We start from the raw sequence: 57,671 nt of genomic DNA on the forward strand, positions 1-57,671 counted from the left end.
TAAGAATAGGCATTCATAGATTTTGCAAATAATCCAGCCTTTTGCAAGGTCTCTTTCATTCTCGCTTCATTTGCAGAAAGAGCTGTATTTTCATTGTTCGTTTGTTCAATTTCACTTGCAAAAGTTGTTACTGGTGAAACTACATTTGCGGTTGTAATAGTTAATAGCGTCGATACAGCGAGTAATTTGTAAGGGATTTTTTTTATCATTTCATTTTCCTCCAATTTAGGTTTTAAATTTCAGTTCTACTCCTGTTTAAAAGCAATATCTTTTGAAATGAATTCTGCATCTTTATGAATATCATTCCAACTTTCTTTAGCGGCTCTTAAATCATCTGGTATTAAAGAGAATTTGTGATCTTGCATAGAATCGATATTATCCAGTAAATCTGTATAATTTGCGCCCATTGTATTCCATTGCTTTTGGATATTTGTTAGAGACAATATCGCTTGATCTACAGTCTGATATAAATATGCCAATGTTTCTTTCGCGTTAGTAAGCGAAAGAACTGCTTGATTAGCACGATCTGCTTTCATACTTAGTTCTCCGATTTTGTTAGAAATTTCATTATAGGAGTCCATATGCTTAGATGCTGTGACACCAGCCGCTGTTCCTAGACCGATACCAGCTGCTCCAAGAGCTGAAAGTCCACCAACAACAGCCGGTGTTGCTGTACCGCCCGTTACAACAATAACTACTGCTCCTCCAATAGCTGCAATAACTAAAATAGCTGCTCCCAATCCACCACCAATTGACCATGCTAATACATCATCAAAATGTTTTTTCTGAGTAGAACGAAGTTGCTCAATTTCAGCTTGAAGTTGTGGAATCGTTGCCTGTTGACCTGCTAATATTGCAGTTAATCCACCTTTCCCATCTGGACCACCAACATTATTTTTAAAATCTGTAGAATTTTGATATAGTTTCCCTTTGAAGTCTTGTAGCATCTTAATCACATCTGTAACTTCTTTTGAATTTGTATTGATTGTAGTAATTAAATCATTTATACCCTCTTTTAGACCTGCCTTATCTTTCTTTTGTACAGTTTCTACTAATGTGTCGTAATAATTTTGAAATTGTTCATCGTAATTTACAATATTACGAGCAGTTTTTTGAATCTGTGGCTTCGCTGTATCTAACCAGTAATTCGCATTGATTCGTGACAGCTCTTGATTAAGGTGAATATTTTTGAGCAACTCTCCCCCCTCTGAGCCTAAATCGATATTAGATAAATTTACATTTGGTTGCTTAATCATTGTTTTTGCGTATAAATCCATTACTAGAATATGAGACCCTGTTTCAGCCAATGCTTTCTTCAGTCCTTCGGGGCCTAATGCATAATTGCCTACTTTTTGTTCTTGAGCGGTCGTTTCTTGTGCAAATGCATGAATACTGTTACCGGTAGTAGCAGTTATAACAGTTGCTAATGTAGCTAAAGTTAATACTTTGAATGGAAATTTTTTCATGACTATTCTCCTTTTTTCGCTAAATGCTTATACTCTTTATAGATTTCCAAAAACGTAATATCAAAATTTATATACTTGCTCTTCAAGGTAACTTATTACATTTTTTAATTGTCTTAATGTATCTTTTTGAGACTGCTCGTTAATTGTATCAACATTAGTAGATAATTTTGTAATGCTATTTTTTATTAGATTTAAATCTTCTTTATAGCGCTTTAGTAGATCAAGTTCTACATCTACTTGATTTGCAAACGTATGCAAATCATTTTGTGTAAGAAGAAGCATTGATTTTTGTAAATCAGCTATTGATAATTTCGTTGTTAAATCATATATTTTTTGATTTTGTTTCTCTAAATCATCTAAATATGCTCGCTGCTCTGCTGTTAATTTATTTACTTCAGCAAAAACGCCAAATGTTTTCTTAATCTTTTCGGTATCAATGACCTTCATCAGGTCATACTCTTGTGTTTTTGCTGCGGCTGCGGCTGCTATTTCACCTTGTTTGCTTTTCTCAATTGCTTCACGAGCTGCTTTTTTTGCTGATTCAATCTCTAGATCCGTTTTACCTTGCTCTGTTGCTTCTTGCACTGCTTTTTTCTCAGCTTCTAGAATAGAGTTGTTAATTTCTTTTCCTTTGTTATATGCTGCCACCCCTGCTTGAGCAGCTGGTTCAATAATTTCTTTTGAAAGACTATAAACTTCTTTGAATATAGCAAATCCCTGTTCATTTAAAGCCCCTGGTATTAATGCAATTTGCTGTAAATCATTTTGAATTGCTTTTTTGGTATTTAATATTTCATTTTTTAACTGATCTATTTTTCCTGTTCCATCTGTACTTAGTATGCCTTGCGCAGTTGCCACATTGGTATCAAAATCTTTTAATTTTTTATCAAGCTGTAATTTAAGATCTGTTAATTCATTGATTTGCCGTTGCGTATTTTCTTGATTCGTCATAGCCATTTCTTGAAGTACTTCAAGTCTATCCGAAAACCCTTCTCTATCTTCTTTATTGTCTACAAACGATTTTAATGTCGGGTAATAGCTATTAAATTTTGTTACAAATCCTTTACTTTTTGAATTTAATAGAATTAACTGTGGATAGAGTTCCGATGACCATTCCTTCATATCTTGTTTGATTAGGAATTGATTTGTATTTAAAGCTGTGACTTCCTCTAACTGTACATTAGGACTCATTAAAGATTGATCAATATACGTTTGAATTAATTTAGATTGCGCACCTAATTTTCGTAATGAAGAGGAAATATCCATGCCTTCCTGTTGAGTTTCCGCTTGAACGGTTGGTGTTGCGAGAGTATTGATAGGAATATTTCCTCCAGTTACAATGGATGTGACTAATAATCCTGTAATTATTTTAGTTTTCATTCTGTACACTCCTTTACCATTGTTTTTATAACTTAATTCATATAACTTGTACGACCTCTCTCTTTGTAAACTAGTTAAGAAGGAGAAATCTTTCAGATAGGGTAATATCGTTAGTTTTTACTTCTAATAGGATGTAAGGATTTTACTTATCTCTCATTTCGATACTCTATTTTTTCAAATATAAATAAAAAAAATTTATTAACTATATTTGAATCAAGCACCCTATGAATAGTAAATTATTAATTCTTCCCTAGAATTGCGGTTTAACCTACAGAACCGCGAGAATCAATAAACCAATGCTTACAGTTAATCTTGTCATAATATTGTTTAATTTAAATTTAATAATATATCTCTTAGTTTTGTCAGCAAACTCCTTACTAGATAACAAAAGGTGAAATTATACTGTACATCGCTTATACTTTTATTGCGGAATAACTTCACTTTTGTTATGCAGAAACTTAGGACACGTTTATTACAAATTTGATTCTTGACCTCTTGTAAATAAATACACTATTCAGAAAAATATATTCTACATAATGTTACTTACAACTTCACTATAATTCCTATTAGCGTAACCTTCTCCTTTCTGTCTGGTCATACCAGTTATGTTGTTCATTAAAACATTAAATTTTTAATGCGTAAATAGAAAAATTTTGTCGATTACGCTCGATAATTTACTGTTAAATAAAAATATGAACCGGAAAAAATTATATAAATATAGTTATTCGTAAATTTCATTTCTGTAATTGTAATGATTACAAATTAATGTGTATACGGTTAAAAATAACTATTTTAGCTCAACCAAGAAATTTTATTTTAGAAAAAATACTTATAGAATAATATAATAGGTCTTTTTATACTTTTTTACCTTTATTTAGTTATGTATAATTGCATAAAATGTAGATATATTTAGTAATATATGTTATATTGTTGATTTTTTACAAAACATCCTAATATATTTATTAATAAATATATAATGTGAAGATATTAGTCTATAAACTTATCTTCGTTATAAACGTAGGTTTTAAATTACAAAAAGGCTGCAAAGCTTACTTGAAACACTTTGCAGCCTTCTGTCTTTTTGTTTTCTTTAGCAAAATAATGGTTAGTGAATTTCCATTTTTCGGGATACTTATACCCATGTTTAAGTCTTTACATTGGAGACAGCAGATAACAAGCTTATATTACTGTATATTTTTCACGGTACTGCCTAGGAGTCATGCTAGTGTTTTTTTTGAAAACTCTTATAAAATAACTTTGGTCATTAAAGTTAAGCCACGCACAGATATCTGATAACGAATAAGTAGTGAGTGTTAATAATTTCTTTGCTTCTTCCACTCGTTCCCTTTGAATATATTCGCTTAAAGTAATTCCCATTTCTTTTTTAAATAGTTTAGACAGATAAGTAGGCGTAATTTCTAAATGATTAGCAAGTTCATTCAGAGATATTCCATCGTAAACATTTTTATTAATATGTTTTATACATGTAGTAACCGCGTAAGAATACTTTTTTGCATTGTATTCTTTCACACGATCTGCAAAAGTACGTAAAGCATCCCCTGACAATCGCTTTACAGATTCTACATTATCTAATTGTTCTAGGGTTTGTATATATAAAATACTATGGGCAAAAGCAATATCTGGTGGCAGGTTTCCTTCTATTGCATATCGAGTGGCTAAGGTAATCGCAATAATTCCAAGGTTTTTTTGATTCCTGAGCGGATCCTCTATTAGCATAAGCTCAACATCTTCTTGCGAAACCGCATACATATACTGTATTAACTTTTTTTTATTCCCTTCTTTAATAGTCGAAAAGAAATCATTTACTAATGCCATATTGTGCGTTTTAGGTTTGTTTTGTCGACGTTTTAAAATATATAAATCAGGTTTCACATTTTTATTAGGAATTTCATCTAGTACTTTATTTTTTTCCAAGACAATATCTACATCTAACTTTTCATTGAAAATCATGTAATGTAATAAAATTCCCATATCAATTAATGTAGTTTTTTTAATCTCAGATAAACACTGATAATAGGCAAGTCTTTCTTGAATGTTATCATTTGATTTAAATTCTTTCTGAAATTTTATGATCATATCATCTGAATCTTTTGGATGTATAGTAGGACCGATTATAATAGTCCCTTTAATATCATCATGATTTTCTATATGAATTAGAACAAAATTTTCAAGATAGTTGTTACTTCGGAAAAGTGGCAAGTTAAAGGGATCGTTTTCTTGATAAATATCAGTAAGATGTTCTTCTTTTGAAGAATAAAAAGGACTACAAACATTATCAGATGTAGAATGATATAAAATTTTTCTGTCTGCAGATAAAATATGTACAGGGGCATTAAATGCTTTATGTGCAAGATCACACAAGTGTTGTATATCGATAGAAGTATTCATTACATTCTCCTTTATATATCCATAAAATATATTCTGTTATATATAATTCACGACAAATAATACTATAAAATATCAAATTAGTACAATTCACAACAAAATATTACTATATCTTTTTTATAAAAATCATATATTATTTAATTGTAGTTAGCATCTAAATATCAGAGTAGATAAGTAAAGGAAATAAGCTAAGTTCTTTTCTTAATTCTACAAAATATAATTATTGAACTTGAAAAAACAGTGAAGTACTACAAAATACAGTGGTAGTCAATGCGAGGACCAAGCTGGAAAAAGATTTAAAATAAAGTGAAAGTAACAGGAGATACTGTACCACCGCAAGAAGTAACAGTCAAAGTTCCAATTCAATCATTTATACAAATTTAATTCAAAAAATACATACTGCTAATTTACATGTGAAACTGAAAAACTATTTGCTCCAAATTTTAGAAAAAGATAATAAAGAAGTTGTGAAATTGGAAACAGATGAAAGCGATACGGCTATTTTTGAAGCACTATGCTTTGAAAAATACAAGGTAGAGGAAATTCAAGGACTCAATTAAACATTTAATTGAGAGAAAGGTCTTTTCATCAACTAAAAATAAAAAACGAATGGAATATTCAAAAAATGACACTATATTACTGGTCGTAACATTAGTTTTACTTTCCACAAAAGAGGAAAAAATATATAGACTTTACAAATACTAAGAATAGCAAACTAGCTAGTTTTATTACCGCATCACATAAAGTGAAACTTTAATCAGTGGGGGTTTTGTTCATCCCCCACTGATTATTAGCCCATACCAATCGGGCTTTTACGGGCAGCCCGCCCCCCACCTAACTTCTTTGCTTCCGCTGAATTTTGAGGTGGGGGTCTTACTGCCCGGCAAATAGCGGGATAAACTTATTATTAATTTCCAAATACAATAGTTGTTACTCAACAAAAAACTTCAATAATTAAGGTACACAGTAAATTGATCTCAAAACAGTAATTACTACAGTATCAGTTTTTACTTATTCTATAAAAAAGAAATATAACTTAATAATTATTACTTTATATCAATTTAGACATAAAACATTTTATTATATCGGCTTAAGTATTATGGAATTAAAATTATAAATAACACCAAAATCCTTTTAAGGGCTCATACATCGTTCGTATCGAATTTATCACCTTTCGATACCTATGTCATTAACACAAATAAAAAAAGATTATTACAAAGGAATCTGAGAGGTTTTTTCAATTTCGAAATTTATTTTTTGTAAATTAAAGGAAAAATAATCCGTATATAGACGGATTATTTTCTTAGTGTAATCTGTATTGACCTGTTAACTGTTTTTCAGCCATTCAAACTAAGCGTTTTGTAATCTCTACACCGATCCGAACCATTTGCAGATGATGTGATGTATCAGGTCCCAGTGTGACCCCTAGTTCAAAAGCACTTTCATACTTCATTTGCTCAATAGTACTTGTAGTAGCAGAAATAAGAATTTCATTTGTATTACTTTCGCATGAGAAACCTAATTTATTCCAGTTTTTTTATAGGAACCCTTTCCCTCCCCTTATTCCACCAATTAAATTTGAAACACAAATGTACATTGCATTTCAATATAACAATAAAAGCTACAAAAGCAACGAATTTACTATTTTAAATTTAAGTGTTTAACCTTTAAGTACTTAAATTCTTTTTTCCAGATAAAGCATACATTATATCTTGATGTTTTATTGTCCTCTTATAATTATGTGGTATCGGGAATTTATTTCGGTGTTCTTTTATTATAATTAAAGTTTGAAGTTCTATGCTCAATACTTTTGCGAGGACATGATAGTTATATCCATTATTTAACAGAGAAATTATGTCATAAAACATAGTTTTTCCACCCACTAATTTTACTAATTTATTCTTTAACTCATCCCCTTTTTCTTTAGCTTTATCAATTTCTAACAACATAGATTTTTTATTTGTCTGCTTAATGTATTGAGTATACAACTCTGGGAATTCTTTTTGTACTTCTTTGTTTAATACTGGTCTATATTTAATCATATAAGTAACTTGTAACAAAGAGCGTTTTAACAAACTATCTTCAATGAGATACGCTACTTTATAAAATAAATGTACATATTCCTCAATATTGGAATAACTATTAAAATGAGCTAATACTCTACTTTTTATACTAAAAGCCTTGCCTACATAAATAATATTGTCATTATAATCTTTAATGAAATAAATACCACTGTCAGATTTTTTTAATTTATTATCCAATTCTTCTATACTCATAAAATGCAATTCACTCATACTTCTCTCTCCTTAGCAGTTTTAAATCGTAAAAAACAAGCAAGGTTTCTAAAAAAGTACTTAGCTGCCCTAGTATCTCTTATTTTATCTCTTGCTAAATGTCAAAAAACTGTTTCTATGTTACTCAATTATCAATATGATTATTAATAAAATTTTCGATCGTTATTATCTCGCAATTTTATCATGTAATTTCGAGATCGTTTCCTCATTTAAATTACTGTGTTTTATCGAATAAAGGAAATATACTACTACCCCAATAGTAATCCAAATACTAAAGTACACCCATGTCCTTAACGGTAAATTTAGCATTAAAAACACACAGCATACAATTGCAACGCATGGTAATACAGGTACAAAAGGTACCATAAATCCACGTTTTAAATTTGGGTGTGATTTACGAAGGATAATAACTGATAGACAAACTAACGCAAATGTCACCAAACTACCGATATTAACTAAATTAACTAATTCTTTCAAATCAATAAACCCAGCTATTATAGAGCTCCCTATTCCTGCTAATCCAGTTATAAAAGTGGGTGCTCCAGTTTTCTTATTAACTTTCGCAAATGATTTCGGTAACAATCCATCACGACTCATTGCAAAGAATACTCGTGTTGCCGCATACATATTGGAAAAAATAACAGCCATAAGGCCAATTACAGCACCTGCAGCAATTGCACCAGCGACTTTTCCTTGTCCTACAACTTCCATTACATACGCCATTGCCTCAGGAACATTTAATTCTTTATAGGAAACCATTCCTGTCATAACAAGGCATACCATAACATAAATAATTGTACATATGATTAATGATGCAATAATACCGATGGGAAGATTACGTTTCGGATCTTTTACTTCTTCTGCTGAAGTTGCTAATATATCAAAACCCGTAAAAGCGAATAAAATAGCTGCTCCACCCGTAAAAACTCCACTTAAACCGTATGGTGCAATTGGTATCCAGTTCATTGGTTTTACATAGAATATACCAACCGTAATAAACAACAAAATCATTCCAATTTTAATCAATACCATTGTATTATTGATTCGTTTACTTTCTCTCGTACCACGAGATAACATCCATGCTAATATCAATGTAATGATTACTGCTGGTAGATTCACAATACCACCATGCGAAGGAATCGTTACTAGAGCTTTAGGTATCTCTAATCCAAATCCCTTTATTAAATTGTGGAAATAGCCTGTCCATCCAGCAGCGACAGCCGCTGTTGCCACGATATATATTAACAGCAATGACCAACCTACTAGATGAGCAACAAACTCACCAATTGTTGCATATGAGTACGTATATACACTACCAGACGCCGGGAGTGTAGAAGCAATTTCCGCGTAACATAATGCTATAAATCCACATATAATTGCTGCAAGTATAAATGAAAAAACAACTGCTGGACCAGCATTTCTTGCTGCTACTAATCCAGTTAACACAAGAACCCCCGTTCCAATTATCGAGCCTACCCCTAACATAATTAAATCAAATGCTCCTAATGTTTTCGTTAAGGCCTTACTTTGATTATGCTCCAACAATTGTGTAACGGATTTCTTTTTTAATAACTTACTCATATTCTCTGTATCCCCTTTAAAATAAGGTTTGCTCTTCTCATTATTGTTGTGTATAAATTTACTTAGTTATTAGATAGTCTTATAATATTTCTTTTACGTTAAATAAATTTGAAACATTCTATTTTTTTCTTTCCTCCACTGTTCAACCAACATCAGCTATAATGTGTTATAGCTAATTCAATTTACCTCCAAAGATATAAATAAAAGATTTTTTCATTTCAAAGAGATAATTAGTTTTGTATGCCCGATAATGGTATGATAAACAAAAATAATTTATTTATTTAATTGAGTTTCACTAGAACTTAAGGTATTTTTCTTCCATAATACACTAACAACATACCCACATACACCGCCTATAATAGCCGGAAATCCCCACCCTAAACCTACACTATATAAAGGAAGAAAGTGCTCAAAAAAATTATGGATTATTTCGCTTTCTATTCCAGCAGCTTTTAATCCATCTAACGAACTAAAAATAAATGTCAATATCAAACTCCCTTGATATACTTCAAATCTACCATTGAATACAGAGTGTAAAAATGTTAGAAATATTAAGGTAATAGCAATTGGATACATAGTTATTAATACAGGGATTGAAATCTTAATTAATTGTGTTAACCCTATATTCGCAACTAGTGTACTGAAAACAGACAAAATAATAGCAAGTTTTTTGTAAGAAATCTTTGGAAATAATTTATGAAAAAAAGAAGAACAAGCAGTGATAAGTCCTACGCTTGTAATTAAACATGCTACTATAATCATTACACCTAAGAAGATTGCACCATACGAACCAAAGTAATAGCCCGAAACTTTTGCTAAAACTTCAGCCCCATTATTTAAATGACCTAGTTTTTCTACACTAGAAGCGCCCATATAGGAAAGGGCAGTATAGATAAGAGCTAAGAGTGTAGCAGCAATAGTCGTTGCTTTTACACAAACAACCATAAGCTGCTTTTTAGTAGTAGCCCCTTTTTCTCTAATTGCATTCACAATAATAATTCCGAAAACAAAAGCTCCAAGAGCATCTAATGTTAAATACCCTTCTTGAAAACCTTTAAAAAATGCATCTGATGCATACACTTCACTAGGTGCCTGAATTCTTCCAATTGGGTGAATAAAAGCAACAACTACGAGCATCCCAATAACAGTCAATTTGATAGGAGTCAAAATTTTTCCAACTATATCAACAAGTTTTGTAGGATTAAGGGATAATAAGCATGTAACTGTGAAAAATAAGATTGTAAATACGGTTAATGCAGCAGGACCTGCATCATTTGATAAAAACGGTTTAATTCCAATTTCAAATGATACAGTTCCAGATCTAGGGATGGCATAAAAGGGACCAATCGCTAGATAGAGAACGATCGCAAATACAATACCAAACACCGGATGTACACGACTAGCTAAAGATTGCAAATCACTTTCACCTGAAAAAACAAATGCTGTTATTGCTAACAATGGTAAACCAACTCCAGTAACTAAAAAGCCTGCATTGGCTATCCATACATTATTTCCAGCCATTTGACCAAGCATAGGTGGAAAAATTAAATTTCCTGCTCCAAAAAACAATGCAAACAGCATCAATCCTATAATAATGATAAAAGAAGTAGGAACTTTATTTGACATAACAACTCCTCCGATTATACATTTGTATACGCTCTTTATTTTTCAAATAATATATATTAATCTAGTTTATTCCAGCCTAGAGCACCATTGCGAAAGGCAATTTTATGCCCCGCTCTCTATAAGAGAATAGCAACAAGCTTTTAATTTAAATAATAGCTTACATTAATGGATATGAAGTTACACCTAAACAAATCTTCTCACTTACTAGTTAAACGAGACATTTCTATAGATTTTTTCGTACAACGTTTCATAGCTGAAATGATAGCTGTTCTTAAACCTTTTTCTTCTAATGTTGCTACAGCTTCTATCGTCGTTCCCCCTGGAGAACAAACCATATCCTTCAATTCACCTGGATGTATTCCCGTTTCCAATACCATTTTTGCAGAACCTAATACAGCCTGAGCCGCAAATTTATAAGCCTGTTTTCTCGGCATACCGTCAAGTACAGCAGCATCTGCCATGGCTTCTATAAACATATACACATATGCTGGAGAAGAACCACTAATAGATGTAACAACATCCATTAATTTTTCATTTACGACCTCCGTCTGGCCGAAACTATTAAATATATTTAGTACCTCTTTTATATCTTTTTCTGTAACCATTTCATTAAAAGATAATGCAGACATTCCTTCCCCAACAAGTACCGGTGTATTCGGCATTACTCTAATAACCTTTAACTTTCTATCAAATTCATTCTCAGTGCTCTTAATACTTTTTCCTGCAGCAATAGTTACAACAATTACATCATTTTTTATTTGGTTTTTTATTTGGTTAATTACCGATGTGTATAAGTCTGGTTTAATTGATAAAATTAAAATGTCGGCACTGTTAGCAACTTCATTATTGTTAGTAGTTATAGTTATGCCATATTTATCACTAGCATTTTTTAAATTACTGACGTTTAAATCTGAACAAATTATTTGATTTGGAGACACTATATTTTTATTAATCATCCCACCTATCATAGCAATACCCATGTTTCCACATCCGATAAATCCTATTTGTTTATTCATAATAATTTGATCTTGCTCCTTCTATTCTAAACTTTATTGATTTTGAAATTATTATTCTAAGTTAGGGCTATTACAATTACTGGGTTTATCAATAGAATTTAAAAATTCTCCTTCCTATAATGAGTTATGTTTTCGTATGTACTTTACAAGCATGCATTTTAAAAAATGAAGCGACTTTCTATTCATAGAACTATTAAAAACAATAGTAAAATGGTGATAATTTTTCGGAATTAATATTCTTTAACTATTCACCATTTTAAATAGAGCTTACATATTCCTCTAATAATTACTTATTTTCAAAATTTATAGTTACGCTCAAGAAAATGTATTTAAATTCCAAATAATTATCCCCATAGATAATATGAAACAAAGTAATGCAGGAATTATCATTAAAATAGATTGTTTTGCTCGAAAAATATGAGCATGAATGGCTCCGACCATGAGAACTGCTAATAACGTATTTGCTCCTAGCGCTAAGTATTGATTCCAAATACCACCGATTATACCTATTGCGCCAATAATTTCAATAAAACCAATTATAGACATAAACCATAATGGATATTGATATTGTTGCCAATGTTCCACCTGAAAAGATATATGAAAAATTTTTATGAATCCCCCTACTACAATAAAAATTGCTAAAACTACCTGAAGAACAATCATCATTTAAACTCGCTCCTTTTAAGACTTTGTTAATTTCCATGCTTCGCAAGGAATAAATATATGCGTTTTACAAATATCAGAAAGGGAGATATACATAATTTAACTTTTTATACGCTAAGAACTAAGTAGATAACCTTTACTACATAATATTTTCTTAAGAAAAATATTTATTTTAATATATTTTCCTCTTTTGTTAACCTGAATAGATTGTTTTTAATTTCAGACATGCTGATATTTTTTCTTGAAACACCGGTTTCCACTGCAGCACGTGCGACAGCATATGCTACATGTGGCACCACCCTAGGATCAAACGGATTTGGAATAACATAGTTAACATGAAGCTCTTCTTCTGAAATTAACTCAGCTATTGCATAAACAGCTGCTAGCTTCATTTCTTCATTAATTTCTTTTGCTTGTACATCTAAAGCTCCACGAAAAACTCCGGGAAAAGCTAGTACATTATTTACTTGATTAGGAAAATCAGAACGTCCTGTACCAACTACTAGTGCTCCTGCTATTTTTGCTTTATTAGGCATAATTTCAGGTGTAGGGTTAGCCAAGGCAAAAATAATAGGATTATGATTCATAGAACGAATCATATCCTCATCAACTACATCTGCAGCTGATACTCCAATAAATACATCAGCATCAATAAGGGCCTCTGCTAATGTTCCCCGCTTCTGTTCTATATTTGTAATACGAGCTATTTCTTCTTTAAGCGCATTCATTCCAATAGGTCGCTGTTCATATATTATCCCTTTTGTGTCACACAAAATAACATTTTTTACATGCATATGAAGTAACAGCTTAACAATCGCTATCCCAGCAGCACCAGCACCATTCACAACGATTTGCACATCTTCAATTTTTTTATTTGTTAACTTAAGTGCATTAATTAGGCCAGCAATCGTTACAATAGCTGTACCGTGTTGATCATCATGGAAAACAGGAATATCACAAGATTTTCTTAGGCGCTCCTCAATTTCAAAACATTGAGGTGCTGCAATATCTTCTAAGTTTATCCCACCAAAATTTGGTTCTAATAATTTAACAACTTCAACAATCTTATCCGGATTATTAGTGTTTAAACAAATAGGAAAAGCATCGATCTCAGCAAATGATTTGAAAAGTAAAGCTTTTCCCTCCATCACTGGCATAGCTGCTTTAGGTCCAATATTCCCAAGACCTAATACTGCAGTTCCATCGGATATAACTCCAACTAGATTCCCTTTCATTGTATAATCATATACTTTGCTTTCATCTTTATAAATCTCTAAGCATGGCTCAGCAACACCTGGTGAGTAAGCGAGACTTAAATCTGTTGAATTTTGTACTTTAACTTTAGAATAAATACCAATCTTCCCCTGTTTTTCTTTATGCATTTTTAATGCTTCATCTCGTAAAAGTGACATATAATTTCGCTCCTATAATTAAGTTAAGAATTAATTAAATCAATATTTTATTAACTCTATATTAAACTTGATATTGTATAATATAAGTAAGACTTCTAATATAATCATTATTTATTTTTATAACCTTTTAACATATCTTTTGCATAACGATTGGGGTATAAAGTATTTAACATATTGTATGGACTTCCCTTCCAATATCTTCTTAATGGTGTCCATAACTTATGTTTAATTAACCATCTTTGTGTGTACATAGATAGTAATTGCTCCTCTGTTAGTTTTTCCTTTTCTTCAATAGTCCACTTCAGCGCCTCTAATGCTTTTTTTTCAGTCCAAAATCCGGTAGGTGTGAATTTATATTCCCATTCTTTATTTTGACCAGGATATAATTCATTGATCATAGAGTACGGACTGTTATTCCAGAATATTTGACAAGGAGAAATTAATTTATGAATAGTAAGCCATTTTACACTGTAAACTTGTAATAATTGAAAAGAAGTTAATTTTTCTTTTTCTTCAATAGTCCACCTTAATGCTACCAATGCTTTTTCTTTAGTCCAAAAATTGTTAGGAGTCATACTAAATTCCCACTCTTTAAATTTATTAGGATATAAAGAATTTATCATTGCATAAGGACTACCATTCCAATACATAACTAATGGTGCACTGAGTTTATTTTTCTCTAACCATTTTTTATTATAGAATTTGAATAGTTCTACTTTACTTAGTTTTTCTTTTTCTTCAACAGTCCATTTTAATGCTTCAAGAGCTTTTTCTTTAGTCCAAAAATTTAATGGTGCCATACCAAACTCCCACTCTTTAAATCTATTGGGATATAAGTCTTCAATCATCTTATAGGGACTATTATCATAACTATGTTTGAGCGCGCCGAGTAATCGATATTTTATAATTAAAGGCGTATTCCATTTTTGTTTAATATCCTCTTCATTCCATTTTAAAATTGTTTCAATTAAATATTTTGTGACCCTTTTAGATAGCTCTCTATTGCTATCTTCTTTCCATGTATTCGGTGGAAACCTACTTCTTTTACCGTCTAATATTTCTTGATAGATTTCTTCTATTTGCACTGCTTTCGCTTGCACTTCAAACTCCCTCCTATTCAAGACATATAGCGATTCCTCTTTCCTAACGTTAAATAACACGCCAATAGTAACTATTGTGATTTACTTTTATAACGCAAAAGAAATGTATAGGGTAAAATCATTTCTTTAATTTATAATAAGAAGGACATAAAAAAACAAAAAGTTACAAAAGTTTTTAAATTAAAATTTTTGTAACTTTTTGTTTTGATGCAAATATAATTTCAATTAAGGTATCTCACCGTTTTAAACTTGACGCTCCATAATCTTGTATAGTTACATTTATATGATATTTAATCGGTACCTTACTAAATGTTCGATCCCAATCTTTTTTGACTTTCTCCCATGTTCTCGGGTGTTTAATTCTTAATTGGTTGCCAAAACCCGCAATATCGACTTGGTATTCTTTTTGTATTTTTTTTGTAACATGATGTACTAAGTGCTTTACTTCTTTTTCAATAGCTTTTTCTTCCCTTTTTAAAAATTCATTTTCAAAATCTTTTCCTGATTGCATCCAATTTTCAGACAAACGCCCTTCTGATTCAATGTTTACATCAAAGGAAATATTATTTCCGTTAACATGTGGTATGATTTTGCTTTTTATTGACTTTATTTCGTATATAATGAGTTTCTTTGATTCTTTATCAAAAGTTTTTACCACACCACCATTCCTTTTTCCGTTTATCCATACTACTCCTTCCAATTCCTGTTCATTTAAAAAGCCCATCAACTTTTTTGTCTTCCCTTTAATTACAGCAGCTCCTGCAAATTTCGTTTCTCCTTTTATCGAGATTACATTTTGCAATAGAAAACTGGACCCTGACCGCATCTTTCCTTCCAATTTAGCGAGTGATACAGGAGGTAAAATCCTTGTTGTTCTCTTTCGATTATCTGCAATTCCAGACAAACGAAATGCTGGGATTTCTCCTTTTTTGTTTGATTCCAGTACCTCCTTCGCTAGACCCTTGCTAATTAAGATCATACAGCTAAGCCGAACTTCATTGTCGCGGAGATACTGTTCAAGTAATTGTTCTAAACTGTATGTACGCACAAGACTATCACTAATAACAATGTTTTTTAAATGTGGGCTGAACATTGCGCTCTCTCTTTTCAATGAAAACTCACGAACAATTTGATGAATGGAATCACCGGTCTCAGAAACATTTATATAACGTTTTTGTTGTCCGTTTCCTTTACTTTGTGCTTGCGAACTGACAATTTGATAAGTTGCTTTTATAAGATTTCTTTTAGGATAACCTCCTTCCTCATCCTCTTTCTCAATTGTTGAATCCTTCCCTTTATCTAGTGCTATACCTGCAGTTAAACTCAACTCTTCTACTTCTTTACTGCTCCAACATCCTGTTAAAAATAGAAGCAAAAGCGTACATAACAAAACCAAATAGAACCGCATATAATTAAATTTATTTTTCACACTACTCCTCCTTTTAATCGCTTAATAATAAGAAGAAGCAGTGGCAGTAAACCAAATAAAAATAAAGCAGCATTACCGAGCATATCCCCCAGTTTAAGCAAATCATTTATATTTTTCGACGTCATAGCAATGATGTAAATGATTGGAATCAAAGCAAAAATAAACGGATGAATACTCTTTTTAAAGAGTTGTGCCAATCCTAATGCAGCTGCATAGTAACTAATTGTATAGGTAGCAAATATTTGCATAATCCATATTACAAGCAGTAAAGATTCAAAACGTTCAAATATTAAACCAGAAATTTCAAAACTGCGCATAAGGTCAATTGTCGGCCATGTTCTTGTTACAACCCCATCAATTGATAATGCACCAATGACCATTACAACAGTTATTACATAAAAGATTAACGGAATAGAAATTCCAACTAAAATAGCTTTTACTGCTTTCTTTCGTTGTTCCATAAACACCAAAAGAATTAACATAATTTCTGGACCTGTATATGCGAGAGACGTTGTTTTTACCCCATCTAACACCGGTTTAATTCCCAAACCTAATACGGGACGGAGATTATCTATCTCGAATATCCCTATACTCATAAAGGAAATGAGTAAAAAAATAAAGAAAGTAATAGGAAATATTATTTCAAACATCCGTGCAATCGAGTTAATACCACTCATAATCAAATAGAGACCTATCCACATAAAAGGCATAACAATAGCCCATGTGGGAGTTCCTTCTAGCAAAAAAAAGCTTATTACTTCTGCCATTGAACGAATTTGAAAGGCTGAAGTTGTAAGAAAATACCCTATAATAAGAAAACTAAGCAACCTGCCTATCCATTTCCCTACAATATCTTGACTGTATTGATAAAATGTTTTATCTGGAAACTGCTGACTTAGTTTGACCATAATTACTCCTGAAACCATTGCGAGTATCCCACCTAATATCACACTTAACCATACATCTGGTGTTTTCACTTTTTCTACAGATGCTCTGGGCAGAGTGAGGATTCCTGTTCCCAGTATGTAATTTACAATAATAACAACTGCTTGTGCAGTTGTTATTCGGTCTTTAGGTATAGTAATCACTGAAGGCCACTTCCTTTCGTCATCAGCTACCTTTTGCGGTTAGTTTTTTTGGTATGCATTATTTTCGGTCGACGTCTCATTATTTTTAATGGCATGCGAACCATAAAATCTTTCCAATCACTAAATCGGTACGGAACAGCAGGGCTAGTATAAGGAACGCCAAAACTTTTCAGTTTCACTAAATGACTGCAAAGTAAAAGAAAGAAGAGAATAACTCCATACAAGCCAAATATCGCAGCACAAAACATAGCTACAAAACGAAGAATGCGTAACGTAATTCCCACACTATATTGCGGAATAGTAAAAGAAGAAATAGCTGTTACCGCAACAACGATAACCATTATTGGACTAACAATTCCTGCTTCTACGGCAGCCTGACCAATTATTAAACCGCCCACAATTCCCATTGCAGGTCCAATTGGTTTAGGCAGACGTAAACCCGCTTCTCGTAAAACTTCGATAGCTACTTCCATAATTAACGCTTCTATTAAAGCGGGAAAAGGAACTCCTTCTCGCGATCCGAGAATAGAAATAGCGAGCTTAGTGGGAATTAATCCTGGATGAAACGAAATGAAAGAAATATACAGTGCTGGAGCAAATAATGAAACAAAAGCTGTCATGAAGCGTAATAAGCGGAGAAGCGTACCAGGAAGCCACCTTTCATAATAATCTTCTGGTGATTGCAGTAGCATACTAAATGTAACTGGAGCAATTAAAACAAATGGTGTTCCATCTAACAAAATAGCTACTCGACCTTCCATCAAAGCACTAATAACACGATCAGGTCGTTCTGTATTTTGAATCTGCGGAAAAGGACTTAGATAATTATCTTCAATGAGTTGCTCAATATAACCAGATTCGAGTACACTGTCTATGTCAATTTTCTGAATTCTGTTTTTTATTTCATCCACCAATTCTGTACTAGCAAGATCTTTAATAAATGCGACAACTAGCTCTTTCTTTGCACGCTCTCCTACTGGTAGCTTTACTAATGATAAGTTTTCATCCGCACAATGCCGTCGCAAAAGTGAGGTATTGTCACTTAATACTTCAGTAAACCCCACCCGTGGACCTCTGACTAATGCCTCCGATACTGGTTCTTCCATGTTTCGTTTATTTGCTTTTGTTGTACCAAGAATAAACACATCTGCTAAACCATCAATTAAAAGAGCTGTTGAACCTATCAATACTTTGGATATCACATCTTTTATGTAATGGACTTCTGCTACTTCACTAATTGTAAGAACTTTATTTTTAATATATTCTTTTGAAACAGTCCCCTCCACATAAGAAGATTCATTTTTATATTCGTCAGAAAAATCATCCATTAGTAATTTCATAATATGTTTGTCAATGATCTCTTTATCTGATAGACCATCAACAAAAATGATCCCAGCTTGAATATCTGTGCGTCCAATATTAAACTTCCGAAAGCGAACATCAGAATTATGTCCGATTTGTTGCTTTATAAGTTCTAAGTTAGAGGCAAAATCATTCGTGAAATGAACAGTTGTATTTTGAGAAGGTTTATGCTCTTGTTTCGTTTTACTTTGAATATTATTTTTTTTCACTTGTTTATCTCTTGACTTCCACCAACTCATTCTTCCCACTCTTTCTCTGACATACGAACCCAATGAAAAAATCTTGAGATAGTATACGGAATTAAAAACAAGATAAAAGCTTGTACAAAGACTTTCCAATCTGGAAGATAAGAAGTAATTATGTTCCACATGTTTATCACCTAATTTATATACTCTGCTAGGATTGAGACTTCTAAAGAACGGTATGTACTTAATAAAAAATAACTATAAGATTAAAGAGCAGAAAAGCAAGACATTATGCTTATTTAGTACCAATAACCTAATTAGTATAAAAACATTTCTGACCTAAAATACCATTTCCAATTATAATTTGTTAGATATTATCTCCTTTTCCTTTATTTATATGCCCGCATTTGAATTTAAAATAATATAAGTATCAATGATATTTCCTCTTAAAGAAAAAAGATGCTAGAAGATAGCATCTTTTTTCTTTATTCAACTTACTATGTATTTATATCTTATTGTGAAATTTTTTATTTCCTTTAACGAATATTAATATTTAAAAATAGAGCATACACATTTTTTTGTTCTAAGTTAATATATTTCCACTGAATCCATACGGAATTTTCTGATTTTAAAACCAATATGAAATAAAGGAAAATACTCTCTTAGAAAAACTATATAAAACAAATAACATGAAAACAACTATCAATCTATTAATTGAAAGTAATAATGAGCAAGAGTTTATCATCGTAATTCCAAGTGTATTCGTTTTGCTTCAAAATAAAGAACTTGAATAAATTTTTTCGTATCAATACGAGCAGGTACTGTTGGTTCATTATTCAATTCTGTCATCTTTCTCCTTACGGTAGTAAAATCAAAAAATCTAGAGGCATAATTTTCGAACTTCGGGTTTAAAAAATCAGTAAGTCCAAGGGATGCTAAATGGTTTAATGATTGATAAATTGCTCTCCGAATCCGTTGTTTGGAAGCTTCTATGAACCTTTTTAATTCGGTATCTTCAGCTGAATCCCCAAGTTTTTTTTGAGCTAAATTCATAAAAATCTCTTTTAGTGAAGGAAAACCTTGTTCCAACGTGTTATCTTGTTCATATTTATATAAATAATCTAGCATATCCATTAAATCTTTACTTCCACTTTCACTGGCTATTCCTAATTCAGACAAAAGAAAATGAATGGAATTTTGAAAGTGATTAAAAGTATTTAAATGTTTTTCATTACGGTATTTTTCTTGCGCACTTGAATTACTATCCAATTTTAATACCATATTAAGCGATTCTTGAATGTTTTTTATCGATTTTTCCAAACGAATTCTTTCAATGACTTTCCGAACAACTGTTAATACTTCAATCCGGTTAATTGGCTTAATAATATAGTATTCAACGCCAAGCGAATAAGCTTCAGCAATTAATTCTTTTGATTCTACTTGAGAGACCATGATGATTTTCCCTTTAAACGAAGGCTTTATTTGACGAATTGTTTTTATTCCATCTTGAATCGGCATTAACAAATCGATAAATAAAATGTCTATCTTTTTAAGGATTGGCATGTGTTGCTCTAAAGATAAACCATCCTCAGCTTCTCCTATAACCTCTCCAAGATCTTCATCCTCGATAATTTGAGCCAACATTGAGCGAACCGCTTTTTCATCATCTACTATATAAAAATACATAGAATCACCCTTTCGAAATTATATGATCAATCCCTAATCTAATTATAAAAATTGATCCTTTTCCTTCGGTTCTGTCCTCAAGCGTAACATCACCTTCTAGTTGTTCGACCATTTCTTTAACATACGATAGTCCGATGCCTGTCGATGGATTGCCTAAATCATCATATTTAGAAGTAAAACCAGGCTCAAAAATTGAATCTTTATATTTTGAAGAAATACCTGGACCGTTATCTCCTACTCGAAATTCAACAAAATGATGGTCTTTATTAATGTCAATTGTGATGATTCCCATACCTTGGATAGCTTCTACAGCGTTTGTTACGATATTATTTATAATAGATAAGATTGTATAAATATGATAATGAGGATGCACACCATCAATTTTATACACAAATTGGATGTCTTTCTCTAGCAACCGTGCATATTTCGTATTTGCCCGTATAATGATGTTTACCAGTTCATGTACAGACATATAATCTGTAAAACTTTCATCAGATATTAGTTTTGAAAGTCCCGCAAAAATGCGTTGGTTATCCTTTTTAACGTCATGGACCTCGCCAGCAATTTGTAATGCCTGTTGCCTTAAATCCTTAAACTGAAAATTCATCTGTTTGTGCTCAAAAGAGTCTAAGGTTTTATATAAATCATAGGATTTTTTTGTTATATTCTCAGCATCTTGTAATGTTTTTTTTAAATGAACAGCATCTTCATATAAATTAGAGATGAGCATGAGCATGTGTTCATTTTGTTTCTTTATGTGTCTCTCCCTTGATTGCGCTTCATACAATTTCATCATATTGAAAAAGCTTAGAACTATAAAACTATGGGAACATGCGATAACAATGATCTCATTTATTGCCTCGGATGTGATTGATGTTTTTAATACGAAATATTGAATCATTAATTCCACACAGTCTGACAGTATTTCAATAATACAACCAATAAAACCAATCATTAGTGGTTGATGATAAAAACGTTTGATTTTTGCTAAATGAAAGAGATACGAATAAGTAAAATAAAAGAAAAAACTAGGATAGTGCGTATGAAAAGCAGCTAGCCAATCCATATTTCCCTTTATAATGACATCCATTGAGATACGAAATACTACAACGACTATTGCTGTTAAAAAACCCGGTAAAAATGCTGGAACTCGTCGAAATAATAACAAAAAGAAGAAAAATGTTGGTGCACCAAAGCTCATTCTAAATGTTTCATTTAAAGGAAATGACTTTATTTCACCTACTAAAGGTACTGTAAGTATCATTAAAACGAGAATATAGATGTCTTTTTTTACTAAATTACTAAGATTCAAAATAATCACTTCTCACTTTCGCCTAACAGTCAGTATACAAACCTATTTGCATTAATACAATACTTACTCTATTTTTTTCAACAACTGATAAATAAGATATAAACGAAAGCATTATAGATTGTGAGTATTCATTACACTCTTCTACTTTAGAAAGATACTTTATAACTCAAAAATGTTCAGACACCATATAAGGTCTGAACACTTTTGGACTCGCTCTAACACCAAAATATCTGTGCTCCTTTTTAAAATATACTTAAATCCCATTCTTTTGCAATATGTTCTAACAACATAATTCCTGGTAAACTATTCCCATACTCATCAATGGCTGGTCCGTAAATACCAATACCACATCCATCTTGGAACGATAAATCCTTCCTAGATTTTGAGGGAACAAGTGTCATAATTCCGCCAGATACCCCACTCTTAGCTGGTAATCCAATGAAAGCAGCAAATTTTCCAGAAGCATTGTACATTCCACAAGTAAGCATTAAAGCTTTTGTTAACCTAGCTACTTCTTTAGGGAGCACTTGTTCTTTGCGAATAGGATGATATCCATCATGTGCTAGTATAAGCCCTATTAAGGCAATATCTTCTGTATTTATTTCAATCGAACATTGTTTTAGGTAAACCTCTAGTGTCTCCTCCACATCTGATTCTAGAAAACCATTTTCCTTTAAATAGTATGCTAAAGCTCTATTACGATGAGCCGTTTCCCATTCGGATTGAAATACTATTTCATTAATAGCAGGACGCTTCTCTATCATTTTTTCAATTAATACGTATAGAGATTCTAATTTTTCTTGCACCGATTTCCCTGGCAAAAGTGAAGCTATCGTAATCGCTCCAGCATTAATCATAGGATTAAAAGGTTTTCCTGGTTTATGTATCTCTAAACGAATAATTGAATTAAAGGCATCTCCAGTTGGCTCTACGTCAACTCGTTCTAATACATAAGAAATACCGCGACTTAAACAAGCGGCTATAAAACCGATTACTTTTGATATACTTTGTAATGTGAAAGGTATCTCCCAATCTCCTGACTTTATCATTGTTCCATCTGGCTTTACTATACAAATACCTAACTGCGATACATTTATTTCCCCCAGAGCGGGAATATAACTGGCGCTTCGTCCCTTAGCTGCATACGTTCGATAATGGGCTACCCATTGATCTAAGCAAACTTTTTCTTGACCCTCAATTTGAATGCTATAATCTTTTATCATTTAAAAATATTCCCCCGTACTATTAACTTTATATAGAATGATTTTTTCTTTACTATAATCAATAATATTTGCACTAGAACCAAGAAAGATATTCAGACATATTGCAGTCTGAATATCTTTCTTATTACACACTTTTCTTTTTTGAATTTTTCTGATATTTTTCCCAACATTCAATATTTTTAAGCCCTTTAATGTTTTCTTTATAAAAAATAGGATCTTTACCAGCTTTTTTCTGATTTGTATAATCTTGTAACGCCGCAAATGCTACTTTTGAAAGTAAGGTAATAGCAATTAAATTAATAATAACCATAAAGCCCATAAATAAATCCGCTAAATCCCATACAATTTGAACCTTTGCAACGGAACCAAATACAATCATAGCCAACACACTTATTCTGTATATCATTAACCACACTTTACTTGTATGTAAGAAGCGAATATTTGTTTCACCATAATAATAGTTGCCAATTAACGCACCAAATCCAAATAAAAAAACAAAGATAGCAAGACAACCCGATGCCCAAGAACCGATGTGTTCACTTAATGCTGCTTGTGTAAGTGCAATACCATTTAACCCCGGTTGTTTATATGCATCAGAAAGCAAAATAATAAAGGCAGTGCTAGTACAAATGATCAGTGTATCCGTTAATACACCAAATGCTTGAATCAGTCCTTGTTTCACCGGATGACTTGTTGTTGCTGTTGCAGCAACGTTTGGTGCACTTCCCATACCAGCTTCATTTGAAAATAAACCACGTTTAACCCCATTCATAAGTGCTGCACCAATTGAACCTCCTGCTATTTGTTTAAAACCAAATGCGTTTTGAACAATAAGAGAAAGAACTTCCGGCATTTTTGATATGTTGGTAACTACAACAAATAATGCAACTCCAATGTATAATACCGCTAAAAATACCACTTTGTATTCAGCCATTTTTGCAATACGTTGTACACCACCAAAAATAATCGCAGCGAAAGCAATGGCCATGATTATCCCGACTGTTAGGCGATCTGTACCAAATGCATTTTGAAAAGCAATTGTAACTGTATTTGATTGTACTGAATTGAATACAAGACCAAAAGTAATTGTGATTAAAATAGAGAATAATACTCCCATCCAACGTTTATTCAACCCTTTTTCCATATAATAGGATGGACCACCGCGGAAGCCAGTTTTATCTTTTACTTTATATATCTGTGCTAATGTGCTTTCAACAAAACTGGATGCCGAGCTAATAATAGAAATAATCCACATCCAAAATACAGCTCCAGGCCCCCCTAATGCAATCGCAATCGCAATTCCTGTAATATTCCCTGTTCCAACGCGAGCTGCCATACCAATACAAAACGCTTGAAAAGGGGAGATTTGATCTTTAGAACCACTTTTCCCCTCCATTAATACACGGACCATCTCTTTTAACATTCGAAACTGTACAAAATTCAATTTAAATGTAAAATAAATTCCGCAAATAACAAGCATAATAATTAACAATTTAGACCATAAAAAATCATTCGTTGACCCGACTAAATCTACAAAAAATCTTTCCATATTATCACTCCATACCAAAAATTTATCTATCATAATCTATATAAAATCACCTATATTCCCTGGCATAAATACCTCATTCATATTCAAATACAACAAGGATAAAAATTTTCTATATTAATAGGATTGCCTGTTTAAGCAAACATCACAACATGTAACTGTAAAACTGAATTTTCGAAGAACTTAACGCTTATACATACGGTGCTCTATCCCCTTCTGTAAAACTAATATTCTTATCCACTAATATTGTTGTACTATTATGTTTGTTTCATTTACCGGTGATTTACATTTAAATCATAATAATCAATAGTGATTAACTGGTTTTTTGTTAATTTTCCCTAGAACATGGAAATATCTCCTTTCTCACTACTAATCTCAAAAATAGGCTAGGTAAAAAGTTCATAGAAAAACTATGAAGCGCTTTCAATCTTCAACTAAGAGAAGCTTATTTTTAATTTATAATCAAAAGTACAGAATGTTACGAAAAAGTACAGATTTTTATAAAAACCAAAAAATATTTTAAGGTTTTTTCATCTAAAAAACAGTGAGGTTTTGTGAATTTTATACAGTATCCAAACATCACGGATTCCGTTCTACCTAACTTTTGACAAGTCTCTATTTTCTTCATAAAAACATGCATACTTTTTCTCTTTTAGAACTTCATATAAAGTATTTGAAATCAAGAATCGATAAGTTATTATAAGAATATTAAAAAAACAAAACATTTAATTTATTTATGGTATCATACAAAAAACATTTGTTTTCTCAATTAATCCCCTAGTGAGATTTGTTGAATATCTATTATTAAATGTATATTTCCTTTGCGTTTCATTCTACTAACATAGATTACAGGTGGTGTATTGTGAAAGAAATAGTATTCGTTCAAAGTAAAAAAAGACTCCTTATGAAATTCGAATTTTTAAAAAAGGATTTAGTACTTACCATTTCACTGATACTAGCAATTGTAAGCTGCTTAATACATTCGCCAAAGATCGAATATATTAACTTTGAAGTGTTAATTAGCTTATTTAATCTAATGGTGGCCATTAAGGCCTTGGAACAGCTAAAGATATTAGACAAACTTGCCGTTGCGATTTTAAATAAATGCAATAACAGCAGGTCAATATCTATTATTCTAATTTTGTTATGCTTTATTTGCTCCATGTTTGTAACAAATGATGTCGCTCTCCTCACTTTTGTTCCAATAACACTTGTCATTAGTAAAAAAACACAAATGAACATGATGAATACAATCATCCTGCAAACAATTGCGGCAAACATCGGCAGTAGCTTGATGCCTATGGGAAACCCACAAAATTTATACTTATATTCTTACTATGGAATTAAGCTCATCCCATTTTTAGGTTCAATCCTGCTTTTAGCTGTACTTGGAATCAGTTTGTTATTTATATGTACTCAAAAACTTCCAAAAACAGATTTAAAAATAGAACTACCTGTTATTACCGTGAAGAATCGAAAAAAAGCTACCATCTGGATTTTGATACTTATCACTATCATTGCATCTATTTTTGGTGTCATTAATTATTACATTGCGCTAATAGTTACATTGATGGCAGCATTTACGTTAGATAGAAACTTACTATTTAAGATCGATTACTTTCTTCTAATAACCTTTGTCTGTTTTTTTATTTTTATCGGAAACATTTCCCATTCCGATGCGCTGGAGACATTTGCTCACGCTAATTTAAGAGGAGATACTTCAGTCTTCTTTAGTTCCATATTCTTGAGTCAATTGATTAGCAATTTTCCTACTTCAATTCTTCTATCAAACTTTACTTCTGATTGGAAAGCTTTATTACTAGGAGTAAATATTGGAGGGCTTGGAACAATTATCGCATCTTTAGCCAGTGTAATTTCCTATAAACTATTCACTCAGGCCAATGGTAAAGAGAGTAAGGCGTATTTAATTAAATTTAGCATTTACAACTTTTCATTTTTAATCATACTTACATGTATACAATACTTTATCTTTAAATTTCTAAAAATTTTTTAAAAAATTGATTACTTTAAAAAAACCCAAATATCTCAGCATTAAATTGAGAAATTTGGGTTTTAATATAGGTATGTTTAAAGAGATACAACAAAGTTACCATCAATTTAATATTTTAAGATGTTCTCAAAGCGAAAATCTTTTAGCTTTTACGTTATTTATTAGAATTCAGTTCATTTTTTATGTACTCAGTTATATAATAAATGACTGAATTTATAGGGTAATAACTTTCAATTAATAATAGAAATATAACTTATTACAATGTTATTTCATTTTTGAAGTCCTCTTCACAAAATCCTTAATGTCCCTCAATTTTTTTCCGCTAATATTATCTTTGATCGTTGAATCTATGTCATTTTCAATATAAAAAGTTTTATTCTTAACCTTTGTTTCAAATTTATATTTATTTTTATCCCAATTTATTAGATTGCTCTTTAGGTGTGCAATATTTCTTACATCAAATTCAATCATAAAAGGTTCTAAAGCTGGATAAAAATGTCCAAGTTTATTATTTTCTTTTAAAAAAACTATATATGTCTCCTCGGATTTTGGTTTTATATACAATGGATCTTTATTTTCTACTTTTTTAGTAAACACTTTCGTAGCACCTTTCAGAATGATTCCATTTTTATCAATGATTTCATTACTTTCCTCTAATACGAGATTTTCTGAATATCTATGATTTATTAAGATTTCATTCTTTACATAGTCCCCTTTTAAGATTTCTTTGACATGAAAACTAAACAAATGGCCTTCAACATCTTCACTTTGAATCTCATGTGATGAACTGTTTGCCATATTCCATTTAGAGTATAAGCCGTCATATTCACCTAGTACAATAACGTCTGCTTCTTCAACCATTTCGCTTAAATGATTTGTAGTTTTGAATGTCTTATTTAATACTATAGTTTCAGAATTCGATGACACGCTAGACACTCCTGCCACATCTATACTGGACCAAATTGTTTTACCAATAATAATTAAAAAAGTAAATATGAATAAACATAGACACCATTTCATTGCTTTATATTTATACATTATAATAAAGTCTCCCTAAATTATATTTTCTCAATACAAAATATTCTAAATGTTAATTAAATATTAATCCAAAAGAAGAGAATGGTGCTATAATTCTCTTGTTAAAAATAATCTTTGGAGGGATAATATGAATTTTAAAAAAGGGATTACTGCATTTTTATTAGGTACTGTGTTTGTTTTTTCAAGCGTTGGCGTTTCAGAGGCTTATGTAAAAGAAGGATGGAAGCTGCCTTCAAAATCAGCTACATATAAATGGGGAGACAGATTAGACGATGGTTCAAGTATCATCAAATCTGGTTGGCAAGCTGCCGATTCAGCCTGGTACACTGCTTCTCGTATTAATTTTACAGTTTCCTCTTCTTCTGTGAACACATTAAACTCTTGGTTTGAAAGTTCCTCTACTTATTATGGAAGAATGAAGACATCTTATAATACATCCACTAAAAAAGTAACGAAATTTGCTGGTGATATTAACGCAGGTAATACAAATATTACAAAATCAAATGTTGCTAAAAGTACAGGAGTCCATGAGTTTGGTCATGCAATAGGAATAGGTCACAACAGTGGTACTTCAATTATGAACAGCAATCGTAATCGTACTACTATGCATGTCCCTCAAACTGACGATAAAAATGGTGTAAATGCAATCTATTAACAGAAAAAGGAGATGATTTCTTAATGTTAAGTAAAAAAGCAAAAACTATGGTAATTGCAATACCTTTGGCTACAGTAATTGGTTTGGGAGGATATTCAGCATTTAATAGTCACTTCTCCCCTGTTGCTGAAGAAGATAAGAATACCGAAACTGTTATTCTCAGTAAAGATTTCCCTGCTACAAGTGATTTAAATCAAATGATTAATGAAGCAGATCTAGTTGTAATCGGTGAATATGAAGGTCTTGACTCTAAGTGGAATATGGCACGTAATCCAAGTAATCCATCGGAAGAGGACAAAGAAAATTACGTTGAAGGACATCTTTATAATTTCAACATTTCCGAAACAATTAAAGGTGTGAATGAAAATAAACAAATAAAAATCAATCATCGTTTCGCTGAAACTGTAAAACTTGAAGATTCTAATGCAGTTGTTGCACCAGATGGCACAGTTACAAAAAAGGCTACTAAGATAACTACTAAAGAGGTGCAAAATAAGGATCCTTTATATATCGAACCTATGGTTAATAAAAAATATATGATGTTTTTGAAGAAGGATCAATTATTTGGTAACTACTACGGAGCAATTGAACCATTCGCAATTACCTTTGATGAAAATAACAAAGCAGACCTTCAGACAAACATAGAAACTATTAATGAAAGTAAAATGTCTTCCAAAGCACAACTTGCAGGAAAAACAATTGTATTAAAAAATGAAATACATGAAACTATTACTGACAATATTAGCGGTAAGACCCTTGATGAATTAAAAGAACAAGTAAAACAAAAAAACAAGTAATAATTATAACTTATATTGATTTTCCCTATTTCATAAGATAATTAAAATTAATTTATAACTGTTATTACAGATTAAAGAAAAATCATTTTTTTCACCCAAAAGCAAAGCAACTGCCTATCAAATTTTTTAGTAGGCAGTTGTTCAATTATTAAAATAAAGTACCATACTGTTTAATTAAATACTATTTCCAAAACAAAAAAGTAAAGGTTTTCAATTCACTTGAGCTTTCTTGTCTCTAATTCATATATTCTTCTAAATTTATTTTTTGTATATCCCCAAAAAAAATCCTACATAGCGCATGTACCAAGCTTCATCTGCATAACTAGTTACATTCTCCTTTTTCTATTGTTAATAGCTTCACAATAAAAGCTGTTAAACGGAAAAAGTGGGAAGTCTTAAATTAGACTTCCCACCTTATATAAATTTACAATTAGTGACAATACCCATACAAATACAATAGTATATATAATAATCACTCATTATATGTGTTGCTCTTTTAACCGGCCAATGTAACCCCTTAGCCATCCTTCATGATTGACTTGATTGTTTCTAGATACTTAATCCCTCTATACTCATTTCAAGCGGTAATCCATTCCGATGGAAATTACAAATGACAAAATTTATCCGTTTTTCCTACTTGCTAAATTCAGCAAGTAAAATGTTTTTAAAAACTTCCGGGTTATTAATGTTTAAACTGTTCGAATTGATAGCGAGTGTATGTTTACCTCCAAGTGTTCCACCAGCAAAAGTGGAAAACCCTGGAACGCCCCCCCTGTGTCCCCATACCGAGACACCGTTCGGAAGCTTAATTTCAAGGATTCCAAGACCATACCCGGTTCCCTCTCTATTTGTAGGAACTGTAGTAAGCATTTGTTTTAACTGCTGTTCCTTCAGTAATTTGCCACCTAGTAAGTAAGAGAAGAATTTGTTTAAGTCGTCAGCAGTAGAAATCATATCTCCATCCGAGCTACCTGGGTTAATATAAGTAACGTCTTTTAGCTCACTCGCTCCGTCTAGTTGCAAATAGCCACGGGCATGCTTGGTGCCTGGAATCACGCTTGAATTACCAGGTAGAAATGTATTTGACAAATCAAGAGGTTCAATAATCCGATTTTCAACCTCTTCCGCATAACTGTTGCCAGTTACTTTTTCAATAAGGATCCCCAGTAATACGTATCCTGTGTTTGAATAAGACCAACCCTTTCCTGGGGCAAAGTCTGGGGGAAGTGAAATCCCCATCTTTACAAATTCTTCAGCCGTATATGATTTTTTTATATCCGTAATATCAAAGTCTTTTGAATATATATAGTCAGCAATACCACTTGTATGATTCAATATTTGCCGGATCGTAATCTGATTACCATCATATCCGTTTCCTTGAATAACACCAGGTAACCATTTTTCAATGGAGTCGTCTAGATTCAAACGGTTCTCTCCAGATAATTGAAGCAGAACTGTTGCAATGAACGTTTTCGTCACACTGCCAATGCGAAAGCGAAAATCTGCTTTCATTGGTTTCTTAGTTTTCAAATCCGCTATCCCAGCACTATAACTCCAAGTTTTACCCCCCTTAGAAATTTGAGCGAGTATTCCCGGGTATCCAAGTTGCAGTTCATCTCGCATTGCTTTCTTAACGGAAGTACGATCGCTTTTCGTACTTGTTTGTAACGAACTAGATACATTTTGCGTAGATTCTGCTTTTACAATTGATGTTGGTGTTATGTATAACAGGGAACTTCCACCTATTAAAAGTGCTAGACTTGCACATGTAATTTTACTGCTTGTTTTCATAAAGAATTCCTCTCTTCTATTAAAATCGTATTGATGGTTAATAATTATGTCATATGCTAACCACACAGCTATCAACTCTCCCAATGATAAAAGTCAACACTGAATTTGCAATCAACGTACTAATCATTATTTTCACAAACACCATTGTATTCTAACAATCTCTAAATCACTCTTTTTCCACATACATATTAACCATAGAAATTACTTCTTTTCCTTAAAACACTCTCGTTACTGATTATTTGTTTTATATGTAGGCCGTACTTGTTCCCCCCTTCATGCCTCCTTATATTTTTATCCTACACAATGAAAATCTCTTTTTTCTTACCTATTCCTTACAAATTCCTTACATACAAAATCACTTCTACAATAGGATTGAAGTAGCATCTATGCCCGAAAGCGCAAAAAACACCGATGCTTTTTCGCTTCAGTGTTTTTTGCGCTTTACATATTGAAGATTCATTTTACTCTTAGCAGGTTGAATTGCTAATTTTTTCTAATACGATTATTCTTCTTACTATATAAAACAAATTTTATAGTATTATATGAAACACTTCTCAAGTTGTCATTAAGGCACATTATTCTAAATTTATTGATCTAGTTGAGATGGACTCACTTTTTGAATTTGAACAAGTATATCAAACGTTTTACCTAATGATATATCAACAGTTTTTGGTATATCAGGCCCTTCGGTAGCTATTCCAGCGAAAATTGGATGTTGTTCGTTTAACCAAGTTTTTGTCACGCCGTTCGCCTTACGTAAATCAATAAAAAATTGATCTTTTTTGACCTGTCCAAAAATGTAGTTATAACTGTTTTGATCATCCGATTTTAATGTTCCATAGGGGCCAAATTCACCATTGCTATTCTTGACATTGTATTGTCCTTCATAAACTGACGTTCCAATAGATACGTATCTTTTTCCATAATATTCTGCTAAATGCTGCCCAGCTACTTTAGGATATATAAAAGGAAGCATATTTGTTTTCGAAACGTGTCCATTATGTGCCCATACAATGGTTTTTCCTAAATGTTCTTCAGTCCACTTCGCATTTTCATACATCGCAATATCATGTTTCAAATAAAAATCCGCTGGTTTATCAGGAGGTGTCGCTAACATTGTAGTAAACTGTTCAATAATACGAGCATTTTGCTTTATCCATGCAAACTCTTTAGATTTTCCATTTAAATAGCTTTTATTTTCCTCTAATAAAGCACTAATTTGTTTAGCATCTAAAACATACTTTTCTTTTTCTTCTTTCGTAAGGCTTTCAAAAGTATTCATATCCTTTGTTACAGGAATAAGACCTTTTATCTTCTCTTCTACTCTAGGCAACAGTTTTGAATTGTTCGCTTTAATATATTCTGTTATATTATTATAAACATTTTCGTTTACTGATTGAATGTCCATCCCGATGACACGTACTTTCGATTTATGTTTTGGATTAGCATTATATTGCCGAATCCAATCAAGTAAATCTAGCATTTCTTTCGTCTTAAATACAGGTGTTAGATGTTGGCTTGGGTTTCCCTTACCAGTAAGAACATATCGATCAAGTTCCAAGGCCCTGTCCCATCCCTCTTCTAAAACTAGATTGGTAAAGCCCTTTTCAGATACTAAATACTTAACAATGCGGTGTTTCATCGTAAAAACTTCATGAGCTCCATGCGTAGCTTCACCTAAACCTACAATTGAAGCTGAACCTACCATATCCTTAAGTGGTTTCAAATCATTAAGAGATGCAGTTGGATTAGTTGTTTTTAAAGGCTTTGCATGTGCTTCTAACCATTTTGCTATTTGATTTGTATTGTAGGGAGCTGTAACAGAAACCTCTGTTTTCGAATCTGCATAAGTATTTCCTACAAAATGAGTCATTGTTATAGTAGAAGCAACAATTGCAATAATTATTTTCTTTTTCATAAAAAACCTCCTGAAATATTTACTTATAGCTTTTTGACATACTCTGCCAACTTCCGTTTAAAACATTCATTTTCTTATTACTGTTAAGATATATTTATTCTAGTTCCTAAAACTCACTTATTTCTTAATAGGTTCTTAAGAAATTCTTAATTCACTTATACGAATATAAAACTAAATAAGCTTCAATTCATTGCATTGTAAATTCCTCATTGCATAACATTATAATGTACAGATATTCGTTATAAATGATGTTATCTAAAGTATTCAATTTCAGTATGTATTATTAACGTAGTTAATATATGGTTAATATGAAGTTCCAAATTTTGATTGTCTGTAGTCTCTTTATCATAGGGTTAATTTAGGGGTTATTTTTTGTTCACTTCATTTTTTTCGGCACTCTGCATCTAGACGGTATACCCATTGGCCACAGTTAGACTATTTCAAATCAAAAAAATAGATTACCTGCACACTAAAGAGTATAGCGCACAAATAATCTAGTTGTTTTTGAGATTAATAAAAAACTAATTTATCTTTTGAATTCTTCCATCAATAATAGACTGAATTGGTTCTTTTGATTTTTTTATATAATCTACTAATGCTTCAAAATCAGTTGGTCCTGTTTCAGCATCTTTACCGTTTTTAAAGGATACAAATCCATCTCCACCTGAAGCTAGAAATGCGTTCGCAACGACGCTGTAAGTTTTAGAAGGAATGATTTCTTCTCCATTTGCTAAGCGAATACTTGTTACTTTTTCTCCATTAGGCTTGTTCGCATCCCAAGTGTATTGGATCCCTGAAATTTGAAGCATTCTTGTTATGTCTTTTTGCCATTGTTGATTTAAAATATCACGAATGTCTTGACCTGTTAAATTTACTTTTATTAATTGATTTCCGAATGGTTGAATACCATATATCTCTCCCCATGTAATATCACCAGCATCTAAGTCATTACGAATACCACCAGGATTCATAAGTGCAATTTGGGATTGCATTGTTGCACGCTGAGCATCAGCAACTAAATTTCCGAGAGTAGATTCACCAGCCGTATTGAGTTTACGATCTAGTGGAGCAATAGACTTACCTACAATTTCATTAACAAGAGGTGCGATTTTTGCTTGATATTTCTCCATCTTCTTCTTGATTTTTTTATCAGGCTCCATGCCTTCATGGTAAGTTGTAACAATTTCTGCTTTTTTCTCAACAATATCTTGTGTTTTACGATCAATCTTTACATCAACATCAGCAAAAGCCATACCATATGAATTTGCTTGTACGACAAGTTTATTATTAACAGTTCCATTTACATAGGTGTGGCTATGGCCACCAAAAATAACATCGACTTCTGGATCAGTCTCATTTGCTAATCGGACAATATCACCATTTGTTACGCCGTTCCCATCTGTTATACCTCCGTTATGTGCAAGAACAACGATAGATTTAACGCCTAGTTTTTTTAATTGCTTTACGGATTTGTTAATAGCTTCAACTTCATCTGTAATTTCTACATTCTTTAGCATAGTAGGCATAACAAGGTTAGGAACATCCGTTGTTACGACTCCGATAAATCCAACAGGAACTCCTTGTACCTTTTTTATAGTGAATGGTGGTAAAAATAAACGACCGGTGGATTTATTATAGAAATTTGCAGCAACATATGGGAATTTTGCTCCTTTAAAATTACCTGTTTTCTCATGGTATCCACCATAAATAAGGCGGTTCATTTCTTCAACACCTTCATCAAATTCATGATTTCCTATCGTTCCAACATCGAATTTCAAATCATTTAGAAATTCAATTGTAGGTTCGTCTTGTAATAATGCTGAAACAGGAGTACTTGCTCCAACAACATCGCCAGCATGTACCTTTAATGTATTCGGATTTTGTTTTTCACGATCACGTAAATAAGCCCCTAAGTACTCAATTCCCCCTGCATCTTTATTGTTAATTTTTTTTACAGTGTCTAGTTGCCCATGAAAATCGTTAATACCGAGCATTTGTACATCTATGTAGCGGTTTTGTTCTGTACTTGCTTGGATTGAAGGCGCAGCAAATACACTAGTAAAAGTAACTGTACTTAATGCTAAAGCAACTGGAATGATTTTTTTCAACATAAAATTTCTCTCCCCTAATTAAAATCTGACATAATACGATGTTATTTTAATATATTAAGAGAATTATTTCCACAAAAATTCTACCAATTATAAAAATTAATAAGATTTTATTGTTTTCTGACAAGATATTTCTTCCTCAGAAAAATGTATATTTCTTTGTTTTGAGGATTATTCAAAATATTATCTTGATAGTAATATAACAATACTTCTAAGAAATCTAAAAAACTCTAATCAATATATTTTAGCTGTTAAGAAGAGTATTCAATCCAAAATTAATGGAGATTTATCAACCTAACATCTCAATATCACCATTTAAAAAGATGCTCCTGGATTTATCCAAGAGCATCTTTTATAAAGGTTTATTTTTTACTTATTTATAATTTATCAACTAACAATTATATAGTTGTAATCAGTCCTTTAAAAATAATAGGAGTGCTTCATTAAATTCTTTAGCATGCGTTGCATTTAGCCCATGTGGACCACCCTTTATTAAGGCTACTTTAGAATTAGGAATTGCTTCATGTGTTAATTTCCCACTATATTCATATGGTACAGTTGCATCAGAATCACCGTGAATAATAAGAGTAGGTATATTAAACTTCTCCAAGTCTTTTCTAAAATCTGTCTTACTAAAGGCGGTAATACAATCAAGTGTTCCTTTAGGTGATGCACTAGCTGCAATATCCCAATTATATAAACGGAATGGCTCACTAACTAAATCTGTTCGATTACCAGCCGCGAAAAATCCCTTAGTAAATTCATCAAGAAATGCAAGGCGGTCATTTATCACACCACTTTTGAATGCTTCAATTGTTGCATCATCTAAGGCCCCTTCAGGATGATCCTCTGATTTGTATAAATATGGAGGAACTGCCCCAGCAAAAACAGCCTTTTCAATACGATCTGTTCCATACGTACTAATATACCGGGCTACTTCGCCTCCACCCATAGAAAAACCAACAAGTGTGACATTTTGAAGCTCTAAATGTTCTAATAGTTGATGCAAATCAGAAGTAAAGGTATCATATTCATACCCTTCCCACGGCTGAGATGATTGTCCAAATCCTCGACGATCATATGTTATAACTCTGTATCCAGCCTCAACAAGAGCTGGAACTTGGTATTCCCAAGATCGACCACTTAACGGCCAACCATGAATGAGTACAACTGGTTTTCCTGTGCCATGATCCTCATAATATATCTCAATTGGTTCTTGATTTTCGGTTCCTACAATAATTTTAGCCATGCTTCTACCTCCCAAAAATATTCTAATATGTATCCTTTTCTTCAATAATCCGGATGAATGTCATAACCTATTCATGCACGTTTATGTTATGAATTCTAAGTATGAAACTCTATTGTTCCAATGCATTCATTTTCTCCTTTTGGAACAATCCCCCCTCTAATACCTTTTTCATCATAAAATAATTACTGAACATTACTCCTATTCAATTGTAATAACAAAAATAGGTGACTATCAATATCGTTCTATCTATAGGATGTATAGGTAATACCAATCTATTTTATAGTGAAAACAACTATAGTTACGACCTATACAAATTATAGATAATTTAGAATTGATTAACGAATCAGTTTTAAAATACTATAAATTTGTATAGCACTTCATGTTCTATGAAGGCTGCTATGACCAATATTATTGGTCAGCTTAGTTATAAACGAAGAAACTTATGATAGTATTCGACTATTTAAACTTTCTTCGATTACTTAATTTTTAGGAGGAATACATAATGACTGATCTCTATTCTCGTATTAACAAAGATGATGCTGTCGTGCTTTTAGTAGATCATCAAACTGGTCTTATGTCCGGACTAGTACGTGACTATGGTGTTGATGAATTCAAGAACAATGTTTTAGCTCTTGCTCATACTGCTAAGTTTTTTGATTTACCAGTTATTTTAACAACAAGTTTTGAAAACGGGCCCAACGGACCTTTAATGCAAGAATTGGTTGATCTCTTTCCTCATGCACCAAAAATAGCTCGACCTGGACAAATTAACGCATGGGATAATGATGATTTTGTAAAAGTAATTGAAGAAACTGGAAAAAAGCAACTTATCATCGCGGGCGTAGTTACGGACGTTTGTGTTGCTTTCCCGGCACTTTCCGCTATAAAAGCTGGATATGAAGTATTTGCTGTTACTGATGCTTCAGGAACTTTCAGTAAACAAGTTGCAGATGCTGCCAATACTCGTATGGCACATAGTGGCGTGCAACTTATGAACTGGTTTAGCGTAGCTTGCGAATTACAACGCGATTGGCGCAACGATGTCGAAGGTTTTGGCAATTTGCTTGCTAGCAATCTTCCAGGCTATCAAAATATAATTGGAAGCTATAGGGGAGCTCAGCGAGATCTTAGTAAACAAAATGCATAAATGTATCTCAAGGAAATAGCTTTAAATCACCTTTTTTAAAGTAGATAGTATAAATTTAGTGCTGATTAAATCAGCACTAAATTTAAATTAAAAAGTATGACAGAGCTTTAATTGACAGAAGATACATTACTTTCAATAAACAATTGAAAAAGGAGCGTTTTATTATGAGTAATTTAGAATTGTTAAATCCGGAGAACAGTGCCTTAATTTTAATTGATTTTCAACCTCAAATGACTTTTGGAGTTGCAAGTATTGATAGACAAACATTGATTAATAACGTTATGCTACTTGCTAAATCAGCAAAAACTTTTAACGTACCTACTATTCTTACTACAGTTGAAACACGCAGCTTTTCTGGTTATTTTTGGCCACAAATTCTTGATATATTCCCAAACCATGAAATTATAGAACGTAGTTCAATGAACTCTTGGGAAGATCCGAAATTTGTTGAGGCAGTTAAAGCAACCGGTAGAAAGAAATTAATATTTGCAGCACTTTGGACTGAAGTTTGCCTTGCATTCCCTGTGCTTGAAGCAATTAAAGCTGGCTATGAGGTGTATGCAGTTGATGATGCTTCAGGTGGTACTAGTTTGACAGCACATAACGCTGCTATGCGTCGTGTAGAACAAGCTGGTGCAATTCCAGTGACAGCAATTCAAGTTTTACTTGAATATCAACGTGACTGGGCACACAAAGACACTTATGATGCTGTAATGGAGATTGTAAAGGAACACACTGGTGCTTATGGTCAAGGTGTAGAATACGCATATACTATGGTGCATGGCGCGCTTCCAAGCAGGAAAATATGAAACAAGAAGGAGTAGCTGTCGAAGAGACTTATACAGGGAACACGATGGATGCCGGCAATCCAGTAACAACGATTGTTACATGGGAAATTCAAGAAGGTAGAGAAAAACAGTTTGAAACATGGAGACATGAAATTGAGGCTGCGGCTACTAAATTCCCAGGACATTTAGGTGTAAATCTAATAGTCCCAAGTAACGAATCCAGAGAGTATACTGTTATTTTTCGCTTTGATACGTATGAGCATCTACGTACTTGGCAAGAATCAGATGTTCGCCGGGATTTGTTAAAAACGGCGGAGCAATTTCAAGCCACTAATCCAACTTACAAAACTGAAAGCAGTTTGGCTTATTGGTTTGTTACTCCGAAAACGCCAGTTCCACCGCCAAAATGGAAAATGTCTATCGTTACCCTTCTGGGTGTATGGCCTCTTAGCATGTTAGTTCCTAAAGTGATAGGACCTACTATAAAACATATGAATCCTATTATGTCAGCTTTTTTTGTTTCTGTATGTATAGTGTCCTTGCTATCATGGGTAGTCATGCCGATTTTCGGTAAATTATTTCATCCATGGTTACAAAATAATAGAAAGTAGACGAGGTGTGAACATGAATTTACCGGATATAATCTTATATAACGGAAAAATTACTACCCTTGACCCATCTCAGCCTGAGGTATCTGCTATCGCCATAACTGATGGTTTAGTCACTGCAGTAGGCGGAGATGAGCTTCTTAATAGTGCCACGGAAAAAACAAAAAAAATAGACCTTAACAGAAAGAGAGCTATTCCAGGCCTAAATGACTCCCATATACACGTGATTCGTGGTGGTCTGCATTATAATATGGAATTACGTTGGGAAGGCGTTCCATCACTTTTTATTGCTCTAGAAATGCTCAAAGAACAGGCACGGCGTACACCTGCTCCTCAGTGGGTAAGAGTAGTTGGAGGTTGGTCTGAATTTCAATTTAAAGAGAGACGGATGCCAACATTAGAAGAGATTAATGCTGTTTCTGAAGACACGCCTGTCTTTGTGCTACATCTTTACGATAGAGCACTTGTAAATCGTGCAGGGCTACGTGCACTGGGATACACGAAAGATACCCCAGACCCTCCAGGCTGTTTAATTCAGCGGGATAAAAGAGGTAATCCAACGGGCCTTTTAATTGCTAACCCTAACGCTTCTATTCTTTATTCAAGTTTGGGTAAAGCTCCAGTACTTAATTTTGAAGATCAGATTAACTCAACTCGCCATTTTATGCGTGAATTAAATAGATTAGGTATTACAAGTGCCATCGACGCAGGTGGTGGGTTCCAAAATTATCCGGATGATTATAAAGTTGTTGAACATTTAGCCGAGAAGGAACAATTAACTTTGCGTATTGCTTATAATCTATTTACGCAAAATCCTAATCATGAATATGAAGACTTTGCTTCATGGGCAAAAATTGTTTCTCCAGGTCAAGGAAATGATAAGTATAAAATGAATGGTGCCGGAGAAATGTTAGTATTCTCAGCAGCCGATTTTGAAAAATTTCAAATGCCACGGCCCGAACTAGCTACAGTAATGGAAGCCGACTTAAAGAAAGTAATTTCTCTATTGGTGGAAAACCGTTGGCCATTCCGTTTACATGCAACTTATGACGAGTCAATCACACGTTTCTTAAATGTATTTGAGGAAGTTAACAGAGAAATTCCTTTTAATGGGCTACGATGGTGGTTTGATCATGCAGAAACAATCTCAGATCGTAGTATGGAACGTGTTAAGGCTTTAAATGGCGGTATTGCCATTCAAGACCGCATGGCTTTTCAAGGTGAATACTTTGTTGATTTATACGGAAAGGAAGCTGCACAGCATACTCCTCCGATTTATCGTATGTTAGACCTTGGTATACCTGTTGGCGCCGGTAGTGATGCAACCAGGGTTTCCAGCTATAACCCTTGGGTTGCTCTTTACTGGATGGTTGCTGGAAAAACCATTGGTGGGCTTTCCATATACGATGAAAAAAATAAACTTGATAGAAAAGTAGCCCTGGAATTATATTCAAAAGGAAGTGCGTGGTTCTCTGGCGATGAAGGTAAAAAAGGAACCCTGGCAGTAGGTCAGTTTGCTGATATTGCTGTATTGTCTGCTGACTACTTTACTGTGCCGGAAGAAGAAATCAAAGACCTTGAATCATTGCTCACCATTATGGGTGGGCAGGTTGTTTATGGAAATAATGAATTTAAAAACTTATCACCTGAATTGCCGCCAGCATCACCTGATTGGTCACCGACGGGCGTTTATGGTTATGGTGGTGCTAACCTAGCCAACACTATACTTTCTCACGATTCCCATGATAACAAGTTACATAGTTGTAGTAACCCTCTCCATCAACACACTCATACCGTAATAGGAAAAGATGGAACTAAATGGGGTATTGGTTGTACTTGCTTTGCTTTCTAAATCAAAACCACCGGTATAATGCCGGTGGTTTTCTTTCTACAATAAGGATATGTAGATTCAAAATAGCAGTGTATATCCCTACATGGAATCTGTTACTATGCGATAAGACCGAAGAATTGATTGATTAACTTAACTTGTTTTTGATAGCCTTCTCTCCTTGCAAAGTCTGTCCTTTTTTCCTTAATTAAAAGTCAATGGTATCCCCCTTTTTGATCGACTACACCACACATATAAATCCACTGTCCTTCGACTTTAATATAGATTTTAATTTTTTCAATTGTTACACTAGAATCATTATTATTTCTATTACACTGATACTTTTTGAGAATCATTTAACTTCTGCATAAAGATGCGTGCTGCAAAACTTAAAAATTTATCACCAAAGTGAATAAGATTAATATCTTGACTTGGTGTTGGATCAGTAATACGAACTATGCTCAAAGTATCATTATTAACAAAGTTAACCAGTGAAAGAGGTATTATGGCAACCCCATGTCCATTGTATACAAGGCTCAATAGAGAAATAGAAGATTTTGTTTCTATATTTGCTTCAGATAAAGATAACCCTAAACTCTCACAATATATCTTAATAGATTCACGACAACTACATGAAACCATTACTCTACTGAGCCCTACTAATTCTCGAAAAGAAACAAATGATTTTTCATTCAAAGGATGATTTTTTGGAATTACAAGGACGAGCTCTTCACTATACAAAAGGGTGCTTGTTAATGTGTCTGGAATTTGAGCACTACGTGTAATCCCGAAATCAATATTTTTGTCAACGATTTGATTTACAGCAACTTCGGATTCTATAATCTTTACTACAATGTTGGGATAATGTTGTTGAAACTTCATAATATAAGGTGTTAAATAAGTGAGATCCTCTAATAAACCTCCTATAGTAATCACACCTCTTTTTACACCCTTTAATTCAAAAATTTCATTATAAACGTCATCAAATTGTTGCATGATAAATTTTCCTTTATCAAATAGCAGCTTACCCGCTTCTGTCATTTTGATACCTCTTCCAACTCGATGAAACAAGGGTGTATCAAGTTCACCTTCTAAAACTCGTATTTGTTGACTTAAAGTCGGCTGTGAAATACCTAGAACTTCCGCAGCTTTAGTGAAACTATTATTATTACAAACTTGAATAAAATACTCTAAATGACGTAATTCCATTCTTGATACCCACTCTCCGCTTTATGAAAGATTTATAATTTAAAGGACGATATTTATACGTTAACATAACAACTTTATTTCATATTATACCGATTGAAATTACACGCTTTATTCATTTTGTATTATAATAAATTTACTACCATTTATTAATTTTTCCTCCTATTTATTTAAATTATATTTAATTAGGACATTACTAATTCGAGATATATTTCTAAAAATTTATAGTTCGAGTGCATAATACCCTAATTTTTTCAACTTTTCGATTATCATTTTTTTCTCAATATAGTCCAAACCACCAAATATTTGCTGAATCGCCTCTTTATGCTGAGGAAAAATAATATCCATTAGTTCAATACCTTCTGAAGTAATTGACGCATACGTGACACGGCGGTCTTTAGGACATGGTTTTCGTATTAAGAACCTCTTCTTTTCCAACTTATCCACTACATACGTGATACTACTACTTGCAAGTAATATTTTGTCTCCAATTTTTTGTATAGGCTGATCGCCTTTACTATACAGTAGCTCAAGCACTGCAAATTCAGTTGGATTAAGTCCATAACTTTTTATATCCTCTTCAATACGCTTAGTAATTGACTGTACTGCCCTTGATAATATAACAAATAACTTTAAAGATAAGCTCTCATCGTTAATCATGCTCATAATTACCAATCCCTTACAAGTTATCTTGAATTCGAGATTCATTATATTATCGTCAAAATATTATGTCAATCATTCATTTTAGCTTTATCAATCCATTTATAATTTATTTCTCAACATATGACATATGGAATTAGAAGAAAACAATTGTTACTATATAAGTATCTCAATTACGTTATTTCTTTTAAAGAGAGCTTGTTTTTAATCGCAAGTTCTCTTTTGCCATATTCTAAATTGAATCCGGACAAATTTCAGAGTATATGATATAGTTTTTAAAAAAAGATTAGAGCTCTCCTACAAGAAGGAGAGCTCTAATCTTTCATATAAATATTCACCATTTTTATCATTGCGGGGACATTAAAACTTTAACTTGATGGGAATATGGTACTACCCCAATTAATAAATATTACAAACCATATATCTATCATATTTTTTATCAACAGGATTAATTAGATTTAAAAAAAGATTTCTTTTTCTTTACTCGTAATAAGTCACCTGTCCATCCTTTGAATCGCATATACATATACATCCCCCCTGTTGTGAAAATAATAAATAAGAGAGCGATTAAATAGCTATATTTCCATTCTAGTTCAGGCATGTATTTAAAATTCATACCCCATAATGCTCCTAAGGCTGTCAAAGGCGTACTCACAGCAGTTAATACAGTAAGAGCTTTCATAATTTCATTCCCACGATGAGAAGAAACAACTTCTTGTAAATGAATCATCGTGTCTAATTCTTCTTGGTACTCTTTAACAAGTTGTAATCCACGCTCTAATTTTACGTGTGTTTGTTTATAACAAAGGGTGTTTGTTAGTTTTTCTAACCAAGCTTCTTTTAGGCCTTGTAACACTTCTTGTATTAAGCGAAACACATGTGTGTTCATAAATAATTCATGACGAATATGATAAATCCTTTCTAAAACTGCTATGTTATTATGATGATAAAAATCCCATAATACATTTCTGAAATTGTTTTCAAAGTAGTCAACCTTTCGCAAATAATGAGATATAAACATTGATAAGATAGCACATAATCCTTCAGCGGAACTATTACAATTTTTTGTACCCATAGGGAAATTATGTATTAATTTTTGGAAATCCTCTTCCTCTTTTTCCTGAACTGTTATCAGTATTCCATGAGCTACGAAATAATGAAGAAATTTTTGAATTTTGGCGTCCTTTTTATCTTGATCATATAAAAACGAACCATATACACAAGTTTGACTTGGTGATAACGTATAAACATATAATCCATTTTCACAAGGAGAACTTATTTTCTTTACAAATTGAGCGAAATAAGATGTTACATCACGAGGGATTACAGAAGAAAGTTTTTCAAGCTCACTAGTTTTCACATGATACCAACTCCATTTCGTCATTTTTATGCATTCCATATTATTCTTCCTTTCTAAATAGTTTTATGTTTGATCGAATCATATCCGTAATACGAAATTTGTATGTAGGTATTCATGTCTTGGAGGAAAAGTTTTTAGATCATCTAAATTACAAAATAAATAACATAGGAGGTCTTATTCTTTTAAAAGGAAGACCCCCTATATATTAGTTATTTTTATTTTCAATTTTAAACATTTCCTCTATACAATCACTTTTTATCTTTTCTTATAAAGAATTTATTATATGTGGAAAAGAAGCTACATAATTTGGCACGTCTATTCAACGAACTCCATTTCATTCGTTATTATAATTTGGATTCATATGCAGATTGATTGGTGATGTCCTCAAATACTTGACTCCCAATAATGTAGTATCCATGGAGTGCAGCCTCTTTCGAAGCGTCTACCATACGGAAAGAAGAAATTTCACTTTGCATTTTTTCAATTCGTTTTTTGTGGAGATCTACTATTCCTCCTGTCCAAATAATAGTGTTATACTGTTCTAACTTAAATTGTTCTTGTAATACACGCATGACGTCTTGGAAGTGTGCATCCAACTCTTTTTGAATCAAAGTATGAACTTGACTTGTCTCATGATTTTCTTCTCGACATTCATATCCTTTTTCTAATATGTTTGGCATGTCGTTAATATGCAATTGATTACTTTCACCCTCATGATTCTGCACGATATTCTTAATATTTTTCAAAGGCTTGCTACATCCTAGTTCCGCCTCATAATGATTTAAAATGACATTCTGTTTCATATCTGTCATTTCTACTGTACGAAATCCGCCATCAATAATTAAGATGCGATCTCGTTCCTGAATAATTCCCTCTTTTAAGAAATAGGCATGTAAAGCGACTGGTTGCTGAAGAATCAAAGCATTTTCCACCGTAATATGAATAAATTTCCCATCAATTTGTACGGAAGTTTCTTTTTTTAGTGCACGTTGTAATTGCTCATGCTGACTACCAAAACAAGTAACGGGAAGCCCGGTAACAACTAGAGGTAACACGATATTTTCTTTATAATCCTTTGCAATGCAACCAAATATTTGTTGTTTAAATCGTTCGCTTTCATAATAATTTTCTATTTCTTCGTCAAATGGAGGAAGAAACGAAGCGTCAGATTGATGTGCTTCATTTCCCATGTAGTATGCAAAATCTAAGTCTATAAAACTTACCTTTGTTAAATCTTCACTTTCAGCATGATTAGGTACAGGGGCTAGTGTGGAAGCTTCACTCTTGATTGTCATCTCAGAATCTACATCCTGTCGATATGCCCTTTTGGTAAAGCCAATTCCTACATCAATTGCATACAGAGATTTCATACTTTTTTCCTCACTTTCTATTTTTAGAGTTACATCTAGGCACTCTCTTCTTTCCCTTCTTTCACATATTTCTTTTCATTTTTCGTTTTTTCCCCGTCTAAGTTCTTACTATTTTCATTTATTTCGTAATCCTTTTCACCTGTTTTCTTTTTATTATTTTCGTTTTCTGTTAAGTCTTTAATGGTAGAAATGACAACTGGTGTGGCTGTAAGCAGTTGTGGTAATGTTTGTTTTGCAACATTAGCTGCAGTTACAGAAAATTGTTTACTTGTCTCAGTTACCTTCTCCAATGTTTCCTTTATGTTTCCTTCTTGTAGTTTTTCTTTTACGCTTTTTCCTTTTGTTTGTATAGCTTTCCGATTTTCTTTTTTTAATAGGGAGACTATGACTCCGGTCGTAATTCCAATCACAGCATATTTAAATATTGTATGTTTCATTTTTCTCATCCTTTTCTATTTTTATTTTCTTCCATGCTACAAACTAAAATAATTCCCTTACCTATTTATCAGATGTTGCAATCTATTACAAAGAATGATAGTTTTGCGGCTGCCTATCATTCGCCATTGGTACTTCAGCTGTTACTAGGAGTAAAATCTTCCCTTGATCTAGTTTTTCTTCATATAAGTTAGCTTCCTCCTTCGACAACCCCATTTCTTCCATTTGATTTCGAAGTTCGTCCCCTTTTTTGGAGAAAAAGTTGATAATACTTGTTCCCAATCCTTGTTCTTTTACTCCAATCGTATTTGTGTTTGTATCATCCGCAATCCTTTTTGTTATATGTTTTTCATGTGCTAAAACATAAATGTCATCGTGGCGAACCCCTTGCAATTCTAGCTCTTTTACTTTCATAACTACTTCCTGTTCATTTTGATATTCATAAACTACCGTTTTTCTTTCATTCGTATGCATCGTATCTTTCCTCCTTTAGATTTTTTATTTTTTTATTAAGTTGTTATGTAATATGTAATACACCTATTTTAAAGATGTTAAACCTAAATTTTCAAAAAATTTTACACAATAGGTTATTCATGTTTTTAATATCAAAGAAATGTCACAAGAACTTTGCTTTGATAAAAGCGCTCCAAATTGCGATTTGTTTGGAAGGTAAGCCCATTGTTTTATAGAAATCATAGAAAAATAAAAAAGCACTCCTTTTCAAAGAGTGCTTTAAAAAAACATATAACCTAATCAAAATATTTCTATTTTGATTACGGAAAGAAAGTCCTTATTAAAACATATGGTTGCTAATTTAATTGCGATCTGCCTTGCACCCAAGCAGCAATATCATTTATAACATACTCAGGGATATTAGCAGGACTATAATATTCATCTGGCTTACTTATTTCCCCATCACCCTCTGTAAAGAAATGATTTAACTTTGGATATAGTCGATAATCTACGTTATCTCGTTCTTTTAATTGTTCTTTCCAAAGAGGAATTTCAATTTTTGATTGAACTTGATAGTCTCTTTCTCCTTGAATAATAAGAAGGGGTGTCTTTTGTTCTTTTGACATTTCTGCCGCTTTAATTTTCCGTACAGAATCCCAAAATACTGCTGACCCTAAGTAAAAATCTTTTGGGGGATTCTGACCAGAGAAATTGGGATCATTTAATAATTCAAATTGCGATTTGTAGAATTTATATTGATCCAGGTTCATTGCTCCAATAGAGAAAAGGTACTCAAATTGATCTAAAACAACGTCTTGGATCGTACGAGCTGGCCCTCCCATTACAATTGCTCCAGCAATATTTTTATTTTGGTCTTTTTCAATCATTTTCGGAAGCATCATTCCACCTTGACTATGACCAAGAATATATATTTGATTCTTATTTATTAGAGGCTCATTTTTAAGAAATTGAGTTACAAGAAGAGCATCATCTGTTGTCTCTTTATCAACTGTATAAAAGGGACTGAATTGTGTTTTCAACCCATGTTCATACGTTCTTTTATTATAGCGAAGGACAGCAATTCCCTTCGATGCAAGACCTTCAGCTAAATCGCGAAATGGTTTTAAAGCAAACGCTGTTTCATCCTGATCAGTTGCTCCTGATCCTTGAACAAGAATAACCGCTGGAAAAGGACCCTTTCCTTTTGGAACCGACAATGTTCCTGGTAATGGAAATGCACCACTTCCAACTACTACTTCTTTATCAACAAATGACTCAGGCTTACTATATGATGGACGCTCTGCAACAGGACTAAACGACATGCTGAGTTGAAAATCGTCTATTTTTCCAGATGGATCTAGTTTAATTAGTAAAGGTACAGTCATTTTTTCAAAAACTAATTGAATCTCCACATTTGTATGAACAGGATTTATCTCTTTTTGTGTAACTTCCCCAATTTCTATAAAAGAACCTGCTTGTAATTGCACTGGGAGTCCCTCCCAATAGCTCTTCAGCCATTCTTCGGATATTATTTTCTGTAATGACCTTGAGGTTAAATCAAATGCAGATTTATAATCTTCACTATTCATATGGCGAATAAATGAAAGAGTAGTAGATATAATAGGATTTTCATCATCACTATTGTCTACTTTTTTTATAGTTGTGTTTGCTTCCTTTAATTTCGAACTAAATTGGTAGTTAAACGGATAGTTATATGTATCAGGATATAAGCTTGTTTTCAATACTTCCGTATTCCGTCCCTCATACAAACTTGAAGAACTCGTAAAATTTTCAGGTGAAATTACTTCCTCCGCATATGAGACTGAAGGAATTGTTATTGTAAAAATTGCACTGACAAGTAATAGCTTATTACTTATTCTTCTTTTCTTACCCATAATTATTGATTCTCCTTCCAAAATTTAAAATTTCTAATAGAACATGCCAACTATAAGGAAAATAAAAATTATTAAAGAGATTAATAATCTATTTTACGATCCCCCCCTAACTAGTTAAAAATCTATCATTAACAAACTTCAATAAAAAATGCCTTCCCCCTCTTTTTTTATCATTGGATTTTTCAGTGACATAGAAGCGCAGCGCTGCATTACATGTAACTGACCCATGGGGTTCTCTATTCTAAAAGAAAGCAGCACCCCACAAGATACTTTCTTTAATTGTTCTCACTCTAATTTATTTAGATAATTCTCTTATTACTGTAAGATACATTTATTCTAAATCCTAAAACTCACTTATTTCTTGATAGGTTCTTAAGAAATATCAAAAAATAAAGAAAAAAGTTATTTGGTTATTCATTCCGCAAGCTTAATGCTCAAGTTAGTTTTTTTCACATGGTGAAACTTTATTAAGAAAACTTTAAGGAATTTCCCTCTATATTTATAAGAATTTTTTTCTATACTGAATCCTGTAAATGAACAAGAGGAGAAATGACCATGAAGAAGTTTGTAATTTGCATATTAGGAATAGGCCTTCCTATATACTTACTACCTTTCATATTACGCGGGGATTTAGACAGATTTAATCCGATTGCTGAAGAAAAAAATGTATATGCCGTTGCGAAAGGATATGGTGTTCCGGATTATCATCAAAAAGGAAAAGCTATGTACTCACTAAAAGCTGTTGATGAATTAAGCAATGAAAAAGAATATAATGTTGGAACGAACACGCCTAATGATTTTATAAGAAAAACTTACTTAAAAATTCATGTGAAAGGAAAGTATGTGTATTCTTACGATATTATTTCTAAAGAGGATATTCCGGAGAAAATAAGGGGACAATTGGAGATAGCAAATAAATAAAAGAGCCAATTCGTACAATTTGGCTCTTTATTCTCTCTCCCATCTACTGCTAGGAGAATTCTTTCGGTAGATTTATTAAATTCGTTATCATTGTTTCAATAACCATTCTTCAATTACTTTCACTGTTTCATCTCGTTGTGCTTTTGGCGTAATTAAACTCGCATTGTCACCTTTTTGCTCGCCATACATGCCAAAATGAGCATGATTGCCCCCTTTTATCATGTGCATAGTTGTATTCTTTGACATGAACTTTTTATTGTTCTCTATTTTTTCTACAGTTGCTAAAGCATCTACTTCCCCGTAAATTGATAACATTGGAATCGACTTAGTAGAGAAGTCATCTGCAGGATACGAACCTAAGAAAATAATCCCGTCTACCTTTTCTTCATGTTGAAAGGCATACCTAGAAATCATAGCTCCGCCCATTGAATGCCCAGCAACATACCATTTTTGAACTTCAGGATACTGTTCAATTACACTATCTACCTCATTTATTCCAAATAACGCTAAGTTTAATGGTAACTTAGGCATTACTACAAAATGCCCATCTTTTGCAAGAGCTTCTCCTAAGTAACTATAAGCCTCGGCTTCTACTTTAGCTCCTTGATAAAAAATAACTCCTATTTTTGCATCTTTCTCTCCAAAAACTATATAATCTTCATCTTTTTTATCATCTACTAAAGACAAAGCCTCTTTCGTTGGTTTATAAGTAAACTGAGACCAAGTTAAAAAAGTAATACTTCCGATCATTAAAATACCTAATACAGAGTACAGAACAATTTTTATCCATTTCTTCACACATATGACCTCCCTAAGATGTGTATATTCTATACTTTAGATTATCATTAATAAACATAAAAACTCGAGCATTTTCATTGTGCTCAAGTTTTCATTTACGTCTTTAATTTATACTATAAATTGTCCAAGATAAATATGTAGCAAATGCAGACCATAAAAAATATGGGATTAGCAACCATGCCGATACTTTAGATAAATTGGAAGAAAACATAATAAGAAGTAACGTAGTAATAGCGACTAGTAAACAATCTACTGTTGCTAAAAACAAATTCTTTTGGCTAAATTGAAAATAGCTGAACGCTTGATTACATATATAATTTAAAAGGAATAAAAACCAAAATGTTTTTGGCTTGAATCCATAGTTGTTGTAAATAATTGCAACTGATAATGCAATAAGTCCAAATAATACAGCCCATATCATTCCGATTGTCATACCAGATGGTGTCCAAGACGGCTTTTCTAACGCATCATACCAAGTACGATCAATAGGGAATAAAACACTAGAAACATAAAACAAACCATATGTTAGTAAAAATACTATAATACTAGATTTTTTCATAAACATTCTCCTTTTTACTAGAAGATTATAGAAACTTTATATGATTAGTATGTCCTTGTAATGGATAAAATTCTAATATTAAAATTCAAAATACATATTGTTTAACCTATTTCATACAAATTCTTTCATACTTTTATATGCACAAAGGGCTCTCTCCCGTGCTGCCTTATGATCAACAATCGGAAAAGGATATGTATCCCCAAGTTTTATATTGGATTTTTGTAAAATATGCTCAGGTGCTTCCCAAGGCTTATGTATATATTTGTTTGGGATATCTCTTAATTCTGGTACCCATCTTCTTATATACTCTCCATTTTTATCAAACTTTTCTCCTTGTGTGATTGGGTTAAAAATACGAAAGTACGGTGATGCATCTGCTCCACTTCCAGCAACCCATTGCCATCCCATTGTATTATTTGCAATATCAGCATCTAGTAGTGTATCCATAAACCATTTTGCTCCTTCTTGCCACGGAATTAACAAATGCTTTACAAGAAAAGAGGCTACAGCCATTCTTGCCCGGTTATGCATAAAACCTGTTTGCCATAGTTCTCGCATTCCCGCATCAATAAACGGATAACCAGTTTCACCCTTCTGCCATACTCTTAATAACTCCTCTTCCTTATCCCACGGGAAATTTTCAAAGCTCTTATTAAGAGGTTTATATACTGTAAATGGATAATGGTATAGTAAATAATAAGAAAACTCTCGCCAAATTAATTGACGTATAAAGCTATTAACTTGTTTTTCAAAAAGACTACATTGTCTTTCGGTACTTTTATTTATTAAGTAATGAAACATTAGCTTTACTGATATTTGACCAAATGAAAGATACGGTGCCAACATCGAATGGACATTTTGACCTGGAAAATCTCTTCCTTCACTATAAGAGACTAATTTACTAGAGAAAAATTTCTTGAATGTTTTATATGCCCCTTCTTCTGTCGGATCCCATATTACTTCCATATGAGATGTCCACGGTATAGTCGGCAACAATTGTAATTCTGAAACAGATAAGCTTGCTGGTAAAGAGTTTCCCCACTTTATACTCTGCACTCTGCTAAAAGGTTTAGGTATTACCTGCTTTTGAAATGCATTGTAAAAAGGCGTAAACACCTTATATTCAGTGTTATCTTTCTTTTTAATAATCCACGGTTCTAATAATAAATGCGAATTAAATTCTTTACAGATAATACCTTTATCCTCTAACATCATTTTCATTTTTTGATTAGATTGTAATCTGTCCGGATCATAACAAATATTCCAATATACAGCCGTTATATCTAATTGCTCTATGAGAGAAAGTATTTCTTCCTCCGTACGTCCTTTACGAATTATTAAAGTAGAGCCCAATGCCTCAAGTTGCTTCTTTACATCTATTACAGCATGGTGCAACCACCACTTTGACGCACTTCCTATTGAAAAAGTTTCATCTTGTATATATACAGGAAGAACCTCACCAGACTGAACAGCCTCAAATAGAGCTGGGTTATCATATAAACGAAAATCTTTTTGAAACATAACAATAATTTTATTTTGCATGGCTATCCTTTCTTACTCTTAAAACATAATAGATTCTTTATGTGAATACTCATCTCTTTTACTTTTGCATTATTATATTAATAATTCTTTGTAATCATAAACAAACGTTTCCATAGTTATTGGACTTCTATCTAGTAAATTCGATAAATCTGATGTGACTTTTTTAGCTAATCCTAATTTTGCAGTTGTATATATTCCAATCATAACCCAAATAAAGTCACTGTTAAGTCCCTTTTGAATCATTCTTTTTCTAAATTTAAATATACTTGGATTTGTATAAGTAATATCTTTATTTATTATTTTTGAAATAATAGCAGCAACTTCATAGTATGTTAATGCCTCATTTCCCGTTAAAGAATAAGCTTTAAATTCATGTCCCTCTTCGGTTAATATCTTAGCTGCAACTTCTCCAATATCCCGTACATCTATAAAACTTGTTTCCCCTTTACCAGCAGGTACTTCAATTATTTTTTCATTTCTTAATTCATCACCATGTTGTGATAATAAATTTTGCATAAAAAAGCTCGGTCTTAGGAATGTGTAAGGGATCCCAGAAGCCCTTATCATAGCTTCAATTTTAGCATGAGGTACTATCGGATTTTTTTCTACACCTAATAAAGATAAAAATACAATGTGTTTTATACCTATTTCTTTTGCGGCATCTACAACAGGCTGGAAATACTTTTTTGCATCAGCTAGATGTGGCGGTCTTATTAGAAAGACTTTAGTAACACCTTTTAAAGCCGCCTTTACAGATAAGGGGTTTTCAAAATCAAAATACACTCCTTCAGTTTCTCTACTGCGCGTTGTGACTTTGAAAGTAGCATTTCTTTTTATTAGGCATTTTACAACCTCTTTTCCTACATTCCCTGTAGCACCTGTTACTAAAATCATTATAATCACCCTTTATTTTTTTGTAAATTTCGAATCATACCTTGCAAAACTCGAACTGTATTTTCTACTTCCTCTTTAGGAATACTAGCTGTAGCATTTTTTATAACTTCATCGCTTACATTTTCTATCTCCTGTATTAATGCCTTAGTTTCATCTGTTAAAAATATTAAATGTGACCGTTTATCTTTAGGATTATGTTTTATAAGAATCCATTCTTTTTGCAATAATCTTTGTATAATTCCGGTTACTGTTGGACGGTCTGCTAAGAGCCTTTCAGCAATCATAGCCGGAGTGGTTCCATTTGGATAAAGAGATATATCCTTTAACACAGACCATTGCTGAGCTGTTATTTTATATTCTTTTAATTGATTTGATAATTCTGTTTTTGTCATTATACTTACCTTGTGTAATAAATAGCCTAAATTATTCATATGACCTCCAAAATAGTTAGCACACTAATTATATAGTTAGTATACTAACTATAATGTATAATTACAAACTTCAATTAATAGTTTTTATATAAAAGATATATCAAATTCTTATTTTGTACTATTTCATATTATATTTAAAATCTTCTTTAATCCTGTTTTGCATGTATTGTACACTCTATATACAAAGATTATTCCTTGCTGTTACTTTAAATAAGCATTTACAATTGTATCTAGCATAGGTCTTTTTTATTGTCCGATTAGTCATACTTATTCTTAATTCTGCAAAATAAAAAGAAACTGGAGAGAAATATGGGAAAACAATTGGATAAACAGTCAAACTTAAATACATCTATGGATTCAACAATCCTATGGACTTTTCAAAACAAAAATGCTATAAATATACTTTTGAATACAGGTAAGCTTATAGCCGATCCTATTTTTGTTAGTAAAGAAGATTTCACCGCATATAAATACATTGTAAGACATATGAAACAGAGTGGTATTAATTTTATTATAGATTCGCCCATTTGGGCATGGCATTCATGCAACGGTTACAAAAAAAGCCTACTGTTGAGACAGCAAGGGAATTACTATCAGATATTCAATTAGAAGATGAAATATATCTTATCGAATTTACATGTCCTAATTTTTTATTCATGCTAACAAACTATAGTGGATGGTGTGACATTTATTTTAAACTTATTGGCAATCCTAAAGCAATTGTAACAAATGATGAAGAAAAATACTTATTTAATCTTTATCCTACCATTGAGGAAGAATGGGAATATCATCATATCCAAGCAACTCTACCCTACCTAAAAAAAGAATGGATTATACAAATAACACAACTTAGTAAGATGAATGGATTTAACAAATAATATTGTTTATGAATGCTTTATTTAAGCATTCATAAACATAACAAATAGTCACATTAAACTAATACATTTAAAATAGCGCTTTTTATATGGTACCCTAAATACTATGTTTTTGCATACATGCAGCTTACTCATTTAGTTTTGGTCTAGTTTGTAAATATAAATTCAAATCCGGACTTGAACCGCTAATAATTACATCTCGAACAATTTTAGAAAGTACCATACTATATACTAATCCATTATCTCCATATGCATAGATAAAGTGACAATTTGGAAACTCTTCATACATTCCAATTATAGGTAAACCATCATGAGTACCACCATAAAAAGCACTTAAATAAAATTCAGGTTCAACTGTTATATTTGGAAAGAGCTTATTAAATTCATTCACTAATTTCTCTTTTTTATGGATTAATTTTGAATCTCTTTCTTGAGCAATGTTTGTATCTTCATCTAACCCACCTATAATAATTCTGTTATCTGCAGTAGTTCTCATATAAATATATGGTCTCGCAGTTTCCCAAATAAGAGTACGCTTATACCAAGAAGATAAATCTTCCACAGGATTAGTCACAATTGCATATGAGCTAATCAGTGTAGCGTTCTTCTCCTTTTTAAATTCCAAACCTTCATATCCTGCAGCCACAATTACTTTTTTGGCAGTAATAGAATTGCCCCCTTTTGTATAAAAAACAGCACATTCTTTCTCTAACTTTTTGCCAACGATCTCCGTATCTTCATAAATGTGAACTCCTTTATTAGAAGCTTGTTTTAATAAACTATGTGTAAATTTATAAGGATTTATTTCACCATCATTATACGTATAAATAGCTGCACGTTTTTGAAATGGATATCTCTGTCCAATTTGTTCCTCTGATAGCCAAGTCGCTTTAAAATCATGCTTATGTAAATAATACAGTTCTTTTTCTAATTTCTTTATATCCTCTTCATAGCTTGCATAATATAAACTGTCACGTCGTTTAAAGTCAGAGCAATAAGGTAAATTTTGATCAGTATATTCAATATCATTAATAGCTTGTTCACATAATTTCATATGCTTAACTGCATACTCTTCTCCAAATGTATTTACAAGCTCAAAAAACATCTTGTCACCTAAACATTGAATAAGTGCTGTATTGGTAAGGTTACTCCCGTGTCCTACCTTTCTTTTATCAACGATAACAATATTTAAATCTGATTCACTCAAATAGTATGCTGATTGAGCACCTGAACTCCCTGCTCCTATTATTAGTACGTCACATTTTATATCTTCTTCCAACCGAGGATAAGAAGGTGTATTAGAAAAAGTTGTGTTCCAATATAATTTTCCTTTCTGTAAATCCATTTAAAGTGCACCGTCCTAAATAAAATAGTTATATCCCCATCTGTATCTCCAAATCATTCTTACTATATACTTCTTATCAAATTTTTTTTGCTACCATTAGATTATTAGTGCAATATTTTATTCATCCATATTTGGTATTAAACTAAGCTTATAAAAAGTTAATATTATATATTATTTATTTTCATTTAGAAATTTAAGAACTCGATTAAAAGCTTCTTGACCTGCTGGAGTGTTCATTTTAAATTGAAATTCATGTGCTAATTCACCAGAGATATTTTTATCAAAGAAAAGTGTATCTACAGGTACTCCTTTATTTTGTAAAGTAGAAGCTAACGCTTTACCTTGCTCTTCAAATGATGCAGTATTCCCATCTGTGATGAACGTTGGTGGGTAATCTTTTGTAACGTGTTTATAGATAGAGGCGATTTCCATTTCAGGTAATGTTTCAAACTTCTTTTTCCCAAAGTAAGCCCAGCCAGTAGTACGCATAAAGTCTTGCACTTCTTTGGATGTTTCCATTTTAGCTAATGCAGGCATATTATACGGGCCGCAAAATAGCAATATACCTTTAATTGTAGAAGGAGCAACAATAGCTTCAATTCCGGTTAATTTCGCATAATCTGGAGATGTTTGAATAGTAACGAATTGTCCAGATATTTGCGCTCCAGCAGAATCTCCTGCAAAATACAAGTCATCTAGTTTTACATTATATTTCTTTGCATTTTCTTTTATATATTCGTAAGCCTCACCAAGTTGTAGTACGGGTGTAGGATACTTTCTTTTAGGAGCAAGAGCATAATTTATATTTATTACTGTGTAACCACGAGCAGCTAATTCTACTGCATAACCAGTAATGTCTGATTTATCTCCACCTACAAATCCACCCCCGTGTACCCAAAAAATAACAGATGTTTTTTCCGTAAGATTTTGGGGATAAATAATGTCTAATGTACCATCAGGAAATTTAGAATTATAATTAATATCTTTAACAATTCGTGTCTCTTTTAGAGCGTTTTTATAATTGTTAGATTGAACAAACATTCCACCTTCAAATGCTTTTTTTATGAGAAACGCTTTCGGAATAGGTGAAACATTCCAAAAAACAACTCCGGCAATAATCAATCCGAAAACAATACAAATAGTTAGTAGCATTCTTTTCTTCCATATCATTTTAGTTTTTAACTGTTTTATTCTCATAATTAAAGAATCTCCATTCTTTTTAATAATAATCTTAAAATAAATCACAACATAAATTTTTATTTTCCGCCTGCTAATCCGTCCTTAGAATTTCATGCAAAAGGTTATATATTTTTATTATGTACATATTAGATATCTCCTATAAAACACATTAAAAATTCAAACAAAAAGAGCAAAAGATCCCCATTTATAGAAGATTTCTTTTGCTCTTTATAAAGGACACAAGTCCAAATAAAATTTGCTTATCTATCGATAACTTACACATAAGAATGCATTTTTTTCGCTACTTTATTAGTAGCAATTTTAACAACTGTTTCTTTTCCACCTGTTTTATCAATCATGAATCCATGAACTTTAACATCAGAAGGTACTAATGGATGATGACGAATCATATCTATACTCTTCTCAATATTTTCACTAACATTTTCTTTTCCACTTAGCCATTCCTCAAGGCTACCACTTGAAAATTCAGGCATACAATTTTCAAAGAGATAGTCTAGTTCCTTGTTATTTTTTATGGAATCACGTTGAATTTGTAGATTAACTACATTAGTTTCTTTATCCTCTATTCCGACAACAAAAATTTCTTCCACATTTTCTTGATAAATAGCTATAATAATAGACCTCATTATATCTCCAAAAGGATGTACAATTACAGAATCGCAGCTGTGTATAGTCAACATATTTTCTCGTTGAATGTTAGTTACTTGTTGTATAATAGACTCTATTCCGTGTTCCATGTCTGTTAACAATAAAACCTTTTTATTCTTTGCATTCATATATAGCACTCCTTCTTCATGATTTTATTTATAGAACTTTTAAACTAGTAACAATAGTTGATTATTCATTACATGATTGTTACCAGTTTTTCCAACGTCCCTCTGGATCAACACTGGCAAGTCTAACCCATCCATTTTGAACTTTTTCTCGAAATGTGAAATTATTATTTAGCAAACGTTCTATATATTTAGTAGGCGCTTGAATTACAATTAATAAACGAAGTGGTGAATGATACGT

General features: G+C 32.4%; 49 protein-coding genes and 1 pseudogene (2 of these 50 running past the window's edge). 10 read left to right on the forward strand and 40 right to left on the reverse strand.

Translation table 11 applies throughout. From position 1 onward, the window contains the following. The 4 genes from hblA to ACUN13_RS17770 form a co-directional block, all read right to left on the reverse strand. A protein-coding gene (gene hblA / locus ACUN13_RS17755) for a hemolysin BL binding component B (RefSeq protein WP_088351207.1) crosses the window boundary here: on the reverse strand, positions 1-209 show its 5' end (the start). It extends 919 nt beyond the left edge of the window; only the first 209 of its 1,128 coding nucleotides appear in the window; the start codon lies at positions 207-209; its stop codon lies beyond the left edge, outside the window. Positions 210-245: 36 nt separating this feature from the next. After that, positions 246-1,466: a hemolytic enterotoxin HBL lytic component L1 gene (gene hblD, locus ACUN13_RS17760; protein WP_257115473.1), complete on the reverse strand. Its 1,221-nt coding sequence runs from the start codon at positions 1,464-1,466 to the stop codon at positions 246-248. A 60-nt stretch (positions 1,467-1,526) separates the two neighbouring features. Then, positions 1,527-2,846, reverse strand: coding sequence for a hemolytic enterotoxin HBL lytic component L2 (gene hblC, locus ACUN13_RS17765; RefSeq protein WP_445423890.1), 1,320 nt, complete (start codon positions 2,844-2,846; stop codon positions 1,527-1,529). Between the two features lie 1,179 nt (positions 2,847-4,025). Continuing rightward, positions 4,026-5,255 (reverse strand): helix-turn-helix domain-containing protein, encoded by a 1,230-nt coding sequence (locus tag ACUN13_RS17770; RefSeq protein WP_257115476.1) that lies wholly within the window; start codon positions 5,253-5,255, stop codon positions 4,026-4,028. Positions 5,256-5,683: 428 nt separating this feature from the next. On the opposite strand from ACUN13_RS17770, the gene ACUN13_RS17775 reads away from it, so the two are divergent. After that, entirely contained in the window at positions 5,684-5,812 is a 129-nt protein-coding gene (locus ACUN13_RS17775) for a peptidase (protein WP_257116090.1), read from the forward strand. Positions 5,813-6,597: 785 nt separating this feature from the next. On the opposite strand, the gene ACUN13_RS17780 is transcribed toward ACUN13_RS17775, so the two are convergent. The 15 genes from ACUN13_RS17780 to ACUN13_RS17850 all read right to left on the reverse strand — a co-directional run bounded on the left by ACUN13_RS17780 (position 6,598) and on the right by ACUN13_RS17850 (position 24,778). Further along, positions 6,598-6,741 (reverse strand): alpha/beta-type small acid-soluble spore protein, encoded by a 144-nt coding sequence (locus ACUN13_RS17780; RefSeq protein WP_257116091.1) that lies wholly within the window; start codon positions 6,739-6,741, stop codon positions 6,598-6,600. 178 nt (positions 6,742-6,919) lie between these two features. After that, positions 6,920-7,546: a nucleotide excision repair endonuclease gene (locus ACUN13_RS17785; RefSeq protein ID WP_257115477.1), complete on the reverse strand. Its 627-nt coding sequence runs from the start codon at positions 7,544-7,546 to the stop codon at positions 6,920-6,922. A 165-nt stretch (positions 7,547-7,711) separates the two neighbouring features. After that, on the reverse strand, positions 7,712-9,127 hold the full coding sequence (locus ACUN13_RS17790) for an amino acid permease (RefSeq protein ID WP_257115479.1): 1,416 nt from the start codon (positions 9,125-9,127) through the stop codon (positions 7,712-7,714). A 273-nt stretch (positions 9,128-9,400) separates the two neighbouring features. Beyond that, a complete protein-coding gene (brnQ5, locus tag ACUN13_RS17795; protein WP_257115480.1) occupies positions 9,401-10,753 on the reverse strand; it encodes a branched-chain amino acid transport system II carrier protein BrnQ5 in 1,353 nt (450 codons plus the stop codon). A 197-nt stretch (positions 10,754-10,950) separates the two neighbouring features. Then, a complete protein-coding gene (proC, locus tag ACUN13_RS17800; RefSeq protein WP_257115481.1) occupies positions 10,951-11,769 on the reverse strand; it encodes a pyrroline-5-carboxylate reductase in 819 nt (272 codons plus the stop codon). A 315-nt stretch (positions 11,770-12,084) separates the two neighbouring features. Then, complete coding sequence (locus tag ACUN13_RS17805) at positions 12,085-12,435, reverse strand: DoxX family protein (protein ID WP_257115482.1); 351 nt, start codon at positions 12,433-12,435, stop codon at positions 12,085-12,087. 164 nt (positions 12,436-12,599) lie between these two features. Then, positions 12,600-13,844: an NAD(P)-dependent malic enzyme gene (locus ACUN13_RS17810; protein ID WP_257115483.1), complete on the reverse strand. Its 1,245-nt coding sequence runs from the start codon at positions 13,842-13,844 to the stop codon at positions 12,600-12,602. Positions 13,845-13,951: 107 nt separating this feature from the next. Continuing rightward, entirely contained in the window at positions 13,952-14,944 is a 993-nt protein-coding gene (locus ACUN13_RS17815) for a DUF4046 domain-containing protein (protein ID WP_257115484.1), read from the reverse strand. Positions 14,945-15,179: 235 nt separating this feature from the next. Beyond that, the gene (locus tag ACUN13_RS17820; RefSeq protein ID WP_000790805.1) at positions 15,180-16,373 is read right to left on the reverse strand and encodes a Ger(x)C family spore germination protein; all 1,194 of its coding nucleotides are present in this window, start codon (positions 16,371-16,373) and stop codon (positions 15,180-15,182) included. After that, positions 16,370-17,461, reverse strand: a complete 1,092-nt coding sequence (locus tag ACUN13_RS17825) for a spore germination protein (RefSeq protein WP_017673624.1) — start codon at positions 17,459-17,461, stop codon at positions 16,370-16,372. The genes ACUN13_RS17820 and ACUN13_RS17825 overlap by 4 nt, the downstream gene beginning before the upstream one ends. A gap of 26 nt (positions 17,462-17,487) precedes the next feature. Next, positions 17,488-19,062: a spore germination protein gene (locus tag ACUN13_RS17830; protein WP_048527824.1), complete on the reverse strand. Its 1,575-nt coding sequence runs from the start codon at positions 19,060-19,062 to the stop codon at positions 17,488-17,490. A gap of 687 nt (positions 19,063-19,749) precedes the next feature. After that, positions 19,750-20,694, reverse strand: coding sequence for a response regulator (locus ACUN13_RS17835; protein ID WP_048527825.1), 945 nt, complete (start codon positions 20,692-20,694; stop codon positions 19,750-19,752). Between the two features lie 4 nt (positions 20,695-20,698). Continuing rightward, positions 20,699-22,015 carry a sensor histidine kinase gene (locus tag ACUN13_RS17840; RefSeq protein ID WP_257115486.1) on the reverse strand — a complete coding sequence of 439 codons (1,317 nt, stop codon included), beginning with the start codon at positions 22,013-22,015 and terminating at the stop codon, positions 20,699-20,701. A 233-nt stretch (positions 22,016-22,248) separates the two neighbouring features. Beyond that, positions 22,249-23,229, reverse strand: coding sequence for a glutaminase GlsA (gene glsA / locus ACUN13_RS17845; RefSeq protein ID WP_048527827.1), 981 nt, complete (start codon positions 23,227-23,229; stop codon positions 22,249-22,251). Between the two features lie 124 nt (positions 23,230-23,353). Then, a complete protein-coding gene (locus tag ACUN13_RS17850; protein ID WP_257115487.1) occupies positions 23,354-24,778 on the reverse strand; it encodes an alanine/glycine:cation symporter family protein in 1,425 nt (474 codons plus the stop codon). Positions 24,779-25,637: 859 nt separating this feature from the next. Here ACUN13_RS17850 and ACUN13_RS17855 point away from each other — a divergent pair. Continuing rightward, positions 25,638-26,789, forward strand: a complete 1,152-nt coding sequence (locus tag ACUN13_RS17855; protein WP_257115488.1) for an anion transporter — start codon at positions 25,638-25,640, stop codon at positions 26,787-26,789. Between the two features lie 261 nt (positions 26,790-27,050). On the opposite strand, the gene ACUN13_RS17860 is transcribed toward ACUN13_RS17855, so the two are convergent. Then, on the reverse strand, positions 27,051-27,824 hold the full coding sequence (locus ACUN13_RS17860; protein WP_000280045.1) for a hypothetical protein: 774 nt from the start codon (positions 27,822-27,824) through the stop codon (positions 27,051-27,053). A 127-nt stretch (positions 27,825-27,951) separates the two neighbouring features. On the opposite strand from ACUN13_RS17860, the gene ACUN13_RS17865 reads away from it, so the two are divergent. Both ACUN13_RS17865 and ACUN13_RS17870 read left to right on the forward strand, forming a co-directional pair. Beyond that, on the forward strand, positions 27,952-28,479 hold the full coding sequence (locus tag ACUN13_RS17865; protein ID WP_001009605.1) for a matrixin family metalloprotease: 528 nt from the start codon (positions 27,952-27,954) through the stop codon (positions 28,477-28,479). Between the two features lie 23 nt (positions 28,480-28,502). After that, positions 28,503-29,276, forward strand: coding sequence for a hypothetical protein (locus ACUN13_RS17870; RefSeq protein WP_000949362.1), 774 nt, complete (start codon positions 28,503-28,505; stop codon positions 29,274-29,276). A 633-nt stretch (positions 29,277-29,909) separates the two neighbouring features. On the opposite strand, the gene ACUN13_RS17875 is transcribed toward ACUN13_RS17870, so the two are convergent. From ACUN13_RS17875 to ACUN13_RS17890, 4 genes are all read right to left on the reverse strand, one after another. After that, entirely contained in the window at positions 29,910-31,067 is a 1,158-nt protein-coding gene (locus tag ACUN13_RS17875) for a serine hydrolase domain-containing protein (RefSeq protein WP_445423891.1), read from the reverse strand. A gap of 586 nt (positions 31,068-31,653) precedes the next feature. Further along, positions 31,654-32,985 (reverse strand): erythromycin esterase family protein, encoded by a 1,332-nt coding sequence (locus ACUN13_RS17880; RefSeq protein WP_257115489.1) that lies wholly within the window; start codon positions 32,983-32,985, stop codon positions 31,654-31,656. Positions 32,986-33,506: 521 nt separating this feature from the next. After that, complete coding sequence (locus ACUN13_RS17885) at positions 33,507-35,096, reverse strand: bifunctional metallophosphatase/5'-nucleotidase (RefSeq protein WP_257115490.1); 1,590 nt, start codon at positions 35,094-35,096, stop codon at positions 33,507-33,509. Between the two features lie 409 nt (positions 35,097-35,505). Further along, positions 35,506-36,342, reverse strand: a complete 837-nt coding sequence (locus ACUN13_RS17890; RefSeq protein WP_257115491.1) for a bromoperoxidase — start codon at positions 36,340-36,342, stop codon at positions 35,506-35,508. 502 nt (positions 36,343-36,844) lie between these two features. On the opposite strand from ACUN13_RS17890, the gene ycaC reads away from it, so the two are divergent. From ycaC to ACUN13_RS17910, 4 genes are all read left to right on the forward strand, one after another. After that, the gene (gene ycaC / locus ACUN13_RS17895; RefSeq protein WP_000131216.1) at positions 36,845-37,489 is read left to right on the forward strand and encodes an isochorismate family cysteine hydrolase YcaC; all 645 of its coding nucleotides are present in this window, start codon (positions 36,845-36,847) and stop codon (positions 37,487-37,489) included. A 164-nt stretch (positions 37,490-37,653) separates the two neighbouring features. Continuing rightward, entirely contained in the window at positions 37,654-38,298 is a 645-nt protein-coding gene (locus tag ACUN13_RS17900; protein ID WP_000067162.1) for a hydrolase, read from the forward strand. Beyond that, positions 38,295-38,888: an antibiotic biosynthesis monooxygenase gene (locus tag ACUN13_RS17905; RefSeq protein WP_257115493.1), complete on the forward strand. Its 594-nt coding sequence runs from the start codon at positions 38,295-38,297 to the stop codon at positions 38,886-38,888. Before ACUN13_RS17900 ends, ACUN13_RS17905 begins: the two co-directional genes overlap by 4 nt. Positions 38,889-38,901: 13 nt before the next feature. Then, positions 38,902-40,737 (forward strand): amidohydrolase, encoded by a 1,836-nt coding sequence (locus tag ACUN13_RS17910; RefSeq protein ID WP_257115494.1) that lies wholly within the window; start codon positions 38,902-38,904, stop codon positions 40,735-40,737. Between the two features lie 306 nt (positions 40,738-41,043). On the opposite strand, the gene ACUN13_RS17915 is transcribed toward ACUN13_RS17910, so the two are convergent. From ACUN13_RS17915 to ACUN13_RS17945, 7 genes are all read right to left on the reverse strand, one after another. Further along, positions 41,044-41,922: a LysR family transcriptional regulator gene (locus tag ACUN13_RS17915; RefSeq protein WP_257115495.1), complete on the reverse strand. Its 879-nt coding sequence runs from the start codon at positions 41,920-41,922 to the stop codon at positions 41,044-41,046. Positions 41,923-42,141: 219 nt separating this feature from the next. After that, entirely contained in the window at positions 42,142-42,585 is a 444-nt protein-coding gene (locus ACUN13_RS17920) for a MarR family winged helix-turn-helix transcriptional regulator (protein ID WP_063536794.1), read from the reverse strand. 442 nt (positions 42,586-43,027) lie between these two features. Continuing rightward, on the reverse strand, positions 43,028-43,978 hold the full coding sequence (locus tag ACUN13_RS17925; RefSeq protein ID WP_444877171.1) for a magnesium transporter CorA family protein: 951 nt from the start codon (positions 43,976-43,978) through the stop codon (positions 43,028-43,030). A gap of 305 nt (positions 43,979-44,283) precedes the next feature. Next, positions 44,284-45,309, reverse strand: coding sequence for a ParM/StbA family protein (locus ACUN13_RS17930; protein WP_063536796.1), 1,026 nt, complete (start codon positions 45,307-45,309; stop codon positions 44,284-44,286). A gap of 35 nt (positions 45,310-45,344) precedes the next feature. Then, complete coding sequence (locus tag ACUN13_RS17935) at positions 45,345-45,746, reverse strand: hypothetical protein (protein ID WP_000683216.1); 402 nt, start codon at positions 45,744-45,746, stop codon at positions 45,345-45,347. A gap of 85 nt (positions 45,747-45,831) precedes the next feature. After that, positions 45,832-46,218: a general stress protein gene (locus ACUN13_RS17940; protein ID WP_000557321.1), complete on the reverse strand. Its 387-nt coding sequence runs from the start codon at positions 46,216-46,218 to the stop codon at positions 45,832-45,834. 335 nt (positions 46,219-46,553) lie between these two features. After that, positions 46,554-48,092: an alpha/beta hydrolase gene (locus ACUN13_RS17945; protein ID WP_257115497.1), complete on the reverse strand. Its 1,539-nt coding sequence runs from the start codon at positions 48,090-48,092 to the stop codon at positions 46,554-46,556. Between the two features lie 555 nt (positions 48,093-48,647). Here ACUN13_RS17945 and ACUN13_RS17950 point away from each other — a divergent pair. Next, on the forward strand, positions 48,648-49,013 hold the full coding sequence (locus tag ACUN13_RS17950) for a YxeA family protein (protein WP_065382364.1): 366 nt from the start codon (positions 48,648-48,650) through the stop codon (positions 49,011-49,013). 87 nt (positions 49,014-49,100) lie between these two features. Here ACUN13_RS17950 and ACUN13_RS17955 read toward each other — a convergent pair whose 3' ends face one another. The 5 genes from ACUN13_RS17955 to ACUN13_RS17975 form a co-directional block, all read right to left on the reverse strand. Then, positions 49,101-49,811 carry an alpha/beta hydrolase gene (locus tag ACUN13_RS17955; RefSeq protein ID WP_063536800.1) on the reverse strand — a complete coding sequence of 237 codons (711 nt, stop codon included), beginning with the start codon at positions 49,809-49,811 and terminating at the stop codon, positions 49,101-49,103. A 103-nt stretch (positions 49,812-49,914) separates the two neighbouring features. Continuing rightward, a complete protein-coding gene (locus tag ACUN13_RS17960) occupies positions 49,915-50,370 on the reverse strand; it encodes a TspO/MBR family protein (RefSeq protein ID WP_048657114.1) in 456 nt (151 codons plus the stop codon). Positions 50,371-50,481: 111 nt separating this feature from the next. Continuing rightward, positions 50,482-51,912 carry a cryptochrome/photolyase family protein gene (locus ACUN13_RS17965; RefSeq protein ID WP_257115498.1) on the reverse strand — a complete coding sequence of 477 codons (1,431 nt, stop codon included), beginning with the start codon at positions 51,910-51,912 and terminating at the stop codon, positions 50,482-50,484. Positions 51,913-51,984: 72 nt separating this feature from the next. Then, positions 51,985-52,806 carry an SDR family oxidoreductase gene (locus ACUN13_RS17970; RefSeq protein WP_257115499.1) on the reverse strand — a complete coding sequence of 274 codons (822 nt, stop codon included), beginning with the start codon at positions 52,804-52,806 and terminating at the stop codon, positions 51,985-51,987. 5 nt (positions 52,807-52,811) lie between these two features. Next, complete coding sequence (locus ACUN13_RS17975) at positions 52,812-53,237, reverse strand: MarR family winged helix-turn-helix transcriptional regulator (RefSeq protein WP_257115500.1); 426 nt, start codon at positions 53,235-53,237, stop codon at positions 52,812-52,814. Between the two features lie 309 nt (positions 53,238-53,546). Here ACUN13_RS17975 and ACUN13_RS17980 point away from each other — a divergent pair. Beyond that, positions 53,547-54,115 (forward strand): annotated as a pseudogene (locus ACUN13_RS17980) (DUF3841 domain-containing protein). Positions 54,116-54,239: 124 nt separating this feature from the next. Here ACUN13_RS17980 and ACUN13_RS17985 read toward each other — a convergent pair. The 4 genes from ACUN13_RS17985 to ACUN13_RS18000 form a co-directional block, all read right to left on the reverse strand. Continuing rightward, positions 54,240-55,457, reverse strand: a complete 1,218-nt coding sequence (locus ACUN13_RS17985) for an NAD(P)/FAD-dependent oxidoreductase (RefSeq protein ID WP_444877173.1) — start codon at positions 55,455-55,457, stop codon at positions 54,240-54,242. A gap of 171 nt (positions 55,458-55,628) precedes the next feature. After that, entirely contained in the window at positions 55,629-56,654 is a 1,026-nt protein-coding gene (locus tag ACUN13_RS17990) for an alpha/beta hydrolase (protein ID WP_001220687.1), read from the reverse strand. Between the two features lie 257 nt (positions 56,655-56,911). Continuing rightward, positions 56,912-57,433, reverse strand: a complete 522-nt coding sequence (locus ACUN13_RS17995; protein WP_212804056.1) for a carbonic anhydrase — start codon at positions 57,431-57,433, stop codon at positions 56,912-56,914. Between the two features lie 79 nt (positions 57,434-57,512). Beyond that, on the reverse strand, positions 57,513-57,671 hold the end of the coding sequence (locus ACUN13_RS18000) for a DUF2309 domain-containing protein (protein ID WP_257115501.1). 2,466 nt of this gene lie beyond the right edge of the window; only the last 159 of its 2,625 coding nucleotides appear in the window; the start codon falls outside the window, past its right edge; its stop codon occupies positions 57,513-57,515.

This window comes from Bacillus cereus group sp. Bce041 (assembly GCF_052646455.1).

Bases quoted from the DNA above. Each gene is read 5' to 3' on its own strand.
- hblD (WP_257115473.1), bottom strand. From the start codon at position 1,466: ATGAAAAAATTTCCATTCAAAGTATTAACTTTAGCTACATTAGCAACT.
- hblC (WP_445423890.1), bottom strand. From the start codon at position 2,846: ATGAAAACTAAAATAATTACAGGATTATTAGTCACATCCATTGTAACT.
- ACUN13_RS17770 (WP_257115476.1), bottom strand. From the start codon at position 5,255: ATGAATACTTCTATCGATATACAACACTTGTGTGATCTTGCACATAAA.
- ACUN13_RS17785 (WP_257115477.1), bottom strand. From the start codon at position 7,546: ATGAGTGAATTGCATTTTATGAGTATAGAAGAATTGGATAATAAATTA.
- ACUN13_RS17790 (WP_257115479.1), bottom strand. From the start codon at position 9,127: ATGAGTAAGTTATTAAAAAAGAAATCCGTTACACAATTGTTGGAGCAT.
- brnQ5 (WP_257115480.1), bottom strand. From the start codon at position 10,753: ATGTCAAATAAAGTTCCTACTTCTTTTATCATTATTATAGGATTGATG.
- proC (WP_257115481.1), bottom strand. From the start codon at position 11,769: ATGAATAAACAAATAGGATTTATCGGATGTGGAAACATGGGTATTGCT.
- ACUN13_RS17805 (WP_257115482.1), bottom strand. From the start codon at position 12,435: ATGATGATTGTTCTTCAGGTAGTTTTAGCAATTTTTATTGTAGTAGGG.
- ACUN13_RS17810 (WP_257115483.1), bottom strand. From the start codon at position 13,844: ATGTCACTTTTACGAGATGAAGCATTAAAAATGCATAAAGAAAAACAG.
- ACUN13_RS17830 (WP_048527824.1), bottom strand. From the start codon at position 19,062: ATGAGTTGGTGGAAGTCAAGAGATAAACAAGTGAAAAAAAATAATATT.
- ACUN13_RS17835 (WP_048527825.1), bottom strand. From the start codon at position 20,694: ATGTATTTTTATATAGTAGATGATGAAAAAGCGGTTCGCTCAATGTTG.
- glsA (WP_048527827.1), bottom strand. From the start codon at position 23,229: ATGATAAAAGATTATAGCATTCAAATTGAGGGTCAAGAAAAAGTTTGC.
- ACUN13_RS17850 (WP_257115487.1), bottom strand. From the start codon at position 24,778: ATGGAAAGATTTTTTGTAGATTTAGTCGGGTCAACGAATGATTTTTTA.
- ACUN13_RS17860 (WP_000280045.1), bottom strand. From the start codon at position 27,824: ATGTATAAATATAAAGCAATGAAATGGTGTCTATGTTTATTCATATTT.
- ACUN13_RS17865 (WP_001009605.1), top strand. From the start codon at position 27,952: ATGAATTTTAAAAAAGGGATTACTGCATTTTTATTAGGTACTGTGTTT.
- ACUN13_RS17870 (WP_000949362.1), top strand. From the start codon at position 28,503: ATGTTAAGTAAAAAAGCAAAAACTATGGTAATTGCAATACCTTTGGCT.
- ACUN13_RS17875 (WP_445423891.1), bottom strand. From the start codon at position 31,067: ATGAAAACAAGCAGTAAAATTACATGTGCAAGTCTAGCACTTTTAATA.
- ACUN13_RS17880 (WP_257115489.1), bottom strand. From the start codon at position 32,985: ATGAAAAAGAAAATAATTATTGCAATTGTTGCTTCTACTATAACAATG.
- ACUN13_RS17885 (WP_257115490.1), bottom strand. From the start codon at position 35,096: ATGTTGAAAAAAATCATTCCAGTTGCTTTAGCATTAAGTACAGTTACT.
- ACUN13_RS17890 (WP_257115491.1), bottom strand. From the start codon at position 36,342: ATGGCTAAAATTATTGTAGGAACCGAAAATCAAGAACCAATTGAGATA.
- ycaC (WP_000131216.1), top strand. From the start codon at position 36,845: ATGACTGATCTCTATTCTCGTATTAACAAAGATGATGCTGTCGTGCTT.
- ACUN13_RS17900 (WP_000067162.1), top strand. From the start codon at position 37,654: ATGAGTAATTTAGAATTGTTAAATCCGGAGAACAGTGCCTTAATTTTA.
- ACUN13_RS17905 (WP_257115493.1), top strand. From the start codon at position 38,295: ATGAAACAAGAAGGAGTAGCTGTCGAAGAGACTTATACAGGGAACACG.
- ACUN13_RS17910 (WP_257115494.1), top strand. From the start codon at position 38,902: ATGAATTTACCGGATATAATCTTATATAACGGAAAAATTACTACCCTT.
- ACUN13_RS17915 (WP_257115495.1), bottom strand. From the start codon at position 41,922: ATGGAATTACGTCATTTAGAGTATTTTATTCAAGTTTGTAATAATAAT.
- ACUN13_RS17920 (WP_063536794.1), bottom strand. From the start codon at position 42,585: ATGAGCATGATTAACGATGAGAGCTTATCTTTAAAGTTATTTGTTATA.
- ACUN13_RS17925 (WP_444877171.1), bottom strand. From the start codon at position 43,978: ATGGAATGCATAAAAATGACGAAATGGAGTTGGTATCATGTGAAAACT.
- ACUN13_RS17930 (WP_063536796.1), bottom strand. From the start codon at position 45,309: ATGAAATCTCTGTATGCAATTGATGTAGGAATTGGCTTTACCAAAAGG.
- ACUN13_RS17935 (WP_000683216.1), bottom strand. From the start codon at position 45,746: ATGAAACATACAATATTTAAATATGCTGTGATTGGAATTACGACCGGA.
- ACUN13_RS17940 (WP_000557321.1), bottom strand. From the start codon at position 46,218: ATGCATACGAATGAAAGAAAAACGGTAGTTTATGAATATCAAAATGAA.
- ACUN13_RS17945 (WP_257115497.1), bottom strand. From the start codon at position 48,092: ATGGGTAAGAAAAGAAGAATAAGTAATAAGCTATTACTTGTCAGTGCA.
- ACUN13_RS17950 (WP_065382364.1), top strand. From the start codon at position 48,648: ATGAAGAAGTTTGTAATTTGCATATTAGGAATAGGCCTTCCTATATAC.
- ACUN13_RS17960 (WP_048657114.1), bottom strand. From the start codon at position 50,370: ATGAAAAAATCTAGTATTATAGTATTTTTACTAACATATGGTTTGTTT.
- ACUN13_RS17965 (WP_257115498.1), bottom strand. From the start codon at position 51,912: ATGCAAAATAAAATTATTGTTATGTTTCAAAAAGATTTTCGTTTATAT.
- ACUN13_RS17970 (WP_257115499.1), bottom strand. From the start codon at position 52,806: ATGATTTTAGTAACAGGTGCTACAGGGAATGTAGGAAAAGAGGTTGTA.
- ACUN13_RS17975 (WP_257115500.1), bottom strand. From the start codon at position 53,237: ATGAATAATTTAGGCTATTTATTACACAAGGTAAGTATAATGACAAAA.
- ACUN13_RS17985 (WP_444877173.1), bottom strand. From the start codon at position 55,457: ATGGATTTACAGAAAGGAAAATTATATTGGAACACAACTTTTTCTAAT.
- ACUN13_RS17990 (WP_001220687.1), bottom strand. From the start codon at position 56,654: ATGAGAATAAAACAGTTAAAAACTAAAATGATATGGAAGAAAAGAATG.
- ACUN13_RS17995 (WP_212804056.1), bottom strand. From the start codon at position 57,433: ATGAATGCAAAGAATAAAAAGGTTTTATTGTTAACAGACATGGAACAC.